This is a genomic window from Streptomyces sp. NPDC050997, from assembly GCF_040660135.1.
Taxonomy (GTDB): Bacteria; Actinomycetota; Actinomycetes; order Streptomycetales; family Streptomycetaceae; genus Streptomyces.
The window spans coordinates 590,856-635,324 of record NZ_JBFAGK010000004.1 but is presented as its reverse complement, the minus strand read 5'-3'; the positions used below and the strand labels follow the sequence as shown (position 1 = coordinate 635,324).

Sequence of the window (44,469 nt, the reverse complement as noted above, 5' to 3'; positions counted from 1 at the left end):
ACTCGACCACGCGCTCCTTGGTCTCGTCGTGCTGTGCCTTTCCGCCGCCGGCGCCGAACCGGGCGAACACCCCCAGCCCACGGACGGTGGCGACCGCGCCGCCCCCGTGCACCACATCCGGAAGGACCGCCATGATCTCCACCCTCCTGTCCGGCCCGCGCGGGGCGGACGGTGACACCGTCCCCCGTCTCGGCTACGGCGCCGACTACAACCCCGAGCAGTGGCCCCGGGACGTGTGGGAGGAGGACGTCCGGCTGATGCGGGAGGCCGGGGTCAACGTCATGTCCGTGGGGATCTTCTCGTGGGCCCGTATCCAGCCGGGCCCGGACGAGTGGGACTTCGGGTGGCTCGACGAGGTCATGGACCTGCTGCACGCGGGCGGCATCGGGGTCGACCTGGCCACCGCCACCGCCTCCCCGCCGCCCTGGCTCAGCACGGCCCACCCGGAGATCCTGCCGGTCACGGCGAACGGCGAGACGGTGTGGCCGGGCGCCCGCCAGCACTGGCGGCCCACCTCGCCGGTCTTCCGCGAGCACGCCCTGCGCCTGGTCCGGGAGATGGCGAACCGGTACCGGGACCACCCCGCCCTGGTCGCCTGGCACATCTCCAACGAGCTGGGCTGCCACAACATCTACGACTACTCCGACGACGCGGCCCGCGCCTTCCGCGACTGGCTGCGCGCCCGCTACGGCACGCTCGAAGTGCTCAACCACGCCTGGGGGACGGCGTTCTGGTCGCAGCGCTACAGCGACTGGGAGCAGATCCTGCCGCCGAGGCTCGCCGCCTCGCACCCCAACCCGACCCAGCAGCTGGACTTCAAGCGGTTCTCCTCGGACGCGCTGAAGGATCACCTGCGCGCGGAACGGGACCTCCTGCGCGAGATCACGCCGGACGTGCCCGTCACCACGAACTTCATGGTGATGCCCGGAACCAAGGGCATGAACTACCCGGACTGGGCCGAGGAGATCGACTTCGTCTCCAACGACCACTACGTCCTCCCCGGCCCCCAGGACCGCGACGAGCTGTCCTTCTCGGCCAACCTCACCAGCGGTATCGCCGGCGGGCGCCCCTGGTTCCTGATGGAACACTCCACCAGCGCCGTCAACTGGCAGCCCGTCAATGTGGCCAAGCGGCCCGGCGACCTGGCCCGCGACTCGCTGCTCCATGTCGCGCACGGCGCCGACGCGGTGTGCTTCTTCCAGTGGCGGCAGTCGGCGGCCGGCGCCGAGAAGTACCACTCGGCGATGGTCCCGCACGCCGGTGCGGACAGCGACCTGTTCCGGGCGGTGGCCGAACTCGGCGCCACGCTCGGGACGCTCGCCCCGGTCGCCGGTTCCGAGCGGGAGCCGGCCCGGGTCGGGATCGTCTACGACTGGGAGTCGTGGTGGGCGAGCGAGCAGGACTCCCACCCCACCTCCCTGCTCGACTACCGGCAGGAGGCGCTCGACTGGTACTCGGCGCTCCTGGCCCTCGGCATCCGCGCCGACCTGATCACCACCCGCGCCGACCTGTCGCGCCACCAGGTGCTGATCGCGCCGGTGCTGCACCTGGTGCCCTCCGACCTCGCCAAGGAGCTCACCCGGTACGCCGAGCAGGGCGGTCACCTGATCACCACGTACTTCTCCGCGGTCGTCGACGAGAACGACCACGTCTGGCTCGGCGGCTACCCGGGAGCCCTGCGCGATCTGCTCGGCCTGCGCATCGAGGAGTTCGGGCCGCTGCTCGAGGGGGACACCGTCGAGCTGGACGACGCGAGCACCGGCAGCCTGTGGACCGACCGGATCACGGTCACCGACCCTCGGACCGAGGTACTGGCCCGCTACCGCACCGGCCCACAGGCCGGCGGCCCCGCCGTCACCCGGCGTGCGACGGGCGGCGGTTCGGCCGCCTATGTCTCCACGCGGCTCGGCGTGACAGGTCTGACCGCCCTGCTGCCGCGCCTGCTCGGGCCGGCCGGCGTGGCGAGCGAACTGCCCGAGGAGGTTCGCGGCCTGGTCGAACTGACCGTGCGCCGCGGCACCGACAGCCGGTTCCTGTTCCTGGTCAACCGCACCGACGACGCCGTACCGGTGGCCGGTCTGCCCGGCGAGGTCCTCGTCGGCGGCGCCGACGAGGACGGCACGCTGATGCTCGGCCCCAGGGACGTCGCCGTACTGCGACAACCCGCCGGCTGAGACCCCGTAACCACAACCCACCCGCAGCAATCACACCGCACCCGCACGCAGGACTCCTCGAACGGCACAACACCCGTTCGGGGGCAGTCCCCTTCCGCTCCGTGGCGGGAGGGGTCATCACAGCGACCACACTCCAGTTGGGAGCACAGATGGCACGCCGTACCCGCAGCAGACGGTTCCTCTCAGCCGCCGCCCTGACGGCCCTGGCCACCGGGGCCGCCCTGCTCAGCGTCCCCGCGCAGGCACAGACCGAGGCCATCGCCTCCGTCACCGTGCAGCCGGATCCGTCGTACAAGCAGGAGAAGTTCGAGGGCTGGGGCACCAGCCTGGTCTGGTTCGCCAACGCCACCGGCGACTACCCGCCGGCGATACGCGAGAAGCTCGCGAAGCTCCTCTTCGGCGACGACGGCCTGGCGCTGAACATCGCCCGGTACAACATCGGCGGCGGCAACGCCCCCGACGTCAACGACTATCTGCGCGCCGGCGGCGCCGTCGAGGGCTGGTGGAAGGCGCCCGCGGGCACCACCCGCGAGGACACCGACTGGTGGAGCGCCGACGACCCGGCCGACTGGAACAAGAACGCCGACGCCACCCAGCGCTGGTGGGTTGAACGCATCAAGCAGGACATCGACCACTGGGAGACGTTCAGCAACTCCCCGCCGTGGTTCATGACCGAGAGCGGTTACGTCTCCGGCGGATTCAACGCCAACACCGACCAGTTGAAGACGGACTCGGTCGACGACTTCGCCGCGTACATGGCGGGCGCGACCAAGCGGCTGGAGAAGGCGGAGGGCATCAAGGTCGACACCGTCGACCCGTTCAACGAGCCCAACACCGGCTACTGGGGCACCACGTTGGGCGCGGACGGCAAGCCGGTCGGCGGCCGTCAGGAGGGCGCCCACATCGGCCCCGAGCTCCAGCAGAAGGTCCTCGCCGCGTTGGCGCCCGCGCTGAAGAAGGCGAAGGTCACGTCGGAGATCTCGGCGATGGACGAGACCAACCCCTCGATCTTCGCGCAGAACTGGAACACCTACTCGCAGGCGTCGCGCGACCTCGTCGACCAGATGAACGTCCACACCTACGGCACCGGGCAGCGCACCACCGTACGGGACCTGGCCAAGGCGGCCGACAAGCCGCTGTGGATGAGCGAGGTCGAGGGCGACTGGGGCGACGGCCAGAGCTTCACCGACATGCGGCCGGGCCTCGGACTCGCCCAGCAGATCGTCAACGACCTGCGTGAACTGGAACCCACGGCCTGGGTGTTCTGGCAGCCGGTCGAGGACTACGACAACATGAAGCCGGGCGGCGAGTCCGCCAAGGGCGGCAACTGGGGGAGCATCCAGCTCCCGTTCAGCTGCACCTCGAAGGACACCCTGGAGTCCTGCCCGATCTACACGAACACCAAGTTCGACACGGCGCGTAACTTCACGCACTTCATCAAGCCCGGCGACAAGCTGATCAAGGTGGACGACACCTCCAGCGCCGCCGCCGTGGCCAAGGACGGCAAGGGCGCCTCGCTCGTCCACGTCAACAGCACCACCGCCCCCCGTGCGGTCACCATCGACCTGTCCAAGTTCCGCACGATCAAGGGCAACGCGACCGTCACGCCGACGGTGACCAGCGCCGACGGCAAGCTCCAGCGGCAGGCCCCGGTCAAGGTCGTGGACGGCAAGGCCACCTACACCGTCCCCGCGCAGTCCGTGACCTCCTTCGCCGTCAAGGGCGTCTCGGGCGTCGCGAAGGACGCGGGCCTGTTCACCAAGGGCCACTCCTACGCCCTGACCGGCGTGCAGAGCGGCAAGGCGGTGACGGTCGCGGCGAACGGGACGAACCTGGTCATCGGTTCGGCGAACGGCACGGTCGCGCAGGAGTGGCAGCTCGACGCCCGCCACGGCGAGACCGGCAACCGTCAGCGGTATGTCTTCGCCAACCCGGCCGAGGGCAAGCGGCTCGCCGTCCGCGACAACGTGCCCGTCGTCGAGCCGGACACCGGCAAGCGGGACCCGGCCACCGAGTGGATCATGTCGACCACCGGTGACCACACCTGGACCCTGGTCAACGCCGGCACCGGACGCGCGCTGGAGGTCGGCGGCCAGGCCACGAACGAGGGCGCCGCCGTCACTACCTGGCAGCCCAACTCCGGCTCCAACCAGCGCTGGACGGTCACGGATGTGACCGACGAGGCGGCGGACCACTAGGACCGCTCCGACACCTCGGCAACCGGAGCTCTGCCGTACCGCCCCGCCGCGGTACGGCAGAGCTCTGGTCGTAGCTCCGTACGAGTGGTGCGTCCCCGGTCACCGTCGTAGCGTCGGTACGTCGGAGCAGGCGGACGCGGGGCCGAGCGGCGGGGAGCGAAGATGCGCGCACACGGGGTGACCAAGTCGGCCACGCTCCTTGCGGCCCTGGCGTTGGCGGCGGTGATGGGGACGGCCTCCGCCGCGCCCGAGAAGGCGCCGCCGCCGGCGCGGGGCACGGCACAGCGGGCGACGGCGACCGTGCTGGTCGACTGCTTCCGGAAGGCGCACGTGCGCCCGGCCGACTTCCTGCTCGCCTGCGGTGACGGCAACAGCCGTCTCACCTCCCTGCGCTGGTCGCGCTGGAACGCCCACACGGCGGTGGCCAAGGGCCGCAACCTCGTCAACGACTGCGATCCCTACTGCGCGGCGGGCACGTTCCGCTCGTATCCGGTCGTCGTCCGGCTCGACCGTGCCGAGCGCTGGACCAGGCACCCCGATCTGCGGCACTACGCCCGGATGACGCTCACCTACCCCGAGGGCAGGCCGGAGCGGCTGGCGCCCGTGGTGAGGTATCCGCTGTGGAGCTGACCCGGCCGCCGGACGGCCCGTGGAGTGCGGCCGGTCGGCCGTCCGTCACGACTCGTCGTCCGGCCGCCCGGGCATGAGGTCGCGGATCAGCCGATCGCCCGTCACGGTCCGGTCGTCCTTGTGGTCCTGCCACTGGTCGAAGGTGTGCGCCGCCGCGTCCGCGAAGGTGCCCGGCAGGCCGCTGCCGCGCCAGGCCTCGGCGATCTCCCGCATCTCCGGCTCCCACCGCCAGGCCCTGGCCCCCGCGCTCGCCAGCTGCTCCGGCCGGGCCAACGGGGTGCCCGGCAGCAGGTGCGCGGCGAGGTCTCGGAGGTCGTCGAGGACACCGTGGTCGGCGGCGAGGGCACTGGCCTCGGCGGCGAGCGCGTACGAGATCTTGTTGTAGGCGGCGAAGGCCAGCTTGAGCGCCGACGCGCGGCCGACCGGCCCGGCCAGGACGACCGGGGTCAGCGGAGTGCCGTCGAACAGGGCCCGCACCGTCTCCACCGCCCGGTCGTCGCCGGAGAGATACAGCCGGGTGGTGCCGGCCTCACGGGGAGGCGGCCCGGTGATGCCGCCGTCGGCCACCGTCGCCCCGTTCTCCCGCACCACCCGGGTGATCTGTTCCATCCGGCGGGGGCTGATCGCGTTGGCGTCCGCGTAGACGCCGTCGAAGCCGGTCGCCGCGACCTGGCGGGCGACGTCCAGGGCGGCGGCCGGCGGGCACACGCTGAGGATCACCGCGCACTCGGAGGCCAGCTCGGCCATGCTTCGGGCCGTCTTCAGTCCCAGGGCTGCGGCCCGCTCCCGGGTGGCGTCCGACCGTCCCTCCGCCGACCACCAGACCCTGGCTCCGACCGCGACGGCCTGCGCGGCCACCTGCGCTCCCATGGAGCCGGGATGCACGATTCCCACGTCCGCATGAACCATGCCGGGACCCTATCGCCGCTCCCCCGGCGGGCCGGAGGTCAGCCCTGGCTCGCGTGCACGGGGCTGTGGGACGCCTCCGGCGGGCACGGTTCCCGGCGCGCCCTGCGGTCCCGCAGCCAGTCGTGCACGGCCAACGCGAGTGCGCCCAGCACCGGCGCGATGCCGCAGCCCACGGCGATCACGACCGCCGACCGGTAGTCGTGGGCGTGGGCGCCGAGCACCAGGTAGAACAGGCCCGGCAGGGCGGCCGTACCGACGGCTCCGCCGAGCCTCTGTCCGGTCTGCAGGGCGCCTCCCGCCGCGCCCGCCATCCGTACCGGGACATCGCGCAGGGTCATGGTGACGTTGGGCGAGATGACACAGCCGCTGCCCAGGCCGCCGACGAACAGGGCGGGGGCCGCGAGCCACACCGCGAGGCCGGCGGGGGCGAGGCCCAGGCTCAGGACGGCCCCGCCCAGCCCGACGGTCACGGCGGCCAGTCCGCACACGGTCAGCAGCCGGCCGAGCCGCTCGACCAGCCGGCCGGCCACCAGCGCGGCGAGCGCCGACCCGAGGGCGAACGGGGTCACGGCCAGCCCGGAGCGCAGCGGCGAGTACCCCTCGCCGTTCTGGAAGTAGAGGGCGAAGACCAGCCACACACCGCTGAAGCCGACGAAGTAGAGGGTGGCGATGGCGGCGCCGGCCGCGTAGCCGCGGGTGGTTGTGACGAGCTCCGGATCGAGCAGCGGCTGCCCACCGCGCGCGGCGACGCGCCGTTCCCAGCGGGCGAAGACCACCAGGAGCGCCGCGCCGACGAGAAAGAGCCACCACAGCCGTCGGACGCCGCCTGACTCGGCCAGCACGAGCGGCAGCATCAGCGCCAGGACGCCGCAGCCGAGCAGGGCGACGCCGGGCGGGTCGAGTCGTTCACCGCGGCCGGGAGCGAGCCTCGGCAGCAGCCGCAGTCCCAGGACGAGTGCGAGCGCGCCGACGGGGACGTTGACGTAGAAGATCCAGCGCCATCCCTGGGGCCCGCCGGCGAGCATGAGGATCAGTCCGCCCACCACCGGGCCGACGGCGCTGGAGACGCCGACGGTGGCTCCGAACAGGCCGAAGGCCCGGCCGCGTTCGGCGCCCCGGAACATCTGCTGGATCAGGGCGGAGTTCTGCGGGGCGAGACAGCCCGCGGCGAGGCCCTGGGCGAGCCGGGCCGCGACCAGCAGCTCGATCGTGGGGGCCGCGCCCGCCGCCGCGCTGCACACCACGAACGCCGTCAGCGCCAGCAGGAAGATGCGGCGCCTGCCGATCGCGTCGCCGACACGTCCGGCGGTCACCAGGACCAGGGCGAACGCGAGGGCGTAGCCCGAGACGACCCACTGGATGGCGGGTGCCGAGGCGTGCAGGTCCCGTTGCATGGACGGCAGGGCGACCGCGACGATCGTCACGTCCAGCAGGCTCATGAAGCCGGCCACCAGGGTCACCCACAGGGCCTTCCACCGTCTGGGGTCGGCTCCCTCGGTCGCGTCCGCCGGGTTGTCGCCCTGGCCGCCCGCCTTCGTCTCTGTGCCCACCCGGGCTCCTCTCCGCTACCGGCCTTCCGCTCCGCTACCGGCCTTCCTCTCCGTCACGGGTATCCCGCACCTCGCAGATCGGCTCACTTCACATTTTCTACACGTTCATTACATGAATTGTTCACGAAGGAGGTAAGCTCACGCCGCTCTGCTCGCACCACCGGGGGGATTTCCCATGCGTATGCGCCATGTCCTGGCGGCCACCACCACCGCCGCCGGGCTGATAGCCGCCGTGGCGGCCGCGCCGGCCCAGGCCGCCGAGTACTCGTCGGCCCTGAAGCTGAAGGGCGTTCAGTACGACGCGCCCGGCTCGGACTCCAACAACTGCACCACCGGCAACACCAAGAACGAGTACCTGACGATCAAGAACTACTCGTCCTCGACGACCGTCAACCTCAAGGGTTATGTCGTCAAGGACGCCGTCGGCAACCGCTTCACCTTCACGAACAGCCACTCGCTGCAGCCGGGCGACTACGTGAAACTGCGCGGCGGCAGGGGCACCGACTCCGACGCGAAGAACGTCGTCTACCGCCAGAACTGCAACTTCCTCTGGAACAACGACGAGGACACGATCTACTTCTACAAGCCCTCCGGCAGCCGCGCCGACGTGCACGCGTACACCAGGAGCGGCTCCGACCCCGACCACAACGGCTATGTGAACTTCCACGGCTGACGGGGCGCCATCGGCCGTTCACCGCGCGATCGTGACACGACGGTGGTCGTTGCAGCGCGCTGACTGGGCCGGGTCACCGGCCGTGCTCCCCAGGTGGGCCTTGAGGGCGACGCTCACCAGCGTCAACAGCAGATCGATGTCCGACTCGCACTCCAGGCGGACGGTCACCCAGGCGGAGCCCGGCACCAGCCGCAGGGCGGTCGAGCCCTTCAGGTCACCCCTCAGGCGCCAGATGGCCGGGGCCGACAGATGCACGTCGGCCATCCGGCCCGAATGGAAGTGCGCGATCTCGGCACCTTCGCAGCGCAGCGCGCGACCTGTGCCGCAACTGGGCCGGGCCTCCACGAGGTCCGGCCAGTCCGCCAGTCGGGTCATGGCCCGCAAGCCAGTCGTCATGCCTTCATCATGAGGAGCACACCCGGTGGCCATCAAGGTGTGAGGGCACCGTAACCGGCCCGTAGCGTCAGACTCTCCCGACGCGGGGCCGGCCGGCGGCCGCCCGCCGGTTCAACGCGAGCTCCCGCCGCCCGTTTCCAGGCACTCCTGGAAGCGCGCCATGCAGGGCAGACAGTGACGGTCGGTCCCTTCCGACGGTCGGGCACCGGGCCCGGCGGGCAGGTCGACGCCGCACAGGCTGCTGCCCCGGTGGCGCTCCAGTACGTGCCACACCAGCGCCCCTGTCCCGGTCTCCGGACCTACGCACATCTCGTACATGGGACACCTCCTTCGACGGCTGCCCCTCCAGGAGACCCCGCCGTGCGCCACGTCTCCCGGCGGGAGCGCCATTCGGGTCAATTCGGTACTCCGGAGCCCGGCCCGCCTTGCGAAGAGAGTCGTTCCATGCACGGTCCGTCGCGGAGTGGTCGCCCGCTGCTACACGTGCGGCTGACGCCCGTCCTGGGCCGGGTTCAGAACCGCGGTGCCGGTGCCCGGCTCTCCACCAGGTCGGCCGCCTCCTCCGGGGTCGCGACCGCGGGCGGGGAGCCCGCCAGTGGTTTGCGGGCCGTCTCCTTCATGAAGGCGACCGAGACGGTGCCGACCAGGGCGGCGGCCATCGCGTAGAACGCGGGCATCAGGTCGCTGCCGGTGGCGGAGATCAGCGCGGTGATCACGAGGGGGGTGGTGCCGCCGAAGAGGGAGGCGGAGAGGTTGTAGCCGACGGACAGGGCCCCGTAGCGCACCTGGGTCGGGAAGAGGGCGGGCAGCGCCGCGGACATCGTGCCGAGCAGGCACACCAGCGACAGGCCGAGCATCAGCATGCCGCACGACACGGCCACCAGGCTGCCCTGACCGACCAGCAGGAACGCCGGGACGGACAGGACGAGGAAGCCGAGCATCCCGGCCATCAGGAGGGGCTTGCGGCCCAACCGGTCGGAGAGCGAGCCCACCTGGTTCACGACCAGCATCAGTACCACCATCGTGGCGATGAGGATGAGCAGGCCGTGCGTCTCGGAGTAGCCCATCTCGTCCGACAGGTACGTCGGCATGTACGACAGGAGCATGTAGTCGGTGATGTTGTAGGCACCGACCAGGCAGACGCACAGGATCAGCGTCGGCCACTGCTCCCGGAAGACGGTCGCGAGGTCGCCCTTGCCCGTCGTCTCCACGGTGGAAGCGGCCTCGGAGGCCCGGTGGACGGACTCGTCCTCCAGCTTCTGGAAGGCTGGCGTCTCGTCCAGCCGCAGCCGCAGATAGAGGCCGACCAGTCCGATCGGCCCGGCCACCAGGAACGGCACGCGCCAGCCCCAGGACTCCATCCCGGCATCGCCGAGCACCGTCGTCAGCACGGTCACCAGGCCCGCCGCGCCGACGTATCCGGCGAGCGTGCCCAGTTCCAGGAAGCTGCCGAAGAAGCCGCGGCGCCGGTCCGGCGCGTACTCGGCGATGAAGGTGGAGGCTCCGCCGTACTCGCCGCCGGTGGAGAAGCCCTGGATCAGGCGGAAGAGGATCAGCAGGACCGGGGCCCAGAAGCCGATCACCGCGTACGACGGGATCAGACCGATGGCGAAGGTACCGACCGCCATCAGGATCATGGTCAGGGCCAGGACCTTCTTACGGCCGACACGGTCCCCCATCGGTCCGAAGACCATGCCACCGATCGGGCGGACCAGGAAGGAGACCGCGAAGGTCGCGAACGAGGACAGCAGCTGGACGGTGTCGTTCCCGGACGGGAAGAAGACATGGCCGAGGGTGACGGCGAGATAGCTGTAGATGCCGAAGTCGAACCACTCCATGGCGTTGCCCAGCGAGGCCGCCTTCACCGCGCGTTTCACGGCCGCCTCGTCGGTCACCGTGATGTCCGTCCGACGCAACGGCGGGTTCCTGCGCCGTCGTACGGCCCTGAACAGGGTGCGGTGACGCTTGACCGCCGCCGGATCGGCAGCGATCTGCTGGGTATCGGGTTCGTCGGCCGCCATCGTGGATTCCTTTCCGCCGGCCAGGGGTGCCACAAGATCGGCTGCTCACTCAGGCCCGCCGCAAACGGAGCGCGGAGCGAGATGTGTCACGCGGCCGTGCCCGGAGAACACTCCGCGGGCCGTGGGGTGCGTGCGGTGATGTCGAGGTGACGTGCGCCGACCTCGTCCGAGCGGATGCGCGACGGGGGGCTGGTGGCGCATTCTGGCTGTGTCATCGCCCGGGTGACGGCGCACGGACGAGGTAGGGCCGATGACTGGGAGCGCCGAGGAGGCACATCCGACGCAGGGACGGCTGGCAGCGCTGCTGATCGACGCCTCGATCGCGGCGATCAGCGCGGCCGGCGGCAACGCGGGCGGGATCTACCTGCGGTCCGGCACACCCGGGCTGCTGCGGCTCGCCGTACTCGGCGGGTTGCCCGGCCCCCTGTTCCGGCCCTGGTGGCGGTTGTACGCGGACAGCCCGTTCCCCGTCGCGGACGCCTACCGGCGGGGCGTCCAGGTGATCCTGCCGAACGCGACGGAGACGATGCGCCGCTATCCCCAGTTCGCGGCCGGCCTGCCGTTCCCGTTCGGCTCGCTGTACGTGCCGGTCGGAGCGGAGGCGACGCCGTTCGGTGTCCTCGCCGTCCTGCGCCCCTCCGTCGCGGACGCCGCCGAACTGCTGACCGCCCGGGACAGCATGGTCAGTGTGGCCGATGAACTCCAGATCGCCCTGCGCGGTCTTCAGGACCGGGGTGAGTGCGTCGTCTGGGACGACGATCCGCTGTACGTGCGCCTGTCCGCCACGCGTCCGCCCGTGGAGCGCCTCGGCCGCTTCGCGTGGGAACCGGCGACGGAGACGGTCACCGTGGACGAGGGCCTGCACCTCCTGCTGGGCGTGCCCCCGGACGAATTCCCCGGCACCGCCGAGGAGTTCGCGCGGGCCGTGGCGCCCTCGGACACCCATCTGGTGCTGGCCGCGCTGCGGGGCACGGCGGCCGGCCGGCCGCCCACCCTGCCGCTGTACCTGCGGGGCGCGGACGGTGCGCTGCGGCTGATGGACCTGTGGAGCGCGGACGGCGCGGCCGACCTGTCGGGCACGGGGGCCGGCACCGGGATCGTGAAGGGCATCGTCCTCGATCCGGGCCCCGCCGCGGTGGCCGACGCGGCGGCCGATCTACTGCCGGACGGTGTGTTCTCCTTGGATCGGGCGGGTCTGGTCGTCTACGCGAATCCGCGCGCCGCCCAGTTGTTGCGCCGGTCCCGTACCGAGCTGCTCGGCCGGGCGCTGTGGGAGACCGTGCCGTGGATCGACCGGCCCGACGTGGAGGACCATCTGCGCGGCGCCCTGCTGGCGCCGGACTCGGTGCACTTCCGCGTCCGGCGGCCACCGGAGCCCGACCCGGATCCCGCCGCCCGGCCGTCCGAGGGCGACTGGCTGTCCCTCACCGTGCATCCCGGCGAGGACCGGCTGACCTGCACACTCAGCCCGGCGAGCCGGATGGTGGACGACGCCTTTGCCGACGCCTCCGCCTCCGCCGACATCGCCCCCGGCGGGACCGGTGCCGACGACACCGCCGCATCCACGGCGCCCGCGTACCGGCCCATCGTCCTCGCCATCGCGCTCACCGAGGCGGTCACCGCCCGGCAGGTGTCCGCGGTCGTCATGCGCGAGCTGCTGCCCGCGTTCGGCGGCCGACGGCTCGCCATCTACCTGTTGCAGGACCGGCACCTTCACCTGGCCTGGGAGTCGGGCTTCCCCCAAGGGTTCCTCGCCCCGTTCGAGGGGGTGGGCCTGGAGGCCCGGCTGCCCGGTGTGGAGACGCTGACCACGGGCCGCCCGCTGTTCTTCGACTCGATGGAGCAGCTGACCGCGACCTACGCCGACATCCCGCCGGCCGCGACGGAGGGCGCCCACGCCTTCCTGCCCCTGATCGCCTCCGGCCGCCCGGTCGGCTCCTGCATCCTCGGCTTCGACCGCCCGCGCAGCTTCAGCACCGAGGAACGTACGGTGCTCACCGCGCTCACCGGGCTGATCGCCCACGCCATGGAGAAGGCGCAGCGCTACGAGACGGAGGCCGCGCTCGCCCGGGGACTGCAGCAGGCCCTGCTCCCCCAGCGGCTGTCGTCGCATCCTCAGGTGGAGACCGCCGGCCGCTATCTGCCCGGCACACAGGGCATGGACGTGGGCGGTGACTGGTACGACGTCATCGAGGCGGGGGACGGTCTGGCGCTGGTCATCGGCGACGTACAGGGGCACGGAGTGCAGGCGGCGGCGACCATGGGTCAACTGCGCAGCGCGGTGCGGGCGTTCGCGCTCGGCGACCGGCCGCCCGACGAGGTGATGAGCGGCACCAACCGTCTCCTCATCGACCTCGATCCGGGGCTGTTCGCCAGCTGCTGCTACGTCCGTCTGGACCCCGCCACCGGTGTGGCCCGGGCGGCTCGCGCGGGACATCCGCAGCCGTTGCTGCGCCGGCCGGACGGCCGCACCCATGTCCTGGACCTGCCCGGCGGGGTCGTGCTCGGGGTGGACCCGCGGGCCCGCTACCCGGTGACGGAACTGCGGATGGAGCCCGACGCCGTGCTGGCCCTGTACACGGACGGGCTGGTGGAACGGCCCGGCGGCGACATCGACGACGGCATCAGCGACCTGCGGGTGGCCCTGGCCAAGGTGGGCGCGCCCGTCACGCGGCCGGGCGGCCGGTCGCTGGCGGGCCTGGCGGACCGGCTCACCGCGACCGCCCGGCAAGCCGTCGACCGCCCCGACGACATCGCGCTTCTGCTCGCCCGCCGCATCACGCGGTGAGGGCGACGGACCGGCGTCGGTCCGTCGCCGACGACGGCATCCCGGCCTGTCACGCGGTGTGACGCCCCTCGCCTCTCCGGGCGCGGCAGTGTAGACATGGGACATGGTCCGACTCTTGGGTCGATCCGGGGCCCGGTCGACCCGTCGTCCCAGCGGTCCGCGCCCTCACCACGCGCCCGACCGCGCTCCGGGGGTGAACAAGCACCGGGCGCGGCCGGCGCCGGGCGGCCCGCCCACCGGACCGCGCGGCGCCGACGGAACACGGCGGGGACAGGCGTCGGGACTGCGGGCGGCGCTGAGCGGCCGCAGCGTCGCCGGACAGGTCTTCGTCCTGCAGGTGGTGATCGTGCTGCTGCTGGTGGTGGCCGCGGTCGTCGCGCTGGTGCTGCAGGCCCGCCGCGACAGCACCAACGAGGCGCGCAATCGCTCGGCCGCCGTGGCCGAGGCGTTCGCGAACGCGCCGGGCACGGCCCAGGCGCTGCGGAGTTCCGACCCGACGGCGATCCTGCAACCGCGGGCGGAGGCGGCCCGCCTGGCCACGAAGGTGGACTTCATCGTGGTCATGAACACCGACGGTATCCGCTACACGCATCCCAAGCCGGACCGCATCGGCAAGAGGTTCGTCGGCACCCTCGCCCCGGCGCTGGCCGGACACGTCGTCACCGAGGAGATCGACGGCACCATCGGACCGCTCGTGCAGGCCGTGGTGCCGGTCAGGGCGGACGACGGCACGATCGTGGGCCTGGTGTCGGCGGGTATCACCACCGCCAATGTGGGCGGCGCCGCCAACCGGCAGATGCCGCTGGTGCTGTCCGCCGCGGCGGCGGGCCTCGCCCTGGCCACCGCGGGCACCGCGCTGGTGAGCCGACGGCTGCTGCGGCAGACACACGGCCTGGGCCCGCACGAGATGACCCGGATGTACGAGCACCACGACGCGGTGTTGCACGCCGTCCGGGAGGGCGTGCTGATCGTCGGCGTCGAGGGCACGCTGCTGCTCGCCAACGACGAGGCGCACCGGCTGCTCGACCTGCCCGCCGACGCCGAGGGCCGGCATGTGCGGGACCTCGGTCTGCCGCCCGACACGGCCGACCTGCTGGCCTCCGGAGGGGTCGCCACCGACGAGGTGCACCTGGTCAAGGACCGGCTGCTGGCGATCAACCAACGGACCACGGACAGCCAGGGCGGGCCTCCCGGCACCGTCGCCACCCTGCGCGACTCCACGGAGCTGCGCGCGCTCTCCGGCCGCGCCGAGGCGGCACGGGAGCGCCTCAACATGCTGTACGACGCCGGGGTGGCGATCGGAACCAGCCTGGACGTAACCCGTACCGCCGAGGAACTGGCGGAACTGGCCGTGCCCCGGTTCGCGGACTACGCCACCGTGGACCTGTTCGACACGGTGCTGAGCGGCGGCCAGCCGGACGCCGCGCGCCGACTGCGCCGTACCGCGATGAGCGGGATCCGCAAGGACGCGCCGCTGTATCCGGTGGGCGAACAGATCCTGCTGGTCGACTCCTCCCCGCAGGCGCGCAGCTTCGGCACCGGGCAGGCCGTGGTCGAGCCGCGGCTCAGCGAGGCCCCGGGCTGGCGGGCACAGGACCTCGAACGCTCCGCCCAGGTGGTGGAGTACGGCATCCACTCGCTGATCGCGGTACCGCTGCGGGCGGGCAGCCTGGTGCTGGGGGTGGCGACCTTCTGGCGGTCCGAGAAGCCCGAGCCGTTCGACCCGGAGGAAGTGGCCCTCGCCGAGGAGCTGGTGGCCAGGGCCGCCGTCTCCATCGACAACGCGCGCCGCTACACACGCGAGCACAACATGGCGGTGACGCTGCAGCGCAGTCTGCTGCCGCGCACCCTGCCCGAGCAGAACGCCCTGGAGATCGCCTACCGCTATCTGCCCGCGCAGGCGGGCGTCGGCGGCGACTGGTTCGACGTACTGCCGCTGTCCGGCGCCCGGGTGGCGCTGGTGGTGGGGGACGTCGTCGGGCACGGGCTGCACGCGGCGGCCACGATGGGGCGGCTGCGCACGGCGGTGCACAACTTCTCCGCGCTGGACCTGCCCCCCGAGGAACTGCTCGCCCTCCTCGACGAGTTGGTCTCCCGCATCGACCAGGACGAGACGGAGGAGGGGGACGCCAGCGCCCCCGTGACCGGCGCGACCTGCCTGTACGCCGTCTACGACCCGGTGTCCCGGCTGTGCACGATCGCCCGGGCCGGCCATCCGCCGCCCGCCCTGATCCACCCCGACGGCAGCGTGGAGTTCCCGGACGTGCCGGCCGGTCCGCCGCTCGGGGTCGGCGGCCTGCCGTTCGAGACGGTCGATCTCGAACTGGCCGAGGGGAGCCGGCTCGTGCTCTACACGGACGGGCTGGTCGAGGACCGGGAGCACGACATCGACGTGGGGCTCGGAATCCTGCGCGGCGCGCTGGAGCGGGCCGGCCAGTCTCCCGAGGACACCTGCCGTGTCGTCCTCGACTCCCGGTTGCCGGCCAAGCCGAGCGACGACATCGCCCTGCTCGTGGCGCGCACCCGGGCCCTGGCCGCCGACCGGATCGCCGAGTGGCGGGTGCCGGCCGACCCGGTGGCCGTCTCGGAGGTACGCGCCTCGGTGAGCCGGCGGCTGACCCAATGGGGCCTGGAGGATCTGACGTTCACCACGGAGCTGATCCTGAGCGAGCTCGTCACCAACGCGATCCGCTACGGTGCCGACCCCATCCAGGTCCGGGTGCTGTACGACCGCACCCTGATCTGCGAGGTCTTCGACAGCAGCAGCACCTCGCCGCATCTGCGGTACGCGGCCATGACGGACGAGGGTGGACGCGGCCTGTTCCTGGTCGCGCAGCTCACGGAGCGCTGGGGCACCCGCTACACGCCCGAGGGCAAGGTCATCTGGGCCGAGCAGAACCTGCCCTCCCGCTCATAACGTAGCCTTATGAGCTCATAGACTGGACCCCCGTACCAACTAAGGCTTGCCTTAGCTTAGGCTTCCCGTCGAGTCGATCTGTCGCCACTCGAAGGGAACTGATCATGCCCCGCCCCCTGCGGGTAGCCATCGTCGGAGCCGGCCCCGCCGGGATCTACGCCGCCGACGCCCTGCTCAAGTCCGACGTGGCCACCGAACCCGGGGTGTCCATCGACCTCTTCGAGCGGATGCCGGCCCCGTTCGGGCTGATCCGTTACGGCGTCGCTCCGGACCACCCTCGCATCAAGGGCATCATCACCGCCCTCCACCAGGTGCTCGACAAGCCGCAGATCCGTCTCTTCGGCAACGTCGACTACCCGACCGACATCAGCCTGGACGACCTGCGCGCGTTCTACGACGCCGTGGTCTTCTCCACGGGCGCGACGGCCGACCGCGAGCTCGCGATACCGGGCATCGAGCTCGACGGCTCGTACGGCGCCGCGGACTTCGTCTCCTGGTACGACGGTCACCCGGACGTGCCCCGCACCTGGCCGCTGGAGGCGGAGAAGGTCGCCGTCCTCGGCGTCGGGAACGTCGCGCTCGACGTGGCGCGCATCCTCGCCAAGACCGCGGACGAGCTGCTGCCGACGGAGATCCCGGCGAACGTCCACGAGGGCCTGAAGGCCAACAAGGCCCTGGAGGTCCACGTGTTCGGCCGCCGTGGCCCGGCACAGGCGAAGTTCTCCCCGATGGAGCTGCGGGAGCTGGACCACTCCCCCAACATCGAGGTGATCGTCGACCCCGAGGACATCGACTACGACGAGGGCTCGATCGAGACCCGGCGCGGCAACAAGCAGGCCGACATGGTCGCCAAGACCCTGGAGAAATGGGCCATCCGCGACGTCGGCGACCGGCCGCACAAGCTGTTCCTGCACTTCTTCGAGTCGCCCTCCGAGATCCTCGGCGAGAACGGCGAGGTCGTCGGCCTGCGCACCGAGCGCACCGCCCTCGACGGCACCGGCAACGTCAAGGGCACCGGCGAGTTCAAGGACTGGGACGTCACTGCGGTCTACCGCGCGGTCGGCTACCTCTCCGACAAACTGCCCAAGCTGCCCTGGGACATCGTCTCGGGCACGGTCCCGGATGAGGGCGGCCGGGTCGTCCAGGAGAGCGGCGAGCACCTCCAGTCGACGTACGTCACCGGCTGGATCCGGCGCGGGCCGGTGGGTCTGATCGGGCACACCAAGGGCGACGCCAACGAGACGGTGTCGAACCTGCTGGACGACTTCGCGAGCGGCCGTCTGCACACGCCGGCGTCGCCCGCGCCGGAGGCCGTGGAGGCGTTCCTCACCGAGCGTGAGGTCCGCTACACCACCTGGGAGGGCTGGTACCGGCTGGACGCCGCGGAGAAGGCGCTGGGCGAGCCGCAGGGTCGTGAGCGCGTGAAGATCGTCGAGCGCGAGGACATGCTCCGGGCGAGCGGCGCGTAGGAACGCGTCAGCCGGCGCGCCCACGCCGGTGAACAGGGCCCGCCCCAATGCGGATGGTGGGCGGGCCCTGTTCGGTGAGCCATTGTGCGGGGCCCGCGTCGTGCGGGGCAGGAGTGAACGCCCGCCGACTGGAGCGGCTGTCACACACCCCGCTCGTACGGTGCGCGCCCCGGGTTCGACCACAACGGCCGCGAACTCCCCGCCCGGCACCTCGGTACGCGGCCACTCGACGCTCTCGTCCGGGCGAGGTACCGGAGCGGCGCTCCGGCGAGGTGACCGAGGTCGGCACGGAGACGGTCAAGGCACCCGGACCACCCGCTCCGGACCACTCACTATCGAGTGAACATCGATGTGTCGACACTGGCACGGGGCGACCGCGGTCGGGCGCGGGAACTGTGCAGCCGGCTGGGTACGTCGTCGGTTCCGGTGGACCTGTGGCTCGACGAGGAGGGGCGGCTGCGGCAGGAGACCGTGCGTCTCACCCTGCGGCCGCCACGGGACAGCTCGCCGACGGACCGTGCTGGTCACCCGGGTGACCAGCACGACGACCCTGCGGTTCGACGACTTCGGCACCCGGGTGGGCGTGGAGCCGCCGCTCTCGGCCCGGACGGCCGACGTGACCGGCGAGCTCGCCGACGCGGCGAAGTCGCCGCAGGCGTCGCCCCAGGCCGGCTGAGCGCCCGCCGATCCGCCTCGGGGGCCCCCGGGTAATCGTCGGCGCGGGCGAGCGACGATACTGAAAGGCGCACGTACCCCCGCCACCAGATGGACTCATGCCGACCTCCCCCGCAGCCCGTCCCACCCATCCTCCGACGGTGTGGCTGGCCCGTGGCCGCTACACCGGCCCCGACCTGCTGGACGTCATCCGCCGCACCCTGCAACGGCGCAAGGACGCGGGCACCATCGACGACTTCCTGGAACCGTCCGAGGCCGGGGACGCCCCGAAGCCGGCCTTCCAGGCCCGCTGGCGGGTCACCGACGGGGTGACCGTCCGGGCCGGACTGACGGTCCTGCCAGGGACGGACACCGAAGCGGACACCGGATCGGAGTGGGTGCTGGCGGCGGAGGCGGAACGTCCGTGGGACCAGCAGTGGCCCTCCCCGGCCACCGTGTTCTGGCCCGACGCACCGGATGTCGAGTGGGACCACGACATCCCCACCGGGCTGCGGCTGCGGTACGTCAACCGCCTCCCCGAGGACGACAAGGCCATGCGTCGGATGTTCCGGGACGCGGTGCGCGGCAGCTGGAACATCCACGTCGTCGTGCACGAGGCGATGACCCCGGACGAGCGGGGCCGGCGGGCGCTGGCCACGCTGCTTCCCCAGGGCCTGCGACACCGGGTGATCGAGCACCGCGCCACGCCGCAGCAACTGCGGGCCGTGAACTGGGCCCTGAAGGAGGTCGGCGTGCAGGTGCCGCGGGGCGGCGCCGTGGTCCTTCCCGCAGCGCCGGGCCGGTCCGACGGCGACAAGGACGAGTTCGCCGTACGCAGTGTCTTCCTCGACGGCTCGGAGCCCTCGGACCTGGTCGACGCGCTGACCCGGTTCGCCGCGTCGTCGAGGCCGCTGCCGGACGGGGGCGAGGACGCGGTGACCGCGCTTCGGGAGCGGTGGCGACTGCTGACCCTGGAGGAGGAGCTCGTCCGCCAGCGGGAGCTCGTCGCCATGTACGCAGAGGCGCTGGACGCCATGACGAAGTCCCGGGACCTGTACCGGGAGGCCGCCGAACGGGCCCACGAGGCGCTGACCGCGTACCGCGAGACCGCGGCCGCCCTCCCCGAGCCGCCGCAGCCGCCCGCCACACCTGCCGCGTCCCCGCTCCAGCAGCTGAGCCGCACCCTGGAGCGGTTCAAGGGCACCGCGAGGACGAAGGACACGCCCTAGCTGTGCTGTCCCGGCACGGCGGCCGCGCTCGGCGACACCGTCCGCGCTCCCGGACCGGGGCCGACGGCGAGCGGGGAGCGGGTCAGCCCGCGGAGCGCGTGGCGTCGGCCATCGGCCGGGCCGTCGTACCGCGAGGCAACTGCCATGCCAGGCGGGCGACCAGGGCGGTCAGCGCCGCCAGGGACGCGACGACGCCGGCCGTACCGGCGATCCAGGCCGGCGCGAGGGCGAGGTCCAGGGCCCGCGACAGCCCGGCCGAGTGCACCAGGCTGCCCTCCAGCAGCTGAACCGCCGCCACTGTCGCCGGGACCACGACGGCCACCACGAGCGTCGACACCGTCGACCGTACGGACAGCACCAGCGCCACGAACACGCACAGAACCGACATGGCGAGGGCGAAGCCGTAGACACGGGCGGACGCGCCGTCCCGGTCCAGCGGGAAACCGAGCACCCCGCACACCACGAGGGCCAGGACGACGAGCCGGGCCGGCTCGCACGGCGGTGTCGCCGCCTCGCGGGGGCTGATGGGGGTGTCCACCGGGTGTGCGGTGATCGCACCGGGTCCGAGCACGGCAGGGACCGCCTCGACCCGCACGGCCGGTCCGACCGGCGCCTGGACCGCCGCCGGATCAGGCGGTTGCGCGAAGGCCCGCCGTTCCTCGGCCAGCCGTCCGATCAGGTCGACGAGTACCTCCACCGGGCGGCCGACCGCGGCCACCCGCACCGCCGCCGCGCCGCGGTGGGGTTTCCGCGGGGTCCGGTGCGGCAGCGCCGGCCGCCGGAACACGTCCACCGCCGGGCGGCACTCGGCGACAGTGGCCCCGGCGTACTCGGGGGCGACCCGTTCGGTGCTGTCGGTCGATTCGGGGAGGGGTATGTCGGGGTTCGACTCAGGTGATGCAGTGCCGGTGGTCATGCTGAGCTCCAGGGGACGGGTGAGCCCGCGGTCGACGCCCCGACGTGCGACACGCGATGTTACGTCGACCATTTCTAGGCTCCCCCGCGGCCGCGTGCCACTCGGGTGACCCAGTGGTATGAGCGGGGCGTCGGCGCGCGGATGCGCCCCCGTCGCACCCCCGTCGGCCCAGCGGCACGCGGTCGGCGGGCAATACCGACGCCCGAAGCGGGAATCCGAGAAGTGGCGGCCGCACGACGCGGCCCGCCCCGACGAGGAGGACCGCCCATGGACACGACCACCGGAGTGTTCGTCGCCGTCGCGATCCTCGCGGCCCTGGCGCTGGCCGTCGCGATCGCCCTGCTCGTACGGCTGGTGCGGGCCCGGCGCAGTCTGCGGCGCGCGGGTCTTCCGACCGGCCCGCGCTGGGTCTTCTGGGGCGCGTTGCTGTACTTCGTTCTGCCGACGGACCTGCTGCCCGACCCGGTGTATCTCGACGACATCGGCGTACTGCTTCTGGCGCTGCGTACCCTTCGCGCCTCTCCCGACCGGAGCGAGCCCGGGGCGCCGACCCGACTCTGATTACGCAGCGTAAGGAAACCAATCACCCGTTCGATTCGTATAAGTCTCTGGGAGCCCGAGGAAGTCGGCGGCCATGGGGGGCCGCGGGGCGACCGCCGTTCGATCGAGCAGCACTGGTAAGGGGAGAGACCATGCAACCGTTCACGCTCAACTACGCACGTCCGGCAATTGAGTTGGAAGCCACCACTCCGTACGCGTACGACTCCGGACTGCAGTTGAACGTCACCTTCGACGGGCGGATCGCAGCCCGCGATCACGGCCTGATGAGGGAACTGGGGACCACCACGTCCACCGCGGGCTCCAAGACGCACTTCGACGACTGAACACGGCCTGCGACATATGACCGTGTTGATTCTGACCAGCGAAGAGGACGTGACCGCGGACATGGTGGTCGTGCACCTCAACGCCACGGGGGTACCGGTGGTCCGGCTCGACCCCGCCGACCTGACCGGCACAGTCGCCCTGTCCGGTGAGTTCGTGCACGGCGCGTTCCGCGGCCATCTCTCGGCCGCGGGCCGCCTGGTGAGCATCGGTGGGCTGCGCTCCGTCTGGGTGCGCAGGCCCGGAGTCCCGGCCGCCCGGGCCCCCGCGCCCTCCTCCTGGCTGACCGAGGAGGCGTCCCAGGCGCTGTACGGCATGCTCCGGAGCAGCGACGCCCGCTGGATGAACCATCCCGACGCGGCCCGCCGGGCCCGTCACAAGCCCTGGCAGCTGCGGCTCGCCCAGCGTTCGGGGCTGCCCGTGCCGGCCACGCTCATCACGACGTTCCCGCAGGCGGCGCGGGAGTTCGCGGAGCGCTACCCGGACCTCGTGGTCAAGCCGGTGTCCGGCGCCCATCCGCAGGATCCGCCGCGCGCGGTGCCGACCAGCAGGGTCGACCCGGACACCGACTTCTCCGCCGTCGCCTACGGCCCCACGCTGCTGCAACGGCGGATCGCCAAACGGGCCGACATCCGGCTCACGGTGGTGGGCGACCGGTTACTGGCCGCCCGGAAGGCCATGGCCGACGACGCGGATCCGGACGAGGTCGACGTCCGGTTCGCTGTGAACACCGCGTCGTGGCGCCCCACCGAGGTTCCGCCGCGCGTCGCCGACGCCGTCCTGGCGTATCTCCGGGACGCGGAACTGGCCTACGGCGCCTTCGACTTCGCCGAGGACGCGGATGGCACCTGGTGGTTCCTGGAGTGCAACCAGTCGGGGCAGTTCGGCTTCGTCGAGGTGGACACGGGCCAGCCGATCGCGCGGAGTGTCGCGGAGTGGCTGACGCGTCCCGAGCCGGAGCGATCGGGCCGGGTCAACGGAACGAAAAGGACGGTGCGGTGAGGTTCGGCCCGGGGCACGCGTTCGGGCCCCGACCCGGCGCCGGTCCCTGGAACCGCCGGTGGGGGCCGGTTTCCTGAGGCCCGGTCAGGGGCGGGGTTTCCTGAGGCCCGGTCAGGGCCGGGCGTCCGGACCGGTTCAGTTCGGTTCGGTTCGGTCAGTAGGGGCGTGGGCCGGGCAGGGCCGCCCGCTGCCAGCCCGCGCCCTGGGACGCCGGACGGTCGGTGGGCAGGCCGGGATGAGAGCCGGGGCCGGGTCCGGGCCCGGCGCCGAAGGACTGCAGCGGCCGCATGACGTACTCCAGTTCCCTGGTCACGCGCTCGGCCTCCCTGCGTGTCTGAGTGGGGACGTCGCCGCGCTCCGCGACGAGTCGGTCGTAGATGGGGGAATCCTGGAACACCCGTCAACGCGCCTTTCGAGTCACTGCCCATCCGCACGGGCACGACTGCCGAGTGTAGGCGCCCCCAGCCACAGGTAGACGAATTCCGCCGGAGGACTTGACGCCGGCGCGAACCGCGGTGGGCGCTCAGGCTCCGGTCGTGGAGCCCGGCCGGACGATCATGAGTACCGTGACGGTCGCCCACAGCAGATTGAACAGGCCCGTGAACATGGCGAGTTGGACCGTGTTGCCGCGCTCTACGGGCCGGTCCGCGGTCAACTGCCCAAGGAGTTCGTCCTGGCGGGGCAGCACGAAGGCGACCAGGATTCCGGCAGCGGCGGCGGTCAGGGCGATGGACGTCACCAGCCAGCCGTCGCCCAGCACACCCATGGCGCCCGCGGTGGCGAACCCGAGGAGAGGCACCGCCAGGCCGATGCCGGAGTAGACACGGCAGATGCGGTGCAGCAGCCGTACGGTACCGACGCCCACGGCGTCCGGTCCGTCGCCGCCCGGGTGGGCTCGGCGGGCGGCGGGCGGGAACATGCTGGCCGCGACGGTGACAGGTCCGACGGCGACGATGGCGGCCAGGACGTGCAGGGTCAGCAGGAACTTGGTCATGGCGGGGCGTGGTCCTTCGGGGCTCGGTCCGGCGGTGTCCGGCCCACCCTAGGAAGCCCGCCGTTGATCACACAGAGGCGGAAGTGACAGCTTCCAACGGATTCTCGCCAACGCCTCCGACCGGGGGATTCAGCGACGTGGGCCTTCCATTGCCGCTTCTGACAGGAGTTGGCGAAGATGGCGAGAATCCGCCTATCGTTGCGTTCATGCACACGGTGGCGATCCTCGCTCTCGACCACGTGGTGCCGTTCGACATGGCGGCACCCATGCAGGCCTTCGACTGGACACGACTGCCCGACGGCCGTCGGCCCTACCGGGTGCGTCTGTGCGCCGAGTCGCCGGAGGTGCGTGCCGACGGCGGTTTCGGTCTGCGGGTCGACCGGGGGCTTGAGGCGCTGGCGGACGCCGACACGATCATCGTGCCGGGCCGTTCTCCCGAGGCCCCGCCGCCCTCGGCCGCCGTGGTGGCGGCGCTGCGCCGGGCCGCCGAGGCGGGCACCCGGATCGCGTCCGTCTGCGTGGGCGCCTTCGTGCTGGCGGAGGCCGGACTCCTGGACGGGCTCAGCGCCACCACGCACTGGGTGGCCGCCGACGCGCTGGCCCGCCGTTTCCCGCGCGTCGACGTCCGGCCGGACGTGCTGTACGTGGACAACGGGCAGATCCTCACCTCCGCCGGAGCCGCCGCGGCCCTGGACCTGTGCCTGCACATGATCCGCCGCGACCTGGGGTCGGCCGTCGCCGCGCACGCCGCCCGGATGTCGGTGATGCCGCTGGAACGGGAGGGCGGGCAGGCCCAGTTCATCGTGCACGAGTTTCCGCCCGTGCCGCGGGGCTCCGCCCTGGAGCCGGTCCTGGAGTGGATCGAGGACAACCTGGCCCAGGAGCTCACCCTGGGCGCGTTGGCGGCGCGCTCGGGGATGAGCGAGCGTACCTTCAGCCGTCGGTTCCGGGAGCAGACGGGCACCACTCCCCTGCAGTGGCTGCTCCGGGCCCGGGTACGTCGTGCCCAGTACCTGCTGGAGAACAGCGACCACCCGGTCGAACGGATCGCGCGACAGGCGGGGTTCGGCTCCCCCACCTCGTTCCGCGAGCGGTTCCGCCGGGTGGTCGGCACCACACCCCAGGCCTACCGCGCCGCGTTCCACGCGAGGACGGACCCCGTCCCGCAGCCGCTCCCCTCCTAGACCTGTCCCGGGGACCGCGGCTGCGGGACGGCACGGCGTCACACCGCCAGCCTCAGCCCGTCGTCCTCCCCGTCCACATCCGTTGCGGTCGGTGCTGTGCGCCCGGCGGCGATGAGCAGAGCGTCCGCCTTGGCGACCGCCTCGTGGATGTCGGTGGCCCCCACCATCACGCACAGCGTGTAGGTGACGTCCTCCAGTTCACGTGCGATCGCCTCCCTTTCCCTCTCCGCCTGAGCCCTCTCCGCCTGGGCGATCCGCAGCGATGCGTACCGAGTCAGCAGCTTTCTGACGACCTTCGGGTCCGGAACGAGCACGTAGCGCCCCTCTCTCGAGTTTTGCGCTGCGTATGCCCGAACGGTGGCGGAGCATTCACTTCCGGTGCGTTACGGCGCACAATTGGCGCAATTCCATTACTTCCTGCCCGGCGTACGCGCCTACTGCCGTCGTGCGCTGTTCGTGCGCCGCTCGTACGCCGTCAGGTGAGCTGTCCGCTGTGCAGCGCCGTGTACGCCCCTCCCCGGCGCAGGAGTTCCTCGTGAGTGCCGATCTCCTGGATGCGGCCGTCGCCCATCACCACGATGCGGTCGGCGCCCCGCACGGTGGACAGACGGTGCGCGACCACGAACGTGGTGCGTCCGTGCAGCAGTCGGGCGAGCGCCTGTTGGACGAGCCCTTCAGACCGGGTGTCCAGGGCGGAGGTCGCCTCGTCCAGGACCAGGACACGGGGGTCACGGATCAGCGCGCGGGCGATGGCGAGGCGCTGGCGCTGTCCGCCGGAGAGCCGGGCTCCGCGCTCGCCGACCAGGGTGTCGAGGCCCTGCGGGAGCCGTTCGACGAACTCCAGCGCGTTGGCGTCGCGCAGGGCCGCGCGCACCGACTCCTCGGCGGCGTCGTCCATGCCGTAGGCGACGTTGTCGCGGATCGTGCCGTCGAAGAGGATCGACTCCTGCGGCACCACCGACACGAAGCGGCGGTACGTGCGCAGGTCGAGGCTGTTCATGTCGGTCCCGTCGAGCAGCAGCCGGCCGGAGGTCGGACGGATGAACCCGATGACGAGGTTGAGGACGGTGGACTTGCCCGCGCCGGACGCGCCGACCAGGGCGACGGTCTCCCCCGGGGTCACCGTGAGGGTGAAGTCCCGTACGGCGGGCCTGCCGCTGTCGTCGTACGCGTGGCCCACGTTGCGGAAGGTGACGGCGCCCCGCACCGAGGTGACCTCCGACTTGCCCTCGTTGTCCTCCAGTTCGGGAGCCTGGAGGACCTCGCCGACCGAACGCACCGACTCCAGGCCCTTGGTGATGACGGGGGCGAGCCCTGCCAACGTTGTCGTGGAGTTGGTGAGGGTGGTCAGGAAGGCACTGAGCATGACGACGTCGCCCGGGGTGACACCCCAGACGCCGTAGTACGAGACCAGGGCGGCGCCGGTCAGGACCAGCACGCCGACCACGTTGAGGACGACCCAGGCCAGCGAGCCGAAGCGCCCGTTGACGAGGTCGAGGCGCATTCCGGAGGTCAGCAGCCGGCGCAGGGTGCCGTCCATGCGGCGCAACGCCTTGCCCTCCAGGCCGTGGGCGCGGGTGACCGGGATGAGGCGGGTCATCTCCGTCACCCGGGAGGAGAGGGTCTCGACCTCATGGCGGAAGTGCTCGTTGTGGGTCCGCAGCCGGGACCTGAGCCGGGCCACGACCAGGGCGGCGGCGGGGACGACGACGAGGAAGACGGGGACGAACTCCGGGGTGCGGACGGCGATGATGACAAGACCGCCGACCAGCACGGTGATCGCGCCGAGCCCGCTCTCCGCGGTCTGCTGCACCATCTGTTCGACGGTCTCGACATCCCGCACCACCTTGGCCTGCAGGACACCGGCGCTGACCCTGGAGTGGTAGCCGATGGACAGCTGCTGCATGCGGATGCACAGGGCGGACCTGAGGGTGGTGCCCATGCGGCGCACGCTCCCGTACAGGAGGCGGACGTACAGGAGGTGCAGCGGGTAGTTGACGAGCAGGATGAACATGATGACGCCGGTGCTCGTCCACAGCCGGGAGATCGGTTGGTGCTGGACGACGGTGTCGATGATGGACGCGGTGATCAGCGGCAGCAGCCACACGGGACTGTGCTTGACGGTGAAGACGCCGACGGCCGCCGCCAGGCGGTGTCGGTCGGCGTGGAACAGGTACGCGAGGGTGCGTACGGGGTGTTCGCCTCGGTAACGATGATCGAGGGGTCTTTCGGGCGGTGACGCCATCGGCGGTGGTCCTCCCCGGTTGCCGGCTTCAGGGCAAGCGCTTTCTTCCCCTGCGGACCAGGACTACACCAGGCAGTGGTGAGGGTTTCGGGCAGGGGGCGGCCCTTGGGGATGACGGGCGGAAACCGCGAGTGTCGCGTCGGGCGGCCGGGGGCTCACTCGCCGAGTGTGCGGGCGAGTTCCGTGGTCGCGCGGGCGATCTCGGTGTCCTCCTCGGCCAGCAGCCCCCGCAGGGCGCCGCGCCGGTCGCGGACCGCCTGCCGCGCCTTGCGCTCCCACACGACGTGGTTCTCGCGGTGGTTGAGCAGCTTCGGGTAGACGGCGGCCGTGCTCTCCCACTGCCGGGCGGCGGCGATGTTCCCGAGCAGCTGGATGATCTCCGCTCGGCAGGTCACCCGGGGCAGTTGGGCGAGTTCCCACAGGAAGGGGACCGTGGCGGCCGTCGCCTGCTCCACGACGAAGCCGTACTGGCAGATGCGCCGGCGCAGATCGGCGAGAGCGGCCCGGGCCGTCTCCGGGTCACCGCAGGCCACGCTGTTGAGCAGCAGGGGGATGGCGGCGGCGCAGCCGGTGGAGTCCTGGATCTCGCGCCACGGCACCCGGTCCAGAGCCGTCAGGGGCGTGGTCCTGGCCACCCCGGTGGGCGGCTCGTGGGGGTCTGTGCGCTCGGTGCTCTGCGGGTGCTTCGGAGCGGTGCGCATGGCGTGGGGCCTTTCCACGGCGGTCATGTCAGGTGGGAGGGCAGGTCGACAGCCTGGCCCAGACGGTCTTGCCGGCCGGGGGCGTCAGGGTCCAGCCCCATTCCTCGGCCAGGGCGTCGACGATGAACAGGCCCCGGCCGTGGTCCAGCAGGGCGTCGCCGTCGGCGGTCGTGAACTCGGGCGGATCCTCGCCGGGATCGGAGACGGTGAGATGGACATGGGCGGGCTCGAGAGCGATCCCCAGCCACACCTCCGCCTCGCTCACGAGGGCCTGAGGTACCGCGTGTGCCACGGCGTTGGCCGCGAGTTCGGTGATCACGAGTGCGGCGTCGTCGCCGCGGTGGTCGAGCGACCAGCGGCGCAGGGTGTCCCGGGTGAAGGACCGAGCCAGGGCGAATCCCTCCGCGCCGCACCGGATGCGTAGTACGGCGGCGTCCGGGGCTCCACTCGGGTTCGTCGGGCTCGGGTTCGTCGGGCTCGGGGGTGTCGGGCTGGATGGCGTCGGACGCGGGGACGACCGCTCACCGATGCCCGCCGAACGCCGCTGTGACGGGAAACCGCTGACCAGGGACGCTCCCCCCGCACCGGGCACAGCCTGACCCGGCTGCCGGAGGACGTGGTTCGCAGGTGATGACACGGCATCTCCCTGATGCGACGTCAAGAGGGGGCGCCATCCTGGGGGTTGACGCCGTAGCTATTATCCACGCTGACAGCGCTCGCGTGCAATTGCACGAGAAATTGCACGAAAGACGGGTGGGACTGGAGGGACCGGGGGAACCCGGCCGTCCCATGCGGGCGGCCGGGCGCGGAACCCGGCCGCCCGGCGGAGAACGCGAACAGCAAGGAGACTGCGGTGCCACCAGTACGGAACGGAGTACGGGCGAGTTCGCTGAACGCCCGCTGGATCAAGAGCCGGTACAGCAACGCCGAGGGCAACTGCGTGGAAGTGGCCACGCTGGTCGACGGGGAAGTCGCGATGCGCAACTCCCGTGATCCCGACGGACCGGCGTTGATCTACACGCCCGCCGAGGTGGCGGCGTTCGTCGCCGGAGCGAAGGAGGGCGAGTTCGACCATCTGCTGTGAGGCGGCGGTCAACTCCCTTACGTCTTCGAACAGATACGGTGCGACACTACGCAGTGCGATAGTCTGAGTCATCTCTGTGCCGGTTTAATGGGAGCCAGGATGTCCCCCGAGTCACATCGCATCTCCCGCCTGCAGCCTTACCTGGACCGGCCCGAGCCGGCTCCGACCCTGCTGAAGATGCTGGTGGGCGTCCAGCTGGCGGGTTTCCGCGAAGACGCGGGGCTCACGCAGGAACAGGCGGCGCGAGCCCTGAAGTTCAGCCCGGCGAAGCTGTCGCGCATCGAGTCGGGCAAGGGCCGACGGCCCCCGGCCGAGCCCGACGTCCGCGCACTGCTGGAGCTGTTCGGCACCGACGAGTACGAGGCGTCGGTGCTCCTCAAACTGCTCCGGCGCGCGGGCGATCCGGGGTGGTGGCAGCGCTACGACAAGCGGTTGATGCCCGAGTGGTTCGACCGTCTGGTCGGCCTCCAGGAGGCGGCGGCCACGATCCGTACCTTCGAGATCCAGTACGTGCCCGGCCTGCTGCAGACGCCGGACTACACCCGGGCGGTGGTGGAGCGGGGGCTGCCCTCGGCGGCCGAGAGCGAGGTACGGCGCCGGGTCGAACTGCGCACCCGCCGCGCGCAGTTGCTGGATCGCGGGGACGCTCCGCAGTTGTGGGCGATCCTCGACGAGTCGGTGCTGCTGCGGGTCCTGGGCAGTCGTGAGGTGATGCGGGACCAGCTCGACCATCTGATAGCGATGGCCCAGCGCCCCCATGTGACGGTGCAGATCGTGCCGTTGGACGTGACGAACGCGTCCGCGCCGGCCATCCCGATCACCTATCTCCGTTTCGGCGGTCTCGATCTGCCCGACGTGGTGTATCTGGAGCACATCAAGAGCGCCAACTTCCTGGAGGACCGCGACGAGACCGAGGAGTACCGGCTCGCCCTGGACCGGCTGGCCGACGACGCGCTCGAACCCCGGGACTCCCTGCGGTTGCTGCGGGAGACGAGGGAGCAGCGCTACGGCTGAGCGCGGCGCCACCGGCTCCCACGCCGGCACACCGAACGCCCCGTCACGGGACCGAGGAGGTCACATGACGGGGCGTCGTGACGTCGTCGTGACGTCAGGGCACCGCCGGGTCAGAGGATGCGGGCGACGCCGCCGAACTCGATCCACTCGTGGGAGAGCTGGCGGGGGACCACCTCGGAGTCGGGCCGCCAGGTGGAGACCTCCACCAGGCCCGGGTCGAGGATCTCCATGCCGTCGAACCACCCGGCGACGTCCTTCTCCTGGCGCACCCGGCCCCAGTGGCCCTGGGTGGCCTTGTCCATGAAGTCGGTGACGAACTCGCGGACCTCGGGCTCCTCGCTGACCAGCTGACACATCACCATGAAGCTGCCGGGCACCAGCCGTTCGGTGACCCGGCGGACCACCGCGAGGGGTCCGTCCGTGTCGCTGTCGGGGATGCAGTGCATCACCGAGTTGAACAGCACGGCGACAGGCTGGTCGAGGTCGATCAGACGCCGGGTCTCGGGGTGCGAGAAGATCTCGTCGGTCTCCCGCATGTCCGCGTGGATGACGGCGGTGCGCTCGTCCTGTTCCAGCAGGGCCCGGCCGTGGACCAGCACCATGGGGTCGTTGTCGACGTAGACGACGTGCGTGTCCGGGTCCACGCGCTGGGCGACCTGGTGGACGTTGTCCTGGGTGGGCAGGCCTGAGCCGTGGTCGAGGAACTGCCGGATGCCGTGATCGGCGGCCAGCACCTTCACGACACGTTGCAGGAAGCGCCTGTTGTTCACGGCCAGCCGGCGGGTGCTGGGAACGACCTTGTCCAGCTCCTCGCACGCCGCCCGGTCCGCCGCGTAGTTGTCCTTGCCGCCCAGATAGTGGTCGTACATCCGCGCGGCCGTGGGTACGGCGGCATCGATCGACGTGGACAGCTGCTTACCGGTCTGCATCATTCCCCCAGCTTCGTGCCGCGCCAACTGGCCTGGCAGGACAGGGAGTCCATCCTAGGGACCGGATGTTTACCGATGCCAGTCCATGCACGCACCGGCCACGAACGAACGACGTGACGGGTCAGCCGGCGTCGAGTTCCGCGAGTTCCTCCGTGGTGAGGACGAGGTCGGTGGCCGCGGCCGAGTCACGAATGGTCTCGGGCCGGCTCGCGCCCGGGATCGGCACGACCACCGGTGACTTGGCGAGCATCCAGGCCAGGCAGATCCGCTGCGGGCTCACTCCGTGGACCGTGGCGATCCGGGCGAACGGGGCGTGCGCGGAGCCGAGCTCACCGGCGCGGGAGATGCCGCCGAGCGGGCTCCAGGGCAGGAACGCGATGCCGAGTTCGTCGCACAGGCGCAGTTCCGGCTCGCTGGAGCGGAAGGCCGGGGAGAACTGGTTCTGTACGGAGACCAGCCGACCGCCGAGGATCTCGTTCGCCTGGCGGATCTGGTCCGGGTCCGCGTTGGAGATGCCGGCCATGCGGATCTTGCCCTCGTCGAGCAGTTCACGGATCGCGCCGACGGACTCCGCGTAGGGCACCCCCGGGTCGGGGCGGTGGAACTGGTAGAGCCCGACGGCCTCCACGCCGAGCCGTCGCAGAGAGGCCTCGCAGGCGGCCTTGAGGTGCTCGGGCCTGCCGTCGAGGGTCCAACTGCCGCCGCCGGGGCGCAGATGGCCGCCCTTCGTCGCGACGAGGACATCCCGGCCGCGGTCCTGGGAGGCGAGGGCCTTGGCGATCAGGGTCTCGTTGTGGCCGACCTCGTCGGCGTCCCGGTGATAGGCGTCCGCGGTGTCGACGAGGGTGACACCGATGTCGAGTGCGGCGTGGATCGTGGCGAGGGAGCGGGCCTCGTCCGGTCGCCCCTCGATGGACATGGGCATGGCGCCCAGGCCGATCGCGCTCACTTCGACGTCACCGATACGGCGGGTGTGCATGGCCTCGACCTCTTTCGGCTGTCCGGCGGATCCGACGGCGTCCGACGACCCGGACGGGACGCCCACGACGACGGACGCGCTCCAGCCTCCCTGGCCCGCACCCCGAAGGTCCAATAGAAGAATGAGAACGGATTCAGCACCCGGGCCGCTGAATCCGGGCCGTCGTCAGGACCCGAAAGGGCTTGCGCACCAGCACCACCCGTGTGAAACGCTCACCCTCGACCGGTCCCCCACCCGAACCGGTCATCACCAGGTATTACGGCGTGGAGAGGCAGCGGAATGCGCATCGGACTGCTCGGCACCGGCCCCTGGGCCCGGATAGCCCACGCCCCCGCCCTGAGCGAACACCCAGGGCTGGACTTCGTCGGGGTGTGGGGCCGCCGTCCGGACGCGGCCAAGGAACTGGCCGACCTGCACGGCACACGGGCGTACGACGACGTGGACGCGCTGTTCGCCGACGTGGACGCCGTGGCCGTCGCCCTGCCGCCGGACGTGCAGGCGCCGCTCGCGGCGCGGGCCGCGCGGGCGGGCCGTCATCTGCTGCTGGACAAGCCGCTCGCCATGACGGTCGAGCAGGGGCGGGCGGTGGTCGACGCCGTCCAGGACGCGGGCGTCGCCTCGGTCGTCTTCTTCACCTCCCGTTTTCGGGTCGAGACCGAGGCGTGGATCACCGAACAGGCGGGCGTGGAGGGCTGGTTCACCGCCCGGGCGCAGTGGCTGGGCTCGGTGTTCACGAGCGACAGCCCGTTCGCCGACTCACCGTGGCGGCGCGAGAAGGGCGCCCTGTGGGACGTGGGACCGCATGCCCTGTCCGTGCTGCTTCCGGTGCTCGGCGACGTCCGGCGGGTGGCGGCGGCCGCGTCCGGTCCCGGGGACACCGTGCATCTGGTCCTGAACCATGCCGGTGGCGCGTCGAGCACCCTGACGCTGAGCCTCACCGCGCCGCCCGCGGCGGCGGGCGCCGCGGTGGAGCTGCGGGGCGAGGCGGGAGTGACCGCCCTTCCGGAGAGCTCCGAGGAGTTGGGGTCCGCCGTCGCCCGGGCCGTGGACGCCCTGCTCGACTCCGCCCGCACGGGACGCCCACACGCGTGCGACGCCGCGTTCGGTCTACGGGTCACCGAGATCCTGGCGGCGGCGGAGTCCCTGCTCGACGAGGCCTGACCCTGGCGGTGGCCGCACCGGTGCAGGAACCGGACCTGCCCGTCGAAGCCCGTCGAAGCCCACCGCCGCCTCCGTCGTCGCCGCCGCCGCCGATCACACCGTCGATCGGCATGCCACCCGGCACTGACAGACGGACCGGACCGCCTGTCAGTGCCGGGGCGGCCGTCTCAGCCGACGCGCCCCGGGAGGAATTGCACGCGTTCCCGTACGACGGGATAGCCGGCCTTGGTGAAGTTCCCGGCCATCGGGAAGTTCCCCTGGTCAGTGGCGGCGGCGATGAACTCGGCGCCCCGCTCGACCAGGAAGTGGGTGCACTCCGCGAGGAGGTCGTAGGCGTAGCCGTTTCCCCGCTGGTCCGGCAGGACCCCGATGAAGCCGACGCAGGGGCCGCCGGTGTTGTGCGCCGGGATGTGGATGCCGACCGGGTCGCCCTGCGGGGTGTGTGCCACCTGCCACCACTCCCTGGGCGACGGGCACCAGTGGAAGAAGTCGAGTTCCTCCTGGGCGGCCCGGTCGAGGCCGCCCTCCTCTATGGCCTTGAGGGCATGGGCGTCCAGGGTGACGGAATGGATGCGGCGCAGGAGGTCGCGGAACACCTCGTCGTCCGGTTCGGACCGGAACTCCAGGCGTCCGGGCCGCTCGGGCAGCCCGCACTCCGAGGTCCACCGGTACAGGAAGCGTTCCACCAAGAGCTCGTATCCGGCGTCGCGTGCGGCGGTGAAGCGGCTCTCGGTCGCGGCACGCAGCGCCGGGTCCTCGCGCCAGCCCGGGGGCGGGTTCATCTCGAGTTCGACCTGCCAGGGGGCGGTGCGCAGGAGTTCGGCGCCCGCTTCCTCCTCGCCCTCGGCCACGTCGAACCAGTTGACGTTGAGGGGCTCGGTGTCGTCGGGGCCACCCCACCAGGCGCCACGCGCCACGACTTCGCCGTCGCGCAGGGCCACCCGCTTCCAGTCGGGGCGGTGTCGGGTGAGCCGGTGTCCCTCACGGGCGTTCAGCGGGTCCGGCAAGGTGTCGAAGAGTGGGGCGTCGCGCTCGTCGAGCGCGCGGATGACCAGATCGGTCACGGATTCCTCCGGGATGCGTACTGCGTGGAGCGCTCCCGGTCAGACGAGGCACGCCGGGCCAACGGGAAGGGAGCGCTGGGTGGTTGTGGACTTCACGGCACTCGCCTCCTTCCGTCGTCTCGGGGCGTGGCGCCTCACAGTACACCGGTCGATCGGCCCTCGAGGCCGAATTAAAACGCGCTGTGCCGTGTACCGGGAGGACGGCCCTGCGGAGCATCGGAGCCCAACCTCGCCGTGAGAGTGCTCTCACCCGAAGCGCCCTGTACATCCAGGGCACGGCACCCACCGGGGTACGGCCGGCGCTCACGCCCTTCCAGCCTCTCGGCGCCCCCCGGCATGCGGTGCGGGGGCGGTCGTAGCAGCCTGGAGGGTGTGGGCAGAGTGCGCGGCGGGTGGTCACGCCCCGAGCGGGACCGGCGGGACTGGCTGCGGGGCGGCGCGCCGCCGCCGGGCTGGGCGCGGGTGCTGCCGGCCGCCCTGCTCGGCGCCGTGTGCGCGGCGACCCTGATCAGCCCCGACCCTCTCGACATCGGCTTCCTGCTGGGTGCCATCCCGCCGCTGGCCGTCCTGTCCTGCGGGCCCGTGGCGACCGCGGTGCTCGGCGGGCTCGTGCTGGCCGTGCTGAACATTCCCGCGTTCCATCTGAACGATCCCGGCAGCACCGATCTGCTGACCGTCGCCTTCGTCGCCGCGCTGAGCGTGTTCGTGTCGTTCGTCCGCAGTCGTCGGGACGCCCAACTGGTCACCGAGCGGGCCGTCGCCGAGGCGGCGCAGCTTGCCGTCATGCCGCCGCTCCCGTCGCGGGTGGGGTCGGTGCGCTGTGCGGGCCTGTACCGGGCGGCGCAGCGCGGGACGCTGGTCGGGGGCGACTTCTTCGACGTACGGGAGGGGCCGTTCGGGGTACGGGCCGTGATGGGCGACGTACAGGGGCACGGGCTGTCGGCCGTGGCGACGGTCGCCTCGCTGCTGGGGGCGTTCCGGGAGGCGGTGCTGGACCAGCCGGACCCGGAGTCGGTGGCGGCCCGGCTGGACCGCCGGCTGCGGCTGGACTTTGGTGGGACGCCGAACTCCGAGCTGTTCGCGACGGTGGTGCTGCTGGAGTTCGCCGCGGACGCGCGCGCGGTACGGATCGTGGCGTGCGGCCAGTCCGGGCCCCTGCTGCTGCGCCACGGCCGGCTCGTCGAGATCGAGCTCGCCCCGCACCCGCCGCTCGGTCTCGGGCTGCCCGACGGCGGGCCGCCCGTCGGTCTCACCGTGCCGCTGGAATCCGGGGACCTGCTCTTCCTCGCGTCCGACGGGGTCACCGAGGCAAGGGACGCCGTCGGCACGTTCTACCCGCTCACCGACCGGCTGTCGGACTTCGCCGCCGATGACCCGGCCGCGCTGGCCCGACACGTCTGGACGGACCTGCGCCAATACGGCGGGACCCTCCAGGACGACGTGACGATGCTGGTCCTCATGCCCGGGAAACCGGCCCCCTGACCGTCACACCCGCTACCGCTCCCCCTCGGCGTCGATGTGCGGCAGGATCCGGTCCAGCCAGTGCGGCGTCCACCAGGCGTGCGATCCCAGCAGGGTCATGACGGCGGGCACCATGAGCAGCCGTACCACGGTGGCGTCGATCAGCACGCTGACGGCCAGGCCCAGCCCCAGCATCTTCACGACGATGTTGTCGCTGATGATGAACGCCGCGAACACGCTCACCATGATCAGGGCCGCGCAGGTGATCACCCGGGCGGTGATCTCCAGGGCGTGGGCGACGGAGTCCTTGGCGTCGCCGGTGCGCAGCCAGGCCTCGTGGACGCGGGAGAGCAGGAAGATCTCGTAGTCCATGCTGAGGCCGAAGATGATCGCGAACATCATCATCGGCACATAGCTCTCGATGGGCACCTTGCCGTGGACGCCGAGCGCGGGCCCGCCCCAGCCCCACTGGAAGACGGCGACCACGACACCGTACGAAGCCGTGATCGACAGGACGTTGAGGACGGCGGCCTTGACCGCGACGAGGAGGCCGCGGAACACGGCGAGGATGATCAGGAAGGCGAGGGCGACGACCACGCCGATGATCAGGGGCAGCCGACTGGCGACGATGTCACGGAAGTCGACCTGGGCGGCCGTGGTGCCGGTGACATAGCCCTTGGCGTCGTAGCCGGAGACCGCGTCGGGGAGGGTGTGGTCGACGAGACGGTTCGTCAGGTCGGTGGTGGTGGCGTTCTGCGGGGAATGTTTGGAGTAGACGGTGGCGAGCAGCAAGTCGCCGTCGCTGGTGGGGTTCAGCGGGGTGACCGTGGCCGCGCCGGGCACCGCGCTCAGGGTCTTCTCGGCCTGGGAGGAGAGGTCGGCGCGCTTGTCGGACGGGACGGAGGTCTGGTCGATGACGACGGTGAGGGGGCCGTTGGAGCCGGGCCCGAAGGCGTCGGTCATCAGGTCGTAGGCCCGCCGGTCGGTGAAGGACGTCGGGTCGGCGCCGTCGCCGATGTGACCGAGCTGGATGGAGAAGACCGGGATCGCGAGGATCGCGATGACGGCCACTCCGGCGCCGAGGTACTCCCAGGGCCTGCGCTCGACGCGCTTGGCGTAGCGGTGCCAGGTGCCGTGCGGCGCGGCGCCCGGTGCGGCGTCGGTCTCGGCGACCGGCTCGCGGACGTGGTAGCGGTCGATGTGTCTGCCGATGAGCCCGAGGAGGGCCGGCACGAGGGTGAGGGCGCCTACGACGGCGGAGACGACGGTGACGGCGGCGGCGACTCCGAGTTTGCCGATGAAGGACACCCCGGACGCGTACAGGCCCGCGAGGGCGATGATCACGGTGGTGCCGGAGACGAGCACGGCGCGGCCGCTGGTGGACGCGGCGTGTCCGGCGGCCTCGGCGGGATCGGCGCCGTCCATCAGATTCTGCCGGTGCCGGGTGATCAGGAAGAGGGCGTAGTCGATGCCGACGCCCAGGCCGATCATGGTGGCGAGGGTCGGCGAGACGGTCGCGAAGGTGAAGGCGACGGCCAGCAGTCCGAGGCAGGCGAGGCCGCCTACCACGCTGATCAGGGCGGTGATCAGGGGCAGTCCGGCCGCGATGACGCTGCCGAAGCCGATGAGCAGCACGACGATGGCGACCGCGAAGCCGATCAGTTCGCTGACCCGGTCGTCCGCGTCGGGACGGGCGAGCTCGCCGAGCGAACCGCCGTACTCGACCTCGGCGCCGGCCGACCGCAGCGGCTGGACGGCCTTGTCGACGCCGTTCAGGTAGTCGTCGCCGAGGGTGTTGGGCTGCTCGTCGAAGCGGACGGTGATATACGCGGTCTTGCCGTCGCTCGACACCGGGCCGATCTTCGACGACTTCACGGAGAGCGGGTTCTGGACCGAGAGCACATGGGGGAGCTTCTGGAGGTCGCTCACGGTCGTGGACAGCTGCGAACTCAGCGCGCTCACGGGCTGCTGGTCGTCGTGCAGGACGATCTGGCTGCTGTAGCCCCCGGCCTGCGGGTCGTGCTCCTTCAGTACGTTCAGGCCGTCCGTGGACTGCACACCCGGCAGCTGGAAGTTGTCCTCGTAGGTCCCGCCGACGGCTCGGCTGGCCACCTGGAGGGCGACGACAGCCACCAGCCAGGCGATGATGACGACCACGAAGTGCCGTGCGCACCACTCTCCCAGTCGCCGCAGAACCCCCGGAGCGGCGTCCCCTGTCCCTTCTTCGGCTGTCTGGGTTTCTGGCATTCCCTGGCCTTTTCTGCCGGCCGAGTCTTCGGAAAGCCCATTAGACGCCCGAGTGATCGCCCGGGCATCCCGGGGCGATCACTCGGGGGTGGGGCGCGGGCCGCGGGACTCCTCGGGATGCAGGGTCCGGCCGGGCGTTGAATGGTGATATCGGGCCCGGTGAGGGAAACCGGGGTCGAGGAACGATCCGGATCCGAGGAGCAGACATGATGCCGACGTCACAGCCCGACGCGTCAGGGCCGTCCGAGGACCGCATCACCCCGGACGCCCTGCTGCACACCCGTACCGGCACGGACGTGTCCCCCGAGGACGTGGTGCTCGCGTCCGGCAGGGACCTCACCCCGCACACCCTGGCATGGGCCAGGCGCAAGCTGGCGGCGGAGGGCCCGGCCGCGCTCGACAAGCTGCTGCCGTAACCGAGGGCGACCGGCGGCGTGCGCCGCCGCGTCCGCGTCGGGCCCGGCTCGGCCCGAGACTCGTGGTCGTTTGTCCGTTCGCCCTTTCGAAGGGGGCCCCAGGACTGACAGACTCCCAAGCGTGCGCGACTTCGACATGCTTGTCATCGGATCCGGACCCGGTGGTCAGAAGGCCGCCATCGCCGCGGCCAAACTGGGCCGCCGGGTCGCCGTCGTCGACCGCCCCGACATGGTCGGCGGGGTCTCCATCCACACCGGCACCATCCCCTCCAAGACCCTGCGCGAGGCGGTGCTGTACCTCACCGGTCTCTCCCAGCGTGATCTGTACGGGCAGAGCTACCGGCTGAAGGAGGACATCACCGTCGCCGACCTGACCGCCCGCACCCAGCACGTGGTCAGCCGCGAGGTCGATGTCATCCGCAGCCAGCTGTCCCGCAACCACATCGCCCTCTACGCCGGCACCGCCGGCTTCGTCGACGACCACACCGTCGCCCTGCGCGAGGTCACCGGCCACGAACGCCTGATCAGCGCCGATCACTTCGTCATCGCCACCGGCACCCGGCCCGCGCGGCCGGACAGCGTCGAGTTCGACGGACGCACCATCATGGACTCGGACAACGTGCTCGCCCTGGAGCGGGTGCCGCGCTCGATGGTGATCGTCGGTGCCGGAGTCATCGGCATGGAGTACGCGTCGATGTTCGCCGCGCTGGGCAGCAAGGTCACCGTGGTCGAACGGCGGGCCGGCATGCTCGACATGTGCGACGTCGAGGTGATCGAGTCGCTCAAGTACCAACTGCGGGACCTGGCGGTGACGTTCCGGTTCGGGGAGACGGTGGCCGCCGTCGAGCGCCATCCCAGGGGCACGCTCACCGTTCTGGAGAGCGGCAAGAAGATCCCCGCCGACGCCGTGATGTACTCGGCGGGCCGCCAGGGCCTCACCGACGACCTCGACCTCGACAAGGCGGGCCTGTCGGCGGACGCCCGCGGCCGGATCACGGTGGACGAGCACTACCGCACCGGGGCGGCGCACATCTACGCCGTTGGTGACGTCATCGGTTTCCCGGCGCTGGCGGCGACCTCGATGGAGCAGGGCCGGGCGGCGGCGTACCACGCGTGCGGGGAGCCGGTCGCCCGGATGCACAACCTCCAGCCGATCGGCATCTACACCATTCCCGAGATCAGCTTCGTGGGCCGGACCGAGGACCAACTCACCGAGGACCGGGTGCCGTTCGAGGTCGGTATATCCCGTTACCGGGAACTGGCCCGCGGGCAGATCATGGGCGACTCGCACGGGATGCTGAAGCTGCTGGTCTCGCCCGAGGACCGGACCCTGCTCGGGGTGCACTGCTTCGGCACCGGCGCCACCGAACTCATCCACATCGGACAGTCGGTGATGGGCTGCGGAGGCACCGTCGACTACCTGGTCGACGCGGTGTTCAACTACCCGACGCTCGCGGAGTCCTACAAGGTCGCCGCCCTGGACGCCACCAACAAACTCCGCCTGATCGACCGAATCGGGGACTGAGCCCCCCGCCCGCTCAGATCTCCTCGTCGTCCTCGTCGATGTCGTCGATGTCCTCGATGTCCTCGATGTCGTCGTCTTCCTCGACGACATGGACGGCGGCCTCCTCCGCCCCGGCGGCGCCCGCGTCGATGCCCACGTCGGAGGCGACGGCCTCCTTGGTGGTGTCGGAGTGGGCGCCCTCGTCCGGGGCGACGAGCCGGCCCGCCCGGTCGGTGCCCGCCTCCCGGTCGACCGGTTCGCCCTCGCCGTCGGGGAGGTCGCCGATCCCGTCCCCCACGGGCTCGGCGGCGTCGGGAACCTCCTGGGTCAGCCGCTCGTCGAGGCTCTCCCCGTCGTGCTGTTCGGCGGCCGTGGTGCCGTGTTTGGTGACGCCGAGCGGTTTCTGCGGCGGGGAGTAACCCTCGTCGAGGGTGTCGTCGTACGTGCGCTCGTCGAGCGCGTCCTGGAGGTCGAGCGGGCCCGCGTCCTCCTGCTCCTCGTTGCTTCCGGTGGGCTGGTACGCGTCGTCCGCCATCGGCTGCGTGCCCATGAGCTGCCTCCTCGTTCGCAGTGTCGACCGGCTTCGCTCCGGTGTCCTGAACCGCGTTTCCAGGTACGCGAGGCCCAACCTCGAACGTGGGACGGAAGTGGCGTGAGGCACTCGGGAGATCACTCCCCCGTCGGTCCTGAGAGCTCGATCAGTGCCGCGAGGAGTTCAGACGGCGGGCCTGAGCCCTGTTCCCCGGTTCCCCGGCTCCGAGTGCTCCGTACCGTGCGGGGTCGGACGGTACGGAGCACGGCGCGAGCCGGTCAGCAGGTGCGGCCGACGTAGTAGGCACCGTCGATCTTGCTCGCGGAGCCCAGCCAGGAATTGCCGGGCGCCACACATCGCTCGTAGTCGGCCGCCCAGTTGACCTCCACCTTGATGACGACCCGTGAGCCGTCGGAGGTGCAGTGGTTGTAGTAGGCGTCGGAGCCGGTCTCATAGAACCCGCACGGGTCGGCGGCCGCCGGGCCCGCGGCGGTGGTCACCGCTCCCATCGTGGCGAGCACGAGGGCGGCCGAACCGAGGGCGCTGGTCAGCATACGAGGAACACGCAAGGGAATCTCCTTGGGCAGGGAAGGCAGCGGGGCCGCCGGGGCCCTGTCTGCCGATCAGTGGATTTCCGCCCCAGGATCGTCGTTCCGCGGCCCGCGGTGGATCATTCACCGTGCCGTTCACCTGGCGAATCGTTCTGTCGCTAGGCCACTGGTGTGATCATTTCCCGTTCTCCCACGCCGGAGCCTCCTCGACCACCACGAACCCCGAAGCCCACCTCCCCGCCCACCCTGATCCACTCCTTCCGCGTCATGGAGCCACGGACGCGGTGCCGGGCCGGGCCCCTCTCGGGGGCGGTCGCGGGGAGGAGGGGCGGAGCGGAGTCAGGGGCGACCGTCATCGGGAGGAGGATCCTTCTTTCGGGTCGAACGGCCGCGTTCAGCAGCCTTGTGCCATCCCCCGGCGGCTACAAGTCATGTGCGGTAAAAGCCCGGGGCAGATCTTCCCCACGAGTGAGGAAAAACCGCCTGTCACGGCCCGTGTCACGGTGCCGCGTTCGGTCCGTCGGGCCGGCTGCCGCGCTGCTCGACCATGTCGCGGCTCAGCGCCTCCGTCTCCGGTTCGGGCAGCCGCTCGAAGCCGTCCTCGGTGATGACGGACACGATGGGGAAGATCCGGCGGCTCACGTCCGGGCCGCCGGTGGCGGAGTCGTCGTCGGCCGCGTCGTACAGGGCCTGGAGCGCTGCCAGGGCGGCCTCGCGCCGGTCCATGCCCGGGCGGAACAGTTTCTTCAACGCGCCCCGGGCATACGGCGATCCGGAGCCCTCGGCGTGGAAGTCGGTCTTCTCGTACAGCCCGCCGGCCACATCGAAGCTGAAGATGCGGCCCTTGCGGCCCTCGGGTGCCGAGGCGTCGTAGCCGGTGAGCAGCGGTACGACGGCGAGGCCCTGCATGGCCTGGCCGAGGTTCTGCCGGAGCATGCCGGCCAGGCGGCGCGCCTTGCCGTCGAGGGTCATGGCGACGCCCTCGATCTTCTCGAAGTGCGTCAGCTCGACCTGGTAGAGCTTCACCATGTCCAGCGCGAGGCCGACGGTGCCGGCGAAGGCGACGGCCGTGTAGTCGTCGGCGGGGTGCACCTTCTCCAGGTCGCGCTGGGCGATCAGGTTGCCCATGGTCGCTCTGCGGTCGCCGGCGATCAGCACCCCGTCGCCGTAGGTGAGGGCGAGGACGGTGGTGCCGTGCGGTACCCGGTCGGGTGCGGCGACCACACCGTCCGGCAGGACACGGCGGGTGCTCAGGAGTTCGGGGCGGTGTGCGGCCAGGAAATCGGTGAAGGACGACGTCCCCGGGGTGAAGAACTCCTCCCCCAGGCGCCCGCCGTTCTCATTCCACGTCATGACCGTCCCCCTTCGTCCGTGCACCGACAACTGGAGTCCTACCAGGTGGACTTGGGCCGGAAACACCGGTCCGATGCGCAGCGCCCCGCGTCGGACGAGGACCGCGAGCACCAGCATTCCCGGGGCCAGGGAAGGAGAGGCGGCGCCGGGCGGGTGCGGCGGCGGCCTGCTCGGACGTCATCGGGATCTGTCACCGGCCGACGGCGGCGCGAGGCGGAGGTCCGAGCCCGCAAAGCGGTGGGCGTCCCAGTCGCGGGCGTACGAGGGTGGGGGTCCGCCGGGCCGGACGAGGGTGGCGGTCGGGATCCGGCGGGCGGTGCGCAGGATGTCCGTCACGGTGCTGTTGGCGTTGGGCCCGCCGGTCGCCGCCGAGGAGCAGCCGGTGTAGTAGGCGACGGGGAGGGCCTCGTGTCCGGTGAGCAGACAGGGCGGACGGATGCCCAGGCGGTGCAGTTCGTCGGCGGTGCGGGTCCAGTCACGGCGGTCGGCGCCCGTGCGGTCCACGGTGTGCGCCAGGACCACGTACTGCACCGCCAGATGTCCTGCCAGCCCCAGTGCGACCACGGCGGCGGCCACCGGGCGCCACCTGCCGTTCGGCCCGGTGACCAGGTGGAGGAGCGCGTCGGCGACGGGGATCGCGAGCAGGGCGTAGGCGGGCTGCAGGAAGCGCGGAGCTGCGTAGCCGATCATCAACAGATACGGCACGGCGGCCGTCGTGGCGCAGGCCAGCGGCACCAGGGTGGGCCAGGTGCGCCGGGCCCGCATCGCGACCACCAGTCCGGCGACGGCCAGCAGCGGGAGGACGAACCACCAGACCGTCACCGCCGGGTTGGGCAGCGGGCCGGTGCAGGGGCGGCACAGGGTCCGTCCGTCCAGGCTGCGTAACTGGTCGTGGACAGCGAGGTGCAGACCGAGGCCGCCCTGGATGTCGGAGGCGTCGGACAGCCGCCGGCCCAGGCCCCCGTAGCTGACGTACGCCTCGATGACCCACTCCCCCGCGCCCGCGACGAGCCCGCCGAGGAGCGCGAGCGCGGGGCGCCACAGGCGGGCCGCCGCCACCAGGACGAGCAGCGGCAGCGTGACCCACACGGCGTCGGTGGGCCGCATCCACGCCATGAGCAGGGCGCCCGCCGCGACCCCCCACAGAGCGCGCCGGTCGAGACGGTCCGCGCGGGCCCGCAGGAAGCAGCCGACGGTGATCAGGGCACCGAGGGCGACCCACTGGTTGGGCATGACCTGCGGGCCGTAGTAGAGCGTCACCCACAGGGTGGCGAAGAGCGCTCCGGCCAGGGCCAGGACCCGGGTCGGGAACAGTCCGTGCCAGACCCGCAGCGCCAGGTAGAGGCCGAGGCCGGACAGCAGCGCCAGGTAGACGCGCAGCAGTTCGGTGGACGTCGACCAGGACGCGATCGGCGCCACCAGCAGGGAGACGCCCCGGGCGCGTGGTGCGCTGAAGAAGGCCGCCGGGGCCTGGGTGCCGACCTGGCTGACATACACGGTCTCGTCCCAGCCCAGGCCCATTCCGGGGCGGACGAGGAGCAGTTGGGCGAGCGTGAAGGCGCCGGCGACGATCGCGAGCGGCCGGCCGTCACGCGTGCGCCAGGACGCGCCGGGCACCTTCGCCGGTTCGCCTCGTCGCACACCGACGAGCATGGCGTTCGTGCCGCGCGTCATCGTCCACCCTTCATCCCTACGTCTCGTAGGATTGCCAGGCCCCGCAGCCCGTCGAGCCGACAGCGGGATCAGATAAACGGAAAAACACGGCTAAATTAACCTGTCATACCTGAATGTGCAGGGTCATATTCGGCCAGGTGCCTGACACCTCCTCCGAAAGCCGTCGGGCCGGGCCGGGTGCGGAGCAGAACGCCCGCCGGGGTTCATCGCCGGGCGTTGGGGATGCGGTGCGGGGGCTGCGAGGGGGCCGGCCGGGACTCCTGCGGCGGGATCGCCCGGACCACGGGGCCGTCGCCGTTCACGGTCAGGGCGCCGCCGTGGTGGCGGATCGTCAGGGGCTCGCCGGACACCAGGGTGTACGTGGCCTTGTCCGGACCGATCTCCACCCGCAGCCGACTGCCGAGGAGTTGGAGGGTGAAGGCGAGACGGCTGAACCTGTCCGGCAGGCGCGGGCCGAACCTGAGTGACGCGCCGTCCCGGCGCATGCCGCCGAAACCGGCGACCAGGGCCGTCCAGGTGCCGGCGAGGGACGCGACGTGCAGTCCGTCCCGGGTGTTCTGCTCCAGGTCGGCGAGGTCCATCAGCGCCGCCTCGGCGGTGTAGTCGTAGGCGAGGCCGAGATGCCCGGCCTGGGCGGCGACGACGGCCTGGCAGCACGCCGAGAGCGAGGAGTCCCGTACGGTCAGCTCCTCGTAGTAGGCGAAGTTGCGGGCGATCTGCTCCTCGTCGCAGTACTTCTCGAAGTAGCCGCTGCACATGTACATCGCCAGCACCATGTCGGCCTGTTTGACGACCTGCTTGCGGTAGAGGTCGAAGTAGGGGAAGTGCAGCAGCAGCGGGTACTGGTCGGCGCTCGTGCCCGCGAAGTCCCAGCGCTGGTAGCGGGTGAAGCCGGCGTGCTGCTCGTGGACGCCGAGTTCGTCGTTGTAGGGGACGTGCACGGCCTCGGCGGCGTCCCGCCAGGCGGC

The 44,469-nt window shown here is 71.4% G+C and carries 40 protein-coding genes (1 of these 40 cut by a window edge); 19 read left to right on the top strand and 21 right to left on the bottom strand.

The features are described from left to right. Nucleotides 1-131 precede the first annotated feature (131 nt). The 3 genes from AB0H86_RS12820 to AB0H86_RS12810 all read left to right on the top strand — a co-directional run bounded on the left by AB0H86_RS12820 (nucleotide 132) and on the right by AB0H86_RS12810 (nucleotide 5,002). Nucleotides 132-2,174 carry a beta-galactosidase gene (locus AB0H86_RS12820; protein ID WP_362436441.1) on the top strand — a complete coding sequence of 681 codons (2,043 nt, stop codon included), beginning with the start codon at nucleotides 132-134 and terminating at the stop codon, nucleotides 2,172-2,174. Between the two features lie 149 nt (nucleotides 2,175-2,323). Continuing rightward, the gene (locus AB0H86_RS12815) at nucleotides 2,324-4,372 is read left to right on the top strand and encodes a glycoside hydrolase (protein ID WP_362436439.1); all 2,049 of its coding nucleotides are present in this window, start codon (nucleotides 2,324-2,326) and stop codon (nucleotides 4,370-4,372) included. A gap of 162 nt (nucleotides 4,373-4,534) precedes the next feature. Beyond that, complete coding sequence (locus AB0H86_RS12810) at nucleotides 4,535-5,002, top strand: hypothetical protein (protein WP_362436437.1); 468 nt, start codon at nucleotides 4,535-4,537, stop codon at nucleotides 5,000-5,002. A gap of 45 nt (nucleotides 5,003-5,047) precedes the next feature. On the opposite strand, the gene AB0H86_RS12805 is transcribed toward AB0H86_RS12810, so the two are convergent. Both AB0H86_RS12805 and AB0H86_RS12800 read right to left on the bottom strand, forming a co-directional pair. Beyond that, nucleotides 5,048-5,911: a DUF1932 domain-containing protein gene (locus AB0H86_RS12805; RefSeq protein ID WP_362436435.1), complete on the bottom strand. Its 864-nt coding sequence runs from the start codon at nucleotides 5,909-5,911 to the stop codon at nucleotides 5,048-5,050. 38 nt (nucleotides 5,912-5,949) lie between these two features. Continuing rightward, a complete protein-coding gene (locus AB0H86_RS12800; protein WP_362436433.1) occupies nucleotides 5,950-7,461 on the bottom strand; it encodes an MFS transporter in 1,512 nt (503 codons plus the stop codon). A gap of 175 nt (nucleotides 7,462-7,636) precedes the next feature. Here AB0H86_RS12800 and AB0H86_RS12795 point away from each other — a divergent pair, with 175 nt between their 5' ends. Beyond that, nucleotides 7,637-8,134, top strand: coding sequence for a lamin tail domain-containing protein (locus AB0H86_RS12795; protein WP_362436431.1), 498 nt, complete (start codon nucleotides 7,637-7,639; stop codon nucleotides 8,132-8,134). 18 nt (nucleotides 8,135-8,152) lie between these two features. Here the strand turns inward: AB0H86_RS12795 and AB0H86_RS12790 are convergent, their stop codons facing one another. The 3 genes from AB0H86_RS12790 to proP form a co-directional block, all read right to left on the bottom strand. Further along, nucleotides 8,153-8,530: a luciferase family protein gene (locus AB0H86_RS12790; protein ID WP_362436429.1), complete on the bottom strand. Its 378-nt coding sequence runs from the start codon at nucleotides 8,528-8,530 to the stop codon at nucleotides 8,153-8,155. Between the two features lie 111 nt (nucleotides 8,531-8,641). Further along, entirely contained in the window at nucleotides 8,642-8,848 is a 207-nt protein-coding gene (locus AB0H86_RS12785) for a hypothetical protein (RefSeq protein WP_362436427.1), read from the bottom strand. Between the two features lie 194 nt (nucleotides 8,849-9,042). After that, complete coding sequence (gene proP / locus AB0H86_RS12780; RefSeq protein WP_362436423.1) at nucleotides 9,043-10,551, bottom strand: glycine betaine/L-proline transporter ProP; 1,509 nt, start codon at nucleotides 10,549-10,551, stop codon at nucleotides 9,043-9,045. Between the two features lie 250 nt (nucleotides 10,552-10,801). Between proP and AB0H86_RS12775 the strand changes: the two genes are divergently transcribed. The 5 genes from AB0H86_RS12775 (at nucleotide 10,802) to AB0H86_RS12755 (ending at nucleotide 19,608) form a co-directional block, all read left to right on the top strand. Next, complete coding sequence (locus AB0H86_RS12775; protein ID WP_362436421.1) at nucleotides 10,802-13,339, top strand: SpoIIE family protein phosphatase; 2,538 nt, start codon at nucleotides 10,802-10,804, stop codon at nucleotides 13,337-13,339. 103 nt (nucleotides 13,340-13,442) lie between these two features. After that, entirely contained in the window at nucleotides 13,443-16,256 is a 2,814-nt protein-coding gene (locus tag AB0H86_RS12770) for a SpoIIE family protein phosphatase (protein WP_362436419.1), read from the top strand. Nucleotides 16,257-16,360: 104 nt separating this feature from the next. Then, entirely contained in the window at nucleotides 16,361-17,725 is a 1,365-nt protein-coding gene (locus AB0H86_RS12765; protein WP_362436417.1) for an FAD-dependent oxidoreductase, read from the top strand. A gap of 532 nt (nucleotides 17,726-18,257) precedes the next feature. Further along, a complete protein-coding gene (locus AB0H86_RS12760; RefSeq protein WP_362436415.1) occupies nucleotides 18,258-18,401 on the top strand; it encodes a hypothetical protein in 144 nt (47 codons plus the stop codon). A gap of 97 nt (nucleotides 18,402-18,498) precedes the next feature. Beyond that, nucleotides 18,499-19,608, top strand: coding sequence for a hypothetical protein (locus AB0H86_RS12755; RefSeq protein ID WP_362436413.1), 1,110 nt, complete (start codon nucleotides 18,499-18,501; stop codon nucleotides 19,606-19,608). Between the two features lie 82 nt (nucleotides 19,609-19,690). On the opposite strand, the gene AB0H86_RS12750 is transcribed toward AB0H86_RS12755, so the two are convergent. Beyond that, nucleotides 19,691-20,524 (bottom strand): hypothetical protein, encoded by an 834-nt coding sequence (locus AB0H86_RS12750; protein WP_362436411.1) that lies wholly within the window; start codon nucleotides 20,522-20,524, stop codon nucleotides 19,691-19,693. A 267-nt stretch (nucleotides 20,525-20,791) separates the two neighbouring features. Between AB0H86_RS12750 and AB0H86_RS12745 the strand changes: the two genes are divergently transcribed. The 3 genes from AB0H86_RS12745 (at nucleotide 20,792) to tgmB (ending at nucleotide 22,408) form a co-directional block, all read left to right on the top strand. Further along, entirely contained in the window at nucleotides 20,792-21,085 is a 294-nt protein-coding gene (locus AB0H86_RS12745) for a YkvA family protein (protein WP_362436409.1), read from the top strand. Nucleotides 21,086-21,216: 131 nt separating this feature from the next. Then, nucleotides 21,217-21,408, top strand: a complete 192-nt coding sequence (gene tgmA / locus AB0H86_RS12740) for a putative ATP-grasp-modified RiPP (protein WP_362436407.1) — start codon at nucleotides 21,217-21,219, stop codon at nucleotides 21,406-21,408. 16 nt (nucleotides 21,409-21,424) lie between these two features. Further along, the gene (gene tgmB / locus AB0H86_RS12735) at nucleotides 21,425-22,408 is read left to right on the top strand and encodes an ATP-grasp ribosomal peptide maturase (RefSeq protein WP_362436405.1); all 984 of its coding nucleotides are present in this window, start codon (nucleotides 21,425-21,427) and stop codon (nucleotides 22,406-22,408) included. 154 nt (nucleotides 22,409-22,562) lie between these two features. Here the strand turns inward: tgmB and AB0H86_RS12730 are convergent, their stop codons facing one another. Both AB0H86_RS12730 and AB0H86_RS12725 read right to left on the bottom strand, forming a co-directional pair. Continuing rightward, on the bottom strand, nucleotides 22,563-22,805 hold the full coding sequence (locus AB0H86_RS12730) for a hypothetical protein (RefSeq protein ID WP_362436403.1): 243 nt from the start codon (nucleotides 22,803-22,805) through the stop codon (nucleotides 22,563-22,565). Nucleotides 22,806-22,931: 126 nt separating this feature from the next. Continuing rightward, entirely contained in the window at nucleotides 22,932-23,402 is a 471-nt protein-coding gene (locus AB0H86_RS12725) for a hypothetical protein (RefSeq protein ID WP_362436401.1), read from the bottom strand. Between the two features lie 206 nt (nucleotides 23,403-23,608). Between AB0H86_RS12725 and AB0H86_RS12720 the strand changes: the two genes are divergently transcribed. After that, nucleotides 23,609-24,586, top strand: a complete 978-nt coding sequence (locus AB0H86_RS12720) for a helix-turn-helix domain-containing protein (protein WP_362436399.1) — start codon at nucleotides 23,609-23,611, stop codon at nucleotides 24,584-24,586. A 38-nt stretch (nucleotides 24,587-24,624) separates the two neighbouring features. Here the strand turns inward: AB0H86_RS12720 and AB0H86_RS12715 are convergent, their stop codons facing one another. The 4 genes from AB0H86_RS12715 to AB0H86_RS12700 form a co-directional block, all read right to left on the bottom strand. Further along, nucleotides 24,625-24,900, bottom strand: a complete 276-nt coding sequence (locus tag AB0H86_RS12715) for a DUF5133 domain-containing protein (RefSeq protein ID WP_362436397.1) — start codon at nucleotides 24,898-24,900, stop codon at nucleotides 24,625-24,627. A gap of 161 nt (nucleotides 24,901-25,061) precedes the next feature. Continuing rightward, complete coding sequence (locus AB0H86_RS12710; protein ID WP_362436395.1) at nucleotides 25,062-26,831, bottom strand: ABC transporter ATP-binding protein; 1,770 nt, start codon at nucleotides 26,829-26,831, stop codon at nucleotides 25,062-25,064. Nucleotides 26,832-26,986: 155 nt separating this feature from the next. Continuing rightward, nucleotides 26,987-27,532 carry a hypothetical protein gene (locus AB0H86_RS12705; RefSeq protein ID WP_362436393.1) on the bottom strand — a complete coding sequence of 182 codons (546 nt, stop codon included), beginning with the start codon at nucleotides 27,530-27,532 and terminating at the stop codon, nucleotides 26,987-26,989. A gap of 28 nt (nucleotides 27,533-27,560) precedes the next feature. Then, on the bottom strand, nucleotides 27,561-28,169 hold the full coding sequence (locus tag AB0H86_RS12700) for an ATP-binding protein (protein ID WP_362436391.1): 609 nt from the start codon (nucleotides 28,167-28,169) through the stop codon (nucleotides 27,561-27,563). A gap of 216 nt (nucleotides 28,170-28,385) precedes the next feature. Between AB0H86_RS12700 and AB0H86_RS12695 the strand changes: the two genes are divergently transcribed. Together AB0H86_RS12695 and AB0H86_RS12690 are read left to right on the top strand one after the other, a co-directional pair. After that, nucleotides 28,386-28,616: a DUF397 domain-containing protein gene (locus tag AB0H86_RS12695; RefSeq protein ID WP_362436389.1), complete on the top strand. Its 231-nt coding sequence runs from the start codon at nucleotides 28,386-28,388 to the stop codon at nucleotides 28,614-28,616. Nucleotides 28,617-28,715: 99 nt separating this feature from the next. After that, nucleotides 28,716-29,630, top strand: coding sequence for a helix-turn-helix transcriptional regulator (locus tag AB0H86_RS12690; RefSeq protein WP_362436387.1), 915 nt, complete (start codon nucleotides 28,716-28,718; stop codon nucleotides 29,628-29,630). A gap of 110 nt (nucleotides 29,631-29,740) precedes the next feature. On the opposite strand, the gene AB0H86_RS12685 is transcribed toward AB0H86_RS12690, so the two are convergent. Both AB0H86_RS12685 and AB0H86_RS12680 read right to left on the bottom strand, forming a co-directional pair. Continuing rightward, nucleotides 29,741-30,559, bottom strand: a complete 819-nt coding sequence (locus AB0H86_RS12685) for an SAM-dependent methyltransferase (RefSeq protein ID WP_362436489.1) — start codon at nucleotides 30,557-30,559, stop codon at nucleotides 29,741-29,743. A gap of 121 nt (nucleotides 30,560-30,680) precedes the next feature. After that, a complete protein-coding gene (locus tag AB0H86_RS12680) occupies nucleotides 30,681-31,538 on the bottom strand; it encodes an aldo/keto reductase (protein ID WP_362436487.1) in 858 nt (285 codons plus the stop codon). Nucleotides 31,539-31,817: 279 nt separating this feature from the next. On the opposite strand from AB0H86_RS12680, the gene AB0H86_RS12675 reads away from it, so the two are divergent. After that, complete coding sequence (locus AB0H86_RS12675) at nucleotides 31,818-32,699, top strand: Gfo/Idh/MocA family oxidoreductase (RefSeq protein ID WP_362436385.1); 882 nt, start codon at nucleotides 31,818-31,820, stop codon at nucleotides 32,697-32,699. Nucleotides 32,700-32,866: 167 nt separating this feature from the next. Here AB0H86_RS12675 and AB0H86_RS12670 read toward each other — a convergent pair whose 3' ends face one another. Further along, the gene (locus tag AB0H86_RS12670) at nucleotides 32,867-33,763 is read right to left on the bottom strand and encodes a GNAT family N-acetyltransferase (RefSeq protein WP_362436383.1); all 897 of its coding nucleotides are present in this window, start codon (nucleotides 33,761-33,763) and stop codon (nucleotides 32,867-32,869) included. 381 nt (nucleotides 33,764-34,144) lie between these two features. Here AB0H86_RS12670 and AB0H86_RS12665 point away from each other — a divergent pair, with 381 nt between their 5' ends. Next, a complete protein-coding gene (locus tag AB0H86_RS12665) occupies nucleotides 34,145-35,245 on the top strand; it encodes a PP2C family protein-serine/threonine phosphatase (RefSeq protein WP_362436486.1) in 1,101 nt (366 codons plus the stop codon). A 12-nt stretch (nucleotides 35,246-35,257) separates the two neighbouring features. Here the strand turns inward: AB0H86_RS12665 and AB0H86_RS12660 are convergent, their stop codons facing one another. Then, the gene (locus tag AB0H86_RS12660; protein ID WP_362436381.1) at nucleotides 35,258-37,471 is read right to left on the bottom strand and encodes an MMPL family transporter; all 2,214 of its coding nucleotides are present in this window, start codon (nucleotides 37,469-37,471) and stop codon (nucleotides 35,258-35,260) included. Between the two features lie 209 nt (nucleotides 37,472-37,680). Between AB0H86_RS12660 and AB0H86_RS12655 the strand changes: the two genes are divergently transcribed. Continuing rightward, nucleotides 37,681-37,887 (top strand): hypothetical protein, encoded by a 207-nt coding sequence (locus AB0H86_RS12655; RefSeq protein WP_362436484.1) that lies wholly within the window; start codon nucleotides 37,681-37,683, stop codon nucleotides 37,885-37,887. A 121-nt stretch (nucleotides 37,888-38,008) separates the two neighbouring features. Further along, nucleotides 38,009-39,412 (top strand): Si-specific NAD(P)(+) transhydrogenase, encoded by a 1,404-nt coding sequence (sthA, locus tag AB0H86_RS12650; protein WP_362436379.1) that lies wholly within the window; start codon nucleotides 38,009-38,011, stop codon nucleotides 39,410-39,412. A gap of 13 nt (nucleotides 39,413-39,425) precedes the next feature. On the opposite strand, the gene AB0H86_RS12645 is transcribed toward sthA, so the two are convergent. The 5 genes from AB0H86_RS12645 to AB0H86_RS12625 form a co-directional block, all read right to left on the bottom strand. Then, nucleotides 39,426-39,941, bottom strand: coding sequence for a DUF5709 domain-containing protein (locus tag AB0H86_RS12645; RefSeq protein ID WP_362436377.1), 516 nt, complete (start codon nucleotides 39,939-39,941; stop codon nucleotides 39,426-39,428). 260 nt (nucleotides 39,942-40,201) lie between these two features. Continuing rightward, nucleotides 40,202-40,474 (bottom strand): DUF6355 family natural product biosynthesis protein, encoded by a 273-nt coding sequence (locus tag AB0H86_RS12640; RefSeq protein WP_362436482.1) that lies wholly within the window; start codon nucleotides 40,472-40,474, stop codon nucleotides 40,202-40,204. Between the two features lie 498 nt (nucleotides 40,475-40,972). Next, a complete protein-coding gene (gene prcB, locus AB0H86_RS12635; RefSeq protein ID WP_362436375.1) occupies nucleotides 40,973-41,827 on the bottom strand; it encodes a proteasome subunit beta in 855 nt (284 codons plus the stop codon). A gap of 177 nt (nucleotides 41,828-42,004) precedes the next feature. Next, the gene (locus AB0H86_RS12630) at nucleotides 42,005-43,501 is read right to left on the bottom strand and encodes a hypothetical protein (RefSeq protein ID WP_362436373.1); all 1,497 of its coding nucleotides are present in this window, start codon (nucleotides 43,499-43,501) and stop codon (nucleotides 42,005-42,007) included. A gap of 203 nt (nucleotides 43,502-43,704) precedes the next feature. Further along, nucleotides 43,705-44,469 carry the 3' portion of a glycosyl hydrolase family 65 protein gene (locus AB0H86_RS12625; RefSeq protein ID WP_362436371.1) on the bottom strand. It continues 1,593 nt past the right edge of the window, so the window shows 765 of its 2,358 coding nt (coding positions 1,594-2,358); the start codon falls outside the window, past its right edge; its stop codon occupies nucleotides 43,705-43,707.

Bases quoted from the DNA above. Each gene is read 5' to 3' on its own strand.
- AB0H86_RS12790 (WP_362436429.1), bottom strand. From the start codon at position 8,530: ATGACGACTGGCTTGCGGGCCATGACCCGACTGGCGGACTGGCCGGAC.
- proP (WP_362436423.1), bottom strand. From the start codon at position 10,551: ATGGCGGCCGACGAACCCGATACCCAGCAGATCGCTGCCGATCCGGCG.
- AB0H86_RS12810 (WP_362436437.1), top strand. From the start codon at position 4,535: ATGCGCGCACACGGGGTGACCAAGTCGGCCACGCTCCTTGCGGCCCTG.
- AB0H86_RS12720 (WP_362436399.1), top strand. From the start codon at position 23,609: ATGCACACGGTGGCGATCCTCGCTCTCGACCACGTGGTGCCGTTCGAC.
- tgmA (WP_362436407.1), top strand. From the start codon at position 21,217: ATGCAACCGTTCACGCTCAACTACGCACGTCCGGCAATTGAGTTGGAA.
- AB0H86_RS12655 (WP_362436484.1), top strand. From the start codon at position 37,681: ATGCCGACGTCACAGCCCGACGCGTCAGGGCCGTCCGAGGACCGCATC.
- AB0H86_RS12775 (WP_362436421.1), top strand. From the start codon at position 10,802: ATGACTGGGAGCGCCGAGGAGGCACATCCGACGCAGGGACGGCTGGCA.
- prcB (WP_362436375.1), bottom strand. From the start codon at position 41,827: ATGACGTGGAATGAGAACGGCGGGCGCCTGGGGGAGGAGTTCTTCACC.
- AB0H86_RS12630 (WP_362436373.1), bottom strand. From the start codon at position 43,501: ATGACGCGCGGCACGAACGCCATGCTCGTCGGTGTGCGACGAGGCGAA.
- AB0H86_RS12705 (WP_362436393.1), bottom strand. From the start codon at position 27,532: ATGCGCACCGCTCCGAAGCACCCGCAGAGCACCGAGCGCACAGACCCC.
- AB0H86_RS12815 (WP_362436439.1), top strand. From the start codon at position 2,324: ATGGCACGCCGTACCCGCAGCAGACGGTTCCTCTCAGCCGCCGCCCTG.
- AB0H86_RS12755 (WP_362436413.1), top strand. From the start codon at position 18,499: ATGCCGACCTCCCCCGCAGCCCGTCCCACCCATCCTCCGACGGTGTGG.
- AB0H86_RS12680 (WP_362436487.1), bottom strand. From the start codon at position 31,538: ATGCACACCCGCCGTATCGGTGACGTCGAAGTGAGCGCGATCGGCCTG.
- AB0H86_RS12745 (WP_362436409.1), top strand. From the start codon at position 20,792: ATGGACACGACCACCGGAGTGTTCGTCGCCGTCGCGATCCTCGCGGCC.
- AB0H86_RS12805 (WP_362436435.1), bottom strand. From the start codon at position 5,911: ATGGTTCATGCGGACGTGGGAATCGTGCATCCCGGCTCCATGGGAGCG.
- AB0H86_RS12690 (WP_362436387.1), top strand. From the start codon at position 28,716: ATGTCCCCCGAGTCACATCGCATCTCCCGCCTGCAGCCTTACCTGGAC.
- AB0H86_RS12820 (WP_362436441.1), top strand. From the start codon at position 132: ATGATCTCCACCCTCCTGTCCGGCCCGCGCGGGGCGGACGGTGACACC.
- AB0H86_RS12685 (WP_362436489.1), bottom strand. From the start codon at position 30,559: ATGCAGACCGGTAAGCAGCTGTCCACGTCGATCGATGCCGCCGTACCC.
- AB0H86_RS12660 (WP_362436381.1), bottom strand. From the start codon at position 37,471: ATGCCAGAAACCCAGACAGCCGAAGAAGGGACAGGGGACGCCGCTCCG.
- AB0H86_RS12750 (WP_362436411.1), bottom strand. From the start codon at position 20,524: ATGACCACCGGCACTGCATCACCTGAGTCGAACCCCGACATACCCCTC.
- AB0H86_RS12795 (WP_362436431.1), top strand. From the start codon at position 7,637: ATGCGTATGCGCCATGTCCTGGCGGCCACCACCACCGCCGCCGGGCTG.
- AB0H86_RS12675 (WP_362436385.1), top strand. From the start codon at position 31,818: ATGCGCATCGGACTGCTCGGCACCGGCCCCTGGGCCCGGATAGCCCAC.
- tgmB (WP_362436405.1), top strand. From the start codon at position 21,425: ATGACCGTGTTGATTCTGACCAGCGAAGAGGACGTGACCGCGGACATG.
- AB0H86_RS12725 (WP_362436401.1), bottom strand. From the start codon at position 23,402: ATGACCAAGTTCCTGCTGACCCTGCACGTCCTGGCCGCCATCGTCGCC.
- AB0H86_RS12770 (WP_362436419.1), top strand. From the start codon at position 13,443: ATGGTCCGACTCTTGGGTCGATCCGGGGCCCGGTCGACCCGTCGTCCC.
- AB0H86_RS12765 (WP_362436417.1), top strand. From the start codon at position 16,361: ATGCCCCGCCCCCTGCGGGTAGCCATCGTCGGAGCCGGCCCCGCCGGG.
- AB0H86_RS12645 (WP_362436377.1), bottom strand. From the start codon at position 39,941: ATGGGCACGCAGCCGATGGCGGACGACGCGTACCAGCCCACCGGAAGC.
- AB0H86_RS12710 (WP_362436395.1), bottom strand. From the start codon at position 26,831: ATGGCGTCACCGCCCGAAAGACCCCTCGATCATCGTTACCGAGGCGAA.
- AB0H86_RS12785 (WP_362436427.1), bottom strand. From the start codon at position 8,848: ATGTACGAGATGTGCGTAGGTCCGGAGACCGGGACAGGGGCGCTGGTG.